49 protein-coding genes (2 of these 49 cut by a window edge) are annotated in these 57671 nt (G+C 67.6%); 34 read left to right on the forward strand and 15 right to left on the reverse strand.

What is annotated here, in order from left to right:
• Window positions 1-3053, forward strand: partial view of a hypothetical protein gene (locus BS329_RS20860; RefSeq protein ID WP_143253135.1) — the 3' portion only. It extends 199 nt beyond the left edge of the window; 3053 of the gene's 3252 nt are visible here — the last part of the coding sequence; its start codon lies off the left edge, out of view; it ends in the stop codon at window positions 3051-3053.
• Between the two features lie 6 nt (window positions 3054-3059).
• Window positions 3060-4733, forward strand: coding sequence for a phospholipase D-like domain-containing protein (locus tag BS329_RS20865; RefSeq protein WP_084750022.1), 1674 nt, complete (start codon window positions 3060-3062; stop codon window positions 4731-4733).
• 441 nt (window positions 4734-5174) lie between these two features.
• Here the strand turns inward: BS329_RS20865 and BS329_RS20870 are convergent, their stop codons facing one another.
• Entirely contained in the window at window positions 5175-5426 is a 252-nt protein-coding gene (locus BS329_RS20870; RefSeq protein ID WP_076162927.1) for a transposase, read from the reverse strand.
• A gap of 113 nt (window positions 5427-5539) precedes the next feature.
• Window positions 5540-7126, reverse strand: a complete 1587-nt coding sequence (locus BS329_RS20875; protein ID WP_076162928.1) for a pentapeptide repeat-containing protein — start codon at window positions 7124-7126, stop codon at window positions 5540-5542.
• A gap of 274 nt (window positions 7127-7400) precedes the next feature.
• Here BS329_RS20875 and BS329_RS20880 point away from each other — a divergent pair, with 274 nt between their 5' ends.
• The 3 genes from BS329_RS20880 to BS329_RS20890 all read left to right on the forward strand — a co-directional run bounded on the left by BS329_RS20880 (window position 7401) and on the right by BS329_RS20890 (window position 9725).
• Window positions 7401-7844, forward strand: coding sequence for a histone-like nucleoid-structuring protein Lsr2 (locus BS329_RS20880; RefSeq protein ID WP_076162929.1), 444 nt, complete (start codon window positions 7401-7403; stop codon window positions 7842-7844).
• 205 nt (window positions 7845-8049) lie between these two features.
• Window positions 8050-8556 carry a site-specific integrase gene (locus BS329_RS41940; protein ID WP_084750025.1) on the forward strand — a complete coding sequence of 169 codons (507 nt, stop codon included), beginning with the start codon at window positions 8050-8052 and terminating at the stop codon, window positions 8554-8556.
• A gap of 203 nt (window positions 8557-8759) precedes the next feature.
• Window positions 8760-9725, forward strand: coding sequence for an alpha/beta fold hydrolase (locus tag BS329_RS20890; protein ID WP_076162931.1), 966 nt, complete (start codon window positions 8760-8762; stop codon window positions 9723-9725).
• A gap of 944 nt (window positions 9726-10669) precedes the next feature.
• On the opposite strand, the gene BS329_RS20900 is transcribed toward BS329_RS20890, so the two are convergent.
• Together BS329_RS20900 and BS329_RS42710 are read right to left on the reverse strand one after the other, a co-directional pair.
• Entirely contained in the window at window positions 10670-11806 is a 1137-nt protein-coding gene (locus BS329_RS20900) for a beta-propeller fold lactonase family protein (protein WP_084750028.1), read from the reverse strand.
• Between the two features lie 496 nt (window positions 11807-12302).
• Window positions 12303-12629 carry a hypothetical protein gene (locus BS329_RS42710; RefSeq protein WP_143253136.1) on the reverse strand — a complete coding sequence of 109 codons (327 nt, stop codon included), beginning with the start codon at window positions 12627-12629 and terminating at the stop codon, window positions 12303-12305.
• A 456-nt stretch (window positions 12630-13085) separates the two neighbouring features.
• Between BS329_RS42710 and BS329_RS43460 the strand changes: the two genes are divergently transcribed.
• The 6 genes from BS329_RS43460 to BS329_RS20920 all read left to right on the forward strand — a co-directional run bounded on the left by BS329_RS43460 (window position 13086) and on the right by BS329_RS20920 (window position 17291).
• The gene (locus tag BS329_RS43460; protein WP_158075820.1) at window positions 13086-13250 is read left to right on the forward strand and encodes a hypothetical protein; all 165 of its coding nucleotides are present in this window, start codon (window positions 13086-13088) and stop codon (window positions 13248-13250) included.
• Between the two features lie 241 nt (window positions 13251-13491).
• Window positions 13492-13947 carry a hypothetical protein gene (locus tag BS329_RS20905; protein WP_076162934.1) on the forward strand — a complete coding sequence of 152 codons (456 nt, stop codon included), beginning with the start codon at window positions 13492-13494 and terminating at the stop codon, window positions 13945-13947.
• 532 nt (window positions 13948-14479) lie between these two features.
• Window positions 14480-14785: an RICIN domain-containing protein gene (locus BS329_RS20910; protein ID WP_084750031.1), complete on the forward strand. Its 306-nt coding sequence runs from the start codon at window positions 14480-14482 to the stop codon at window positions 14783-14785.
• Between the two features lie 520 nt (window positions 14786-15305).
• Window positions 15306-15452, forward strand: a complete 147-nt coding sequence (locus BS329_RS43930) for a hypothetical protein (RefSeq protein ID WP_167480022.1) — start codon at window positions 15306-15308, stop codon at window positions 15450-15452.
• Window positions 15453-15541: 89 nt separating this feature from the next.
• Window positions 15542-16783 (forward strand): phenylacetate--CoA ligase family protein, encoded by a 1242-nt coding sequence (locus BS329_RS20915; RefSeq protein ID WP_076162985.1) that lies wholly within the window; start codon window positions 15542-15544, stop codon window positions 16781-16783.
• Between the two features lie 7 nt (window positions 16784-16790).
• The gene (locus BS329_RS20920; RefSeq protein WP_208619246.1) at window positions 16791-17291 is read left to right on the forward strand and encodes a glycine-rich domain-containing protein; all 501 of its coding nucleotides are present in this window, start codon (window positions 16791-16793) and stop codon (window positions 17289-17291) included.
• Here BS329_RS20920 and BS329_RS20925 read toward each other — a convergent pair.
• Together BS329_RS20925 and BS329_RS20930 are read right to left on the reverse strand one after the other, a co-directional pair.
• A complete protein-coding gene (locus BS329_RS20925; RefSeq protein ID WP_076162937.1) occupies window positions 17284-18696 on the reverse strand; it encodes an MFS transporter in 1413 nt (470 codons plus the stop codon). The genes BS329_RS20920 and BS329_RS20925 overlap by 8 nt on opposite strands.
• 4 nt (window positions 18697-18700) lie before the next feature.
• Entirely contained in the window at window positions 18701-20326 is a 1626-nt protein-coding gene (locus BS329_RS20930) for a flavin-containing monooxygenase (protein WP_244197237.1), read from the reverse strand.
• Between the two features lie 212 nt (window positions 20327-20538).
• Here BS329_RS20930 and BS329_RS20935 point away from each other — a divergent pair, with 212 nt between their 5' ends.
• The 5 genes from BS329_RS20935 to BS329_RS20960 all read left to right on the forward strand — a co-directional run bounded on the left by BS329_RS20935 (window position 20539) and on the right by BS329_RS20960 (window position 30433).
• Window positions 20539-21135: a response regulator transcription factor gene (locus tag BS329_RS20935; protein ID WP_076162939.1), complete on the forward strand. Its 597-nt coding sequence runs from the start codon at window positions 20539-20541 to the stop codon at window positions 21133-21135.
• 955 nt (window positions 21136-22090) lie between these two features.
• A complete protein-coding gene (locus tag BS329_RS20945) occupies window positions 22091-28192 on the forward strand; it encodes a golvesin C-terminal-like domain-containing protein (protein WP_076162941.1) in 6102 nt (2033 codons plus the stop codon).
• A gap of 5 nt (window positions 28193-28197) precedes the next feature.
• Window positions 28198-28500, forward strand: a complete 303-nt coding sequence (locus BS329_RS20950) for a hypothetical protein (protein WP_143253137.1) — start codon at window positions 28198-28200, stop codon at window positions 28498-28500.
• 246 nt (window positions 28501-28746) lie between these two features.
• A complete protein-coding gene (locus tag BS329_RS20955; RefSeq protein WP_143253138.1) occupies window positions 28747-29682 on the forward strand; it encodes a YncE family protein in 936 nt (311 codons plus the stop codon).
• A gap of 277 nt (window positions 29683-29959) precedes the next feature.
• Complete coding sequence (locus tag BS329_RS20960; RefSeq protein ID WP_076162944.1) at window positions 29960-30433, forward strand: hypothetical protein; 474 nt, start codon at window positions 29960-29962, stop codon at window positions 30431-30433.
• A gap of 11 nt (window positions 30434-30444) precedes the next feature.
• Here the strand turns inward: BS329_RS20960 and BS329_RS20965 are convergent, their stop codons facing one another.
• Window positions 30445-30816, reverse strand: a complete 372-nt coding sequence (locus tag BS329_RS20965; RefSeq protein ID WP_076162945.1) for a hypothetical protein — start codon at window positions 30814-30816, stop codon at window positions 30445-30447.
• A 503-nt stretch (window positions 30817-31319) separates the two neighbouring features.
• Here BS329_RS20965 and BS329_RS20970 point away from each other — a divergent pair.
• On the forward strand, window positions 31320-31823 hold the full coding sequence (locus BS329_RS20970) for a hypothetical protein (protein WP_076162946.1): 504 nt from the start codon (window positions 31320-31322) through the stop codon (window positions 31821-31823).
• 256 nt (window positions 31824-32079) lie between these two features.
• Here BS329_RS20970 and BS329_RS43465 read toward each other — a convergent pair whose 3' ends face one another.
• Window positions 32080-32235 (reverse strand): hypothetical protein, encoded by a 156-nt coding sequence (locus tag BS329_RS43465; protein ID WP_158075821.1) that lies wholly within the window; start codon window positions 32233-32235, stop codon window positions 32080-32082.
• A 232-nt stretch (window positions 32236-32467) separates the two neighbouring features.
• On the reverse strand, window positions 32468-33070 hold the full coding sequence (locus BS329_RS20975; protein WP_244197238.1) for a CGNR zinc finger domain-containing protein: 603 nt from the start codon (window positions 33068-33070) through the stop codon (window positions 32468-32470).
• A 25-nt stretch (window positions 33071-33095) separates the two neighbouring features.
• Here BS329_RS20975 and BS329_RS20980 point away from each other — a divergent pair, with 25 nt between their 5' ends.
• The 5 genes from BS329_RS20980 (at window position 33096) to BS329_RS21000 (ending at window position 38128) form a co-directional block, all read left to right on the forward strand.
• Complete coding sequence (locus tag BS329_RS20980) at window positions 33096-34304, forward strand: MFS transporter (RefSeq protein ID WP_244197239.1); 1209 nt, start codon at window positions 33096-33098, stop codon at window positions 34302-34304.
• A gap of 252 nt (window positions 34305-34556) precedes the next feature.
• Window positions 34557-35765 (forward strand): ATP-grasp domain-containing protein, encoded by a 1209-nt coding sequence (locus BS329_RS20985; protein ID WP_076162949.1) that lies wholly within the window; start codon window positions 34557-34559, stop codon window positions 35763-35765.
• Between the two features lie 54 nt (window positions 35766-35819).
• Window positions 35820-36674, forward strand: coding sequence for an aspartyl/asparaginyl beta-hydroxylase domain-containing protein (locus BS329_RS20990; protein ID WP_076162950.1), 855 nt, complete (start codon window positions 35820-35822; stop codon window positions 36672-36674).
• A 6-nt stretch (window positions 36675-36680) separates the two neighbouring features.
• Entirely contained in the window at window positions 36681-37151 is a 471-nt protein-coding gene (locus BS329_RS20995) for a VOC family protein (protein ID WP_076162951.1), read from the forward strand.
• Complete coding sequence (locus tag BS329_RS21000; protein ID WP_076162952.1) at window positions 37151-38128, forward strand: hypothetical protein; 978 nt, start codon at window positions 37151-37153, stop codon at window positions 38126-38128. The genes BS329_RS20995 and BS329_RS21000 overlap by 1 nt, the downstream gene beginning before the upstream one ends.
• Before the next feature lie 4 nt (window positions 38129-38132).
• On the opposite strand, the gene BS329_RS21005 is transcribed toward BS329_RS21000, so the two are convergent.
• A complete protein-coding gene (locus tag BS329_RS21005) occupies window positions 38133-38525 on the reverse strand; it encodes a RidA family protein (RefSeq protein ID WP_076162953.1) in 393 nt (130 codons plus the stop codon).
• A gap of 79 nt (window positions 38526-38604) precedes the next feature.
• Here BS329_RS21005 and BS329_RS21010 point away from each other — a divergent pair, with 79 nt between their 5' ends.
• Window positions 38605-40404 carry a gamma-glutamyltransferase family protein gene (locus BS329_RS21010; RefSeq protein WP_076162954.1) on the forward strand — a complete coding sequence of 600 codons (1800 nt, stop codon included), beginning with the start codon at window positions 38605-38607 and terminating at the stop codon, window positions 40402-40404.
• Window positions 40405-40417: 13 nt separating this feature from the next.
• On the opposite strand, the gene BS329_RS21015 is transcribed toward BS329_RS21010, so the two are convergent.
• Together BS329_RS21015 and BS329_RS21020 are read right to left on the reverse strand one after the other, a co-directional pair.
• Window positions 40418-41308, reverse strand: a complete 891-nt coding sequence (locus tag BS329_RS21015) for an LLM class flavin-dependent oxidoreductase (protein ID WP_076162955.1) — start codon at window positions 41306-41308, stop codon at window positions 40418-40420.
• 2 nt (window positions 41309-41310) lie between these two features.
• Complete coding sequence (locus BS329_RS21020) at window positions 41311-42378, reverse strand: SAM-dependent methyltransferase (protein WP_076162956.1); 1068 nt, start codon at window positions 42376-42378, stop codon at window positions 41311-41313.
• Between the two features lie 181 nt (window positions 42379-42559).
• On the opposite strand from BS329_RS21020, the gene BS329_RS21025 reads away from it, so the two are divergent.
• The 8 genes from BS329_RS21025 to BS329_RS21060 are packed head-to-tail and all read left to right on the forward strand — an operon-like array spanning window position 42560 to window position 51186.
• Window positions 42560-43684 carry a PDDEXK family nuclease gene (locus BS329_RS21025; protein WP_076162957.1) on the forward strand — a complete coding sequence of 375 codons (1125 nt, stop codon included), beginning with the start codon at window positions 42560-42562 and terminating at the stop codon, window positions 43682-43684.
• Between the two features lie 4 nt (window positions 43685-43688).
• Complete coding sequence (locus BS329_RS21030; RefSeq protein WP_076162958.1) at window positions 43689-45146, forward strand: class I adenylate-forming enzyme family protein; 1458 nt, start codon at window positions 43689-43691, stop codon at window positions 45144-45146.
• Complete coding sequence (locus tag BS329_RS21035; protein ID WP_076162959.1) at window positions 45143-46360, forward strand: type III PLP-dependent enzyme domain-containing protein; 1218 nt, start codon at window positions 45143-45145, stop codon at window positions 46358-46360. The genes BS329_RS21030 and BS329_RS21035 overlap by 4 nt, the downstream gene beginning before the upstream one ends.
• 13 nt (window positions 46361-46373) lie before the next feature.
• The gene (locus BS329_RS21040) at window positions 46374-46640 is read left to right on the forward strand and encodes a phosphopantetheine-binding protein (RefSeq protein WP_143253139.1); all 267 of its coding nucleotides are present in this window, start codon (window positions 46374-46376) and stop codon (window positions 46638-46640) included.
• Window positions 46637-47782, forward strand: a complete 1146-nt coding sequence (locus BS329_RS21045) for an acyl-CoA dehydrogenase family protein (protein WP_076162960.1) — start codon at window positions 46637-46639, stop codon at window positions 47780-47782. The genes BS329_RS21040 and BS329_RS21045 overlap by 4 nt, the downstream gene beginning before the upstream one ends.
• Window positions 47775-48818, forward strand: a complete 1044-nt coding sequence (locus BS329_RS21050) for an acyl-CoA dehydrogenase family protein (RefSeq protein ID WP_076162961.1) — start codon at window positions 47775-47777, stop codon at window positions 48816-48818. Before BS329_RS21045 ends, BS329_RS21050 begins: the two co-directional genes overlap by 8 nt.
• Window positions 48815-49717, forward strand: coding sequence for a hypothetical protein (locus BS329_RS21055; protein WP_076162962.1), 903 nt, complete (start codon window positions 48815-48817; stop codon window positions 49715-49717). Before BS329_RS21050 ends, BS329_RS21055 begins: the two co-directional genes overlap by 4 nt.
• Window positions 49714-51186, forward strand: a complete 1473-nt coding sequence (locus BS329_RS21060) for an AMP-binding protein (protein ID WP_076162963.1) — start codon at window positions 49714-49716, stop codon at window positions 51184-51186. The genes BS329_RS21055 and BS329_RS21060 overlap by 4 nt, the downstream gene beginning before the upstream one ends.
• Before the next feature lie 6 nt (window positions 51187-51192).
• Here the strand turns inward: BS329_RS21060 and BS329_RS21065 are convergent, their stop codons facing one another.
• Window positions 51193-52041, reverse strand: a complete 849-nt coding sequence (locus tag BS329_RS21065; RefSeq protein WP_076162964.1) for a phytanoyl-CoA dioxygenase family protein — start codon at window positions 52039-52041, stop codon at window positions 51193-51195.
• Window positions 52042-52228: 187 nt separating this feature from the next.
• Between BS329_RS21065 and BS329_RS21070 the strand changes: the two genes are divergently transcribed.
• The 3 genes from BS329_RS21070 (at window position 52229) to BS329_RS21080 (ending at window position 55795) form a co-directional block, all read left to right on the forward strand.
• Entirely contained in the window at window positions 52229-53479 is a 1251-nt protein-coding gene (locus BS329_RS21070) for an MFS transporter (RefSeq protein WP_076162965.1), read from the forward strand.
• 76 nt (window positions 53480-53555) lie between these two features.
• Entirely contained in the window at window positions 53556-54584 is a 1029-nt protein-coding gene (argC, locus tag BS329_RS21075) for an N-acetyl-gamma-glutamyl-phosphate reductase (RefSeq protein WP_076162966.1), read from the forward strand.
• Window positions 54581-55795, forward strand: coding sequence for an acetylornithine transaminase (locus tag BS329_RS21080; RefSeq protein WP_076162967.1), 1215 nt, complete (start codon window positions 54581-54583; stop codon window positions 55793-55795). The genes argC and BS329_RS21080 overlap by 4 nt, the downstream gene beginning before the upstream one ends.
• Window positions 55796-55803: 8 nt before the next feature.
• Here the strand turns inward: BS329_RS21080 and BS329_RS21085 are convergent, their stop codons facing one another.
• Complete coding sequence (locus BS329_RS21085) at window positions 55804-56721, reverse strand: hypothetical protein (protein WP_244197241.1); 918 nt, start codon at window positions 56719-56721, stop codon at window positions 55804-55806.
• A gap of 16 nt (window positions 56722-56737) precedes the next feature.
• Window positions 56738-57671, reverse strand: the 3' portion of a protein-coding gene (locus BS329_RS21090) for a TrpB-like pyridoxal phosphate-dependent enzyme (RefSeq protein WP_076162968.1). The gene runs 401 nt beyond the window's last position; 934 of the gene's 1335 nt are visible here — the last part of the coding sequence; its start codon lies beyond the right edge, outside the window — the gene reads right to left on this strand; it ends in the stop codon at window positions 56738-56740.

Genomic DNA, 57671 nt, shown 5'->3' on the forward strand with positions numbered 1-57671 from the left:
GCGCCTTCCTCGACCGGGAGGCGGGCGGCAGCCGTCAGTACGCGGGCAAGGTGATCAGCTCCTCGAGCAGCACCCAGACGATCTCGTTCGTCGCTCCGGCGGCCAAGGTCGACCGGGAGCTGTTCCTGGTCGGCGCGAGCGGCGCCGGTCGTCCGTGGACCGTCCTTCCCTTCGCCGTCACACCGGGCGGGTCGAGCGCGCCCGTGCAGACCTTGCCCGGGCCGTCCGCGCGGCGGCGAGTCACGACCGGCAGGCCGCTTACGGAGTTCGCCGGCACGCTCCCGTACGCGAGCGAGTCCTTCGGCTTGATCCAGCCGTTGCTCGGGTGGCGTTCCCAGCGCACGGTCGCGCGGTTCGTCCAAGGGCTCAAACGCGCCGACGACGCCCTGCTGGCGACTGTTTCACAGGCCATCCTGCCGCAAGCGGTGTACGTGTCGGGCGGGATTGGACTCGAGGACGCCGCCGCCTCGGGTGACTCGCTCATCCTCAAGACCGGCGGTACCCCCGCGAACCGGCTGTACAGCCCGCTGATCATCTCGGTGCTGGCCGATCTGATCCAGGCCCAGGTCCAGAACAAGAACCTCCGCGATCCCGCGACCTGGTCGCCGATGCTGAAGCGCGAGAACCTGGACACCCTGCTCGCTTCGCAGGTCGCCACTGAGGTGTTCCGCCGTGCCGGAGCCGTGGAAACCGACCCGGAGAAACGCACAGCGCTCATCCAGAAGATGGGGGCGAAGGAGTCGATGGTCGCGGGGCTCCTGAACTATCTCGCCGAGCAAGGTCTCGTGCCGACACTCGCCGACCTATTCTCCCCACCGGAGCAGGGTGTGCCGGACACGAAGCAGTTCCGCGGGCTGCAGCGGTTGCTCGATCCGTTGGAGACGCTCGGCCGAGGCGAGGCACTCAACCGGGTCAGCCTTTCGCCCGTCGGGATCGTGCACCTCTTCCGCCAGTTCTTCTTCGAGTTCGACACCTTTCTCGGCCCGCCCGTCCAGCACGTGTGGCTCAGCCCCGGGGGTTCGGTGGAGCTGGTCGAGGCGCATACACGGCGCACCCTGGTCGAACGCACCGTCGAGGAGAGCCTCGATACCACTCAGCGCCGAGAGAGCGAGAGCAGGCTCGAAGACGAAGTGTCGACAGCGGTCAAGGAAGAGAACGAGCACAGCACGAAGCTCGGCTTCTCGGTGTCCGCGAACCAGCGCTGGGTCTGGGGCGACGCGAACGAAACCACCACCATGGACATGAGCGACACCCAGAAGCAGGCCCGCGAACAGACGCACAAGCAGATGCGGCAACAGAGCGAACGGCTGACCACCGAGATCAAGCGCAGTTTCAAGACCACCTTCCGTACCGTCACCGAAACGACGGACACCTCCAGCCGCCGTTACGTGCTGGCGAACAGCACGGACGAACTCATCAACTACGAGCTGCGCCGCAAGATGCGGCGGGTCGGTGTCCAGGTGCAGGACCTCGGTACCCAGCTGTGTTGGCAGTCGTTCGTCGACGATCCGGGCGCAGCACTCGGGCTGGCCAAACTGGTCCACCTCGCGGCGCCGCCGGACGCGAGCGCGGTCGCCCCCGCGAACGAACTCCCTCCGCCGGAGGAGTACACGGAGGACGTCAAGGTCATGTTCGGCTATCCGTTCAACGGATACGTCCGTCCGGTCGCAGGTGGCGGGCTGGGCTTCTGGATCGTCGACGTCGAGCTGGCGCCGCGGGACGGCTACGAACCGATCAGGGTCGGTGAGCCCAAGTGGACCAACGAGGTCGCGGCCGTGAAATTCAAGCTGAACCGGGCACTAGCGGACGCTCCGGATGGGGTCCCGGAACCGAGGAAGCCCGCGCTGTCGGTCTATCTGTACGAGTCGCACGGCAAACGGAACGAGTTGTTCGCGTTCACCGTCCCGGTGACCTACCGTCCGACGGAGGAGAAACGCAAGCAGGTCGCCGACCAGAACAAACTGCTGGCGGGCAAACGGGATCTCGAGCTGGACCAGAAGCAGCGTGAGGCGTACCTCAAGGCCGCGCACGACCGGGTGGGGGCGGCCAGCAAGGTCCAGATCCGGGACTACGACGTCCTCCGTGAGGAAGAACGGGTCGTCGTCTACCGCAGGCTCCTCGAGCAGCTGATGCAGGTCGACGGCGAACAGCCGACCCAGCCGGTGATGCAGCACAAGCTCGCTGAGCTGATCAGCTCGATGTTCGATGTGGACGCGATGCTCTATTTCGTCGCGCCGGAATGGTGGCGCCCCCGCCTGCACGAGGCACATCCGACGTTCGCTCCCGAACTCGACCGGCTGGGCGACCCGAAGCTCGAGACGCCGGACGGGAAGCCGGTACGCGACCCGGCGATGCGGATGGCGGTCGACCGCGTCATCCGCAACAGCCCCACCGGACTGGACGAGCATACGGTCGGCTGGTCGAACGCGGAGGACGCGCAACGCCCGGACAACTACTTCATCACCGGCGATTCCGCCCCCGCGCGGATGGGCAGCTCGCTCGGCTGGGTCCTTCAGCTTGACGGCGACCACCAGCGCAACGCCTTCCTGAACGCGCCGTGGGTGAAAGCGATCGTCCCGATCCGGCCCGGCCGAGAACTGGCCGCGCTGAACTGGCTCGCCGACCCCAGCATCGAGAACGCCGAGGGGCTGGACGACCTCTACCAGCCGGCCGCGGCGGGGGAGAGCAACAAGATCCTCAAACGATTGCAGGGCCATCCCTGGACGGATCCCGAGCTGACCAGCCGGTATCGAGACCTCGACCCGGCCGAGCTGACCATCCGCGACGTACTGCGGTACGTCGCCATCACCGTCCTGGCCAAGCACGCCGAAGGCAGGGAGGTGGTCACCGAGCAGCTCGAATCCGGGGTCACGCTGAACTACCTGCGACCGGATATGGTGCACGAGAAAGGTTTCGACCCGCTGGACAAGGGTTTCAAAGCACAGAGCGAGCGTGGCTACGAGGTTTTCGACCAGTGGATCGAAGTCGTGCCGACCGACCAGATCGCCGTCGCCGAGGTCCATTACGACCCGAAGACCGGTCAGCAGGTCTGACGCGTGATGGACACTCCTCGCATCGACCCGCCCACCAAACCCGCCCGACCGCGGATCGTGCCGCCTGCCAAACCCGCGCCACCGGTCAAACCGTCCGCGCCGGTTGCGCGGCCCACCCTCGATTGCGCGCGTGACGCGGCCGAGCTCGCCAAGCTCCCTCGGCCGGAGCCCGGCCCGCAGCGAGGGCAATCGAGGGCGGGCAGCCGATTCCCGCCCTCGGCCGGGCAGGTGGTGGGCTACGTCCACGGACGTTGCTGCTTCAACGACATAGCCGCGGCGATCAAGACCGCGACCTCGCCGGAGCACCGGATCTACCTCACGGGATGGTGGCTCGCGACGGACACCTGGCTGCTGGACCGGCCGCCACCACCGGACCGATCCGCCTATCTGCTCAGTGACCTGCTGGCCGCCTCCCGGGCTCAGATCCGCAGCATGACGTGGAAGCCTCCCTTCGTGAAACCTCCCATCCCGGACAACAAACCGTGGGTGGACTTCGTCAACGGGCTGCCTCATGGCGCCGCGATCGCGGACGCCAAACTTCCCGGTCCACAAAGGACGGACGGCACCTCGCTGTGCCTGGGCGTGCATCATCAGAAGATCGTCGTCGTGGTGGGGGAGTCGGGGACGATCGCCTTCCTGGGAGGTATGGACCTCAACAACACCCGGCTGAGCAATCAGGGCGTCGAACCGTTGCACGACGTCCACGTCCGGCTGACCGGCCCGGTCGCGGCGCAGGTGCTGCAGACGGTGCGGGAACGCTGGAGCGATCATCCCGACGCGGCCGGCCTCGAGGTGGCCAAGTTCCAGGCCGACCCGAAGGATCCGTTTCGGACCGCTTTTCCCGCCACGCCGCCGGTGGCGGCCGGGGTACCCACTTGCACGCTGGCGCGCGGGGAGAAGGTGCCGGACCGGCAGGTCCTGATCGGCCGTACCTACGCGGAGATGCGCAAGTTCAGCCGTCCGGACGTCTACGCGTTCGCCGCGGCGGGCGAACACACCGCCCTGAACATGGTCCTCGACGGCATCCACAAGGCGCGGCGCACCATCTACCTCGAAGACCAGTACCTGACCAGTCGCATCATCCGGGAAGAACTGGTGAAGAAGGTCCAGGAAGACGGCTTTCAGCACCTGCTGATCCTGCTCTGTAACTCCGACGCCATCGCCAACGAGGAGTTCCCGCAGCTGCGTATCTACCGCAACGAATATCGCCGGGATCTCCTAACCGCCGATCCGAGCCGCTCCCGGTGGAGCATGTACGCGCTCAAACCCTGCCCGGGACCCGCGCGCCGACCTTTCTCGGGTGAGTACGTGCACTCGAAGACTTGGATCTTCGATGACACCTACACGATCACCGGATCGGCCAACTGCACCGATCGCAGTTTCACCTTCGACACCGAGATCGTGGCCGGAATCGGCGAGCGGGGGTTCGTGCGGGAGGGACCCGACCAGTTCTCCATGGCACTGCGGATGAATCTGTGGCACAAGCATCTCGGAGTGCCGCACAACCTCGTGCGTGACTGGGGCGCCGGGCTCCGCCGCTGGAAGTCACCACCGCCCTCCGCCATGGTCTACGACGCTTCCCAGCTGGAAAACGACCCTGACACGAACACCCCGTTCGGTACCGACGCCGACGCGGTGGAACGCTCACGGCGGGTGTTCGACACCGACGGCCTGAAGTAGCAGTTCGCGTGTTCGCCCGACTCGGCTAAACGACCGTTCAGGGCCGCGGGGCGGTGAGCTGCTCCACCGCCGCCTCGATGTTGACCGCACCGGCTCCGTAGGTGCGGATACTGGCTTCGATCTCCGGAGTCACGTCGTGCGGCATCCCGACGGCCACCACGATCGCGTCGGGCCGGGCGGCCAGGGCCTCGGCGAGCCGGGCCGCCTGTCAAGGGGCATGCTCCTGCTCGTCCGTGAATGGCGGTTCGGCTGGCTGGGCGTCATCGCTTGGCCTGGAGATCTCCTGAGGTCGGGGGTTCGCGGCGATGCGATCAACGCCAGGAACGTCACCGCACGCGGGGGATTGAGGTAAGCAGAGCGCTGTGGCAGTGGTTAGCCACAACGGGTTGGGCTGGACAGGGGCTTCGGTTCCGGAAATCCCGAAGAGAGCCGTGATCGCGTTCAGGATCTCGTTCTCCAGCTCCAGCTGCCGGTTCTTGCGGCGCAGCTCGGCGAGTTCTCTTTCTCCGTGCTGGTCAGCCGGGTTGTTGTGCCGGTCTCGTCGGTGTCGGCCTGGGCCATCCAGTTCCGTAGGTAGGACTCGCTGATTCCGAGATCCTTCGCCAGCGCGGCGATCGGTTTGTCGCCCAGACGGGCCAGCTCGACGGCACGCTGACGAAACTCAGGCGGGGTGTGGTGCAGGCACCAGAACATCCTCCCTGGTGACCGGCGGTCACCTTCAGGTGAGGTGTCCGGACAACGGGGGAAGCTCACGTGAGGCGCAATGACACTCCGCGACGACCGACCTTCTCCGGTGCGGCAACGATCTACACATCGGCTTCCGATTCGTCGCCGGTATGCTCACGGGGACCGTCATCCCGCGACGGAGCCACCGGCACCAGTCGCCCTGTTGTTCCAGACTGATGGGGGAATGCCTCCGCATGCCAGCCAGCGGGCCACGCGTGTTTGTGCTTCACATTGTCAACACGAGCTCCGTCAAGCGCTATCTCGGCCTTGTACGTCGTCTCGCCCAATAAGGCATCCCCGTTGAACTTCGCCTCCTTGAATGAGACATCCTTCTCGAACGTTACTTCGACGAACTCGGCGAACCTAGCGAACCTCGCCACGCTGAACCTGGCGGACTCGTTGAACGTTGCCCTTCTGAACCAGGCGTCCCCGCCAAACGTCGCCCTGGTGAACGCGGCGGGCCCGCCGAACATCGCCCTCTGGAATGCGGCGGACACATCGAATTCCGCCTCGTTGAACGACGCGTCCCCGCGGAACTGCGCCCGGCCGAAGAAAGCATCCCCATGGAACTGTACCTCGCTGAACGTGGCGGACCGATCGAACGTCGCCTCGGTAAACAACGCGTCCTCGGCGAACGTAGCACTGGCGAAGTGGGCGGGCCCGTCGAACGTCGCCTTGGTGAACTCAGCGGGCCAGCCGAACGTCGCCTTGGTGAACGCGGCGGACCGGTCGAATGTCACGTCGGCGAACGTGGAAAACCCGCCGAACTGCGCCCCACCGAACGAGGCATCCCCGCAGAACGTCACGTTGCGGAACGTGGCAGAACCCTGGAACTTCGCCCCGGTGAACTCAGCCGCCCCGTCGAACGTCGCCCCGTCAAATGAGACATCCTCCTCGAAAGTCGCCCAACTGAACAACGCAACCCCATAGATGATCATGTTTCGAAAGTCCGCAGATGCGACCTGAAAATTGGTGAAGTCTACCTCAACGAGGACCGCATCCCGGAGGTCGACGCTGATTTTCTCCCAGAACGCGTCAGATGAGCCTTCTGCCCCCGATTCCCTTCGTAGATGGCGATGCAAGATCTGCTGCGCGGTGCGGCGCACATCCAATTCCAGGCGGCGGGCAGCGATCTCGTCATCGGCCCCTGCTGAGACGCTTTGCTTCGCTTGATCGGTGGTCGCGCTCACCGAGAAAAGCCTGGCATCCACTCCGAGTGCGGACAGATTGGACGGCGGCTGGTAGGGAGCGCGAAGGTACGCGCAGATCCGGTCGACCACGGTTTGTCGCAGCGTCGGGTATTGCTCGGCGAGTCGTTCCAGGTCGGTGAGTCCACCGATTCGGACGGCTGCTTTGTCGCTGCCGAGTTGCTCGCTGGCTTGTGAGGACAGTGTGTTGATGTGGGTGGCTTCGTCGTTGTGGAGTTGCCGGTGATGTTCCCGCTGGCTCAGGCGTAGTCGTTCGACGGTGACAAAGGCGGCGAGGATCGCGAGCACGGCGGCGGAACTCTTCCATCCGATGTCGAACGCGTCGCGATGGTTGGCCGGCGTGTCACCCCACAGCAGCACGGTGATCGTGATGCCCACAGCGACGCTGACAGCCAGGGTCACCCACACCCAGACCCACGCGAACTCGCGCAGAGACGGACCTTTTCTCCTGCTCTTCATCCAGCTATTCCAGCACAGCGCGCTACGCAGGCACGGGTAGATCCGCCCAGTCCGGTCGCACTGTCTCGGTAGTGAACACCCGTGGCCTCGGCTAGGTACACCCAGCCGGGGTGGAGGTATTCTCACGCGGGAGCCGATCTGGCTTAGCGTTCACTGACTCTGTTTTCTGTGACATGAATGTGTCCGGTCGTCGCGTTGGCCAGGTATGCGGATAGGCTACGGGCAGTTTGGTGGCGCGTAGGGGCGTCGCTCGATTCTTTGAAAGGCTGTGTGGATGGCTCAAAAGGTTAGTGTTCAGATTATCGATGACCTCGATGGCGGTGCGGCGACGCAGACGGTGCCTTTCGGGCTCGACGGTGTGCAGTACGAGATCGACCTCTCCGACGAGAACGCGCAGGCGCTGCGTGACGAGCTGGAGCGTTACGTCGAAGCGGGTACCCGCACGGGTGGGCGCAAACTCCGGGTCGCGGCGGGCCAGTCCACGGGCGGACACAGCCGTGCCACGACGTCCACGGATCGTGAGCGTAACCAGCAGGTCCGGGCGTGGGCGTCAGCGAACGGCTACGCGATTGCCGATCGTGGGCGTATCCCGCACGAGATCTACGAGGCGTTCAACAGCGCCGGGCCGGTCGATGACGTGGAACCGGAACCGGTGGAGGAAGCACCGGCGAAACCGGTCCGCAAACGCGCGCCCCGGAAGAAGAAAACAGACAGCTAACAGGTTCCTTCGGCGGTGCCGGATCCCACCCCGGCGACATGGGCCGTGACGGTGGCCGCACCGTCAGGCGAAGCGGCTGCAGCGCGTTCAGCCACCGCTGGCTGAACGCGCTGCCGATGCTGGCCCACTGAGCCTGTCTGCCTGCGAGATCCGTGGTTCGAAGACGCCCCTTCCGCACCGCGCGAGTCGCAGTGGGCCGGGTGGCTTGCCGATCGCGCGGCCCGCGCGATCGGGGGTCGCCGGTGTGATCGTGCTGCTCTACGCACAACCGCTCAGCCGAATCGTCCGGCTCACCGTCGACGACCTCACCCGCGACGGCGACCGGGTCCTGCTGCGCCTCGGCGGACCGCCCTCCCCGGTCCCGACACCGGTCGCCGAACTACTTCTCACCTGGATCGGCCAGCGCGACAACATGAACACCGCCACCAACCCGAACTCCCGCTGGCTGTTCCCCGGTCGACGCGCCGGGCAACCGATGCACCCCAGATCGCTCGGCGCGCTGGTGACCAAGCTCGGCGTCCCCACCACGTCCGGGCGCACCGCAGCCATCCGACAGCACGTGCTCACCATGCCCGCACCCGTGGTCGCCGACGCCCTCGGCTACCACCCGGTCACCACCACCAAGATCGCCACACGAGCAGGAACCACCTGGAACCGCTACGCCCCAGGCGATCACTCACCGCCACGACCACGACAAACCCGCGACAGTTGAATACGCGACCTCACCAGTTGCTGCGATGGTGGCGGTTCCGGGCCTGCCAGTGGGAGACTTGGAGTCGGGTGCGGACCGTCGCTACGCTCCGGACGTCCGCCGCATCCGCCCGACTCGGCACGTGATTCACCGATGCGCCAGTGGTTCGGCTCCTCGGCACGTCCGGCACGTCGGCGGGAACCGGTCACCCGAAATGAGGTCACATGGGCAACGCCGAGGTCAACCCGAACCCGTCGCTTCCGATATCCCGCCGGACCCTGTTGCAGGGAACCGGGCTCGCCCTCGGCGGCACGGCCCTGGTCAACGGGACCGCCGACGCGCACCCACCGGGCGTTCCGGTCCCGGGCCCTGGCAGCCCGGTGCGCCCGATCCCGGTGCCCGAGCAGGTTCCGGCTACCCAGGGCTTGTTGCAGGTGCCCGGGGCGCGGCTGTGGTACTGGGACACCGGCGGGCCCGGTGAGCCGGTGGTTCTGCTGCACGCTCTGAGCGGCAGTGGCGAGAGCTGGCCGTACCAGCAGCCGTACCTCGCCCGTGCGGGGTACCGGGTCATCGGCTACTCGCGTCGGGGGTACGCCAACTCGCCGGTGCAGGACCCGAACGACCCGAGGACCGGCATCGAGGATCTGCACGACCTCGTGGAGTTCCTGGGGGTCGGGAAGTTTCACGTCGTCGGCGTTGCCGGTGGCGGCTGGTACGCGATGGACTACGCGCTCAACCACCCGGACCGGTTGCACAGCCTGGTGATCGGCGCGTGCGTGCTTCAGGTCCGGGAGCGGGACTACCAGGACATGGTGGAGCGGTTGCGGTCGCCCGAGGTCGACGCGCTGCCCATCCACTTCCGGGAGTTGGGCCCGTCCTACCGCGCGATCGACCCGGACGGTGTCGCCAGGTGGCTGGACAGCCATCACCGGGCCGGGCCCAACGGGATCGTCCAGCCCAGGGCGACCTCGCTGAGCTGGGCCGTGATCGAACGGCTCACCGTGCCCACCCTGCTGCTGTGGGGGGACGCCGACCCGCACACCTCACCGCCGGTGCAGCGTCTGCTGGCCGGGCACTTCCGCAGGGTGAGCACGATGGTGGCCAACGAGTGCGGGCACAACGTCCACTGGGAACGGTCGGACGTGGTCAACCCCGTGCTGCGGAACTTCTTCCGGGCCAACCGGCACTGACCATCCGGGCCACGGGGTGATCCAATCGGGCCCGCCGAACGTGTCGTGGGATCGCTCTCACACCCCCTCAAGCCCGTTGGATGGGGTGTGAGAGGCCAGGGGTAGCGGAACAGGAACAAGGGACGGGCGGCGGAGGGGTTCGGCGGTGGCCGAACTACTTTGACGCGCGCACCAGTAGGGCGCTCCGGCCGCCCGGCGTTCAGGGGGCGGCCCAGCGGGACAACATGAACAGCGCCACCAACCCGAACTGCCGCTGGCTGTTCCCCGGCCGACGCGCAGGACAACCGATGCACCCCAGATCACTCGGCACGCTGGTGACCGGGCTCGGCATCCCCACCACCACCGGACGCATCGCGGCCATCGAACACCACGTCCTGACCATTCCGGCCCCGTGGTCGCTGACGCCCTCGGCTACCACCCCGTCAAAATTGCCACGAGAGCCGGAACCACCTGGAACCGCTACGCCCCAGGCGACCACGACCCTGCCCACCCTGAAGCACACACCGATCACTGGTCACACTGGCGACGACGCCACCAAACCCACGCCCGCCACAGCCACTACCAGCGACAACACCCCAAACATCCCAGACTGCGGCTGCCGTACTAGATGAGTGATTTCGTGAAGTCGCGTGAAGTGTGACTCCGCGAAGGAAGCCTCGCTTAAGCATCCACAAGGACACTAGTTGTCCCGATTTGTCCGATCGATCATCGATGCGGAAGCCCCTCAAGGACTTGACCTGCCCGGGTGGCCGACTCGGTCACGAACGCCCCTTCGGCGCGAACCACAGTTGTGAAGGCCTCCTTGCCTATCTTGAGGGTGAGCAAGGAGGCCTTCACACCTTGACGATACGAACATACGACATCCAATCGGACGATTTGATTCGAAAATCATCCTTTGTGTACAGTCGTAGCACCTCGTTGAGCTTCGTGTGATCTTCACGGAATCAACCGGCTAGCTTGCCACCGATCGCGGCGAGGTCTGTTTTGACCGGTGACGGGGTGATCGCGATCGCCGTTGGACCGGCGCCGGTGGAGATAGGGCTGCCGGGGGTACTGGTCGCTATCGTGATCGGTGTGACGAGGCTGCTGCTGTGGTGGGTGACGTAGGCGGTGACGCCATCCGGGGTGAACGCGACGGCGGTGGGGCCGGGGCCGACCGGGATGGTGGTACCAGTGGTGTTGGTGGCTACCTCGATAAGGGTCACCGATTCGCTTAATCGATTGGTGACGTAGACGGTGGCACCGTTCGGCGTGATCGCGACCCCGCAGGGGCCGTCGACAACGGGGATGGCAGTGCCCGCGGTGTTGGTGGCTGTGGCGATGGGGGTCACCGAGCCGCTGAATCGGTTGGCAACGTAGGCGGTGGCGCCATCCGGCGTGACCGCGATCCCCCAGGGCCCGCCGTCGACGGGGATGGGGGTGCCCGCGGTGTTGGTGGCCACGGTAATCGGAATCACCGTGCCATCGTCGATGTTGGTGACGTAGGCGGTGGCGCCATTCGGTGTGATCGCGATTCCTAAGGGGCGGCCGCCGGTGGGGATGGGGGTGCCCGCGGTGTTGGTAGCCACATCGATGGGGGTCACCATGCCATCGCCGAAGTTGGTGACGTAGGCGGTGGCGCCATCCGGCGTGACCGCGATCCCCCAGGGCCCGCCGTCGACGGGGATGGGGGTGCCCGCGGTGTTGGTGGCCACATCGATGGGGGTCACCGAGTCGCTGAATTGGTTGGTGACGTAGGCGGTGGCACCATCGGGTGTGATCGCGACCCCGGAGGGGCCGCGGTCGACGGGGATGGGGGCGCCCGCGGTGTTGGTGGCCAGATCGATCGGAGTCACCGAGTCGCTGCTGAAGTTGGTGACATAGGCCGTCCCGGTGGCAGCCGCGTAAGCGGTTCCCAGCATCAGCGCGGACACCGCCGGCGTCGCGACCAGGCTCGCGAGGACCATCAACGCCGCGGTGAGCAGCGACAGCGCCCGCCGCCCCGCGGGCACCCGAACAGCCGACCTGCCGAGCGCGCGGCGACGCAGCAGACCCGCTCTGAATTCCCGGGGCTGTGGCCCGCCACGAGAGAATTGCGCCATGGGTTCTCCTCCTTTCAGCGCACCCGTGGCGGCCCCTTTTGGCCCAGAACCGCGAGGTTCACGAGTGCCCAGTGTCCGGCCGGCGCACAACCCCGGACAACCGGGATTCGACGAAGGCCGCAAGCGCTCACGCTTCGCTGCAATCACAACTGATCAATAGAGGCAAAAGGCATCAAGAAATAAGTCGGCAGACTCTGGCGGAACACGCATCCACTCTGCTATGTGATAGCAACTACGCCGGATGTACCAGTATAAACGGTGAATTGACAAACTTCCAGGTCGTCGTCCGTGACGGCGTGCGGTATCGGCAATCGTGGTCGGTGGCCCTGCCCTGTAGGCTGCGATGACGCGGGACGCGGCACCGACGCGCTTCGACACGCCTGCGGGCTGCCGCTACTTGTGTGATCGATCGTTTCTGCTGTGGCCGTGCCTGTCTTCGAATCTGGATGACTGTTCTCTCTGCTGGTGACTTGTTGGTTCGTTGTCATCCACTCTTTCATGTCGGCACATTCGGGTGATTGATGACATTCGCCAGGCTGTTGTCGTCCGCGCATTTCGGGGCGGGCCGTAGAAATGTTCCCATTGGGTCGATGATGCTCTGGGTGTCCGCTCGCATAGCACAGGTTTCCGCGAGGAGACGATCAGCGGGTGCGGCGGCGTCGGTGGTGATGGCGGCCGGGTTGACTCTGGTGGCCCGACGCCGGTGAACGGCGGTGCCGTCTAACGACGACTTCGCCAATGTCCAGGTCGGGTCGTTCACCGACAGCCTCGACAACACCGACGCGACAATCGAATCCACGGCCGGATCGACCTTCGACTCCATCGTGGGCGTCTACACCGGCGCGAACCTTGGATCACGATCAGCGGCATGAGAGTGCGTCCGTTGCGGACGCTGAGGACGGGCAGCATGATTGGCTGCGTGCGGGTGTCAGCGTGTCGGTCTCATGCGTTGAGCAGGCGGACTGGTGTTACTTCTTGGCTGTGGGCGATGACGTCGAACCCTTCGACAAGCGAGCCAACGGACAGGTGGTGTGCGGGGTCGTAAATGGGGCCGATCAGCCGGATCTTCGCCGGCTGAGGCTGTCCGGCGCGGGATTCCGTGCGGGCTCGATCAGATCGTCGAGCGGAGGCGTCGTCGGTGTCCCGGTCGGTACCAGCCGGGAAGGCCGCCCTTTTGGGCAGTGATTCTCGCCCGTTTCGGGGCCCGGAAGCGATCATGTTCGATGGGGTTCTGGTGTGGGATGGACGGATATTCCGATCTCGTTCAGCAGGAGGATGCGTGAGCAGTGTGGTAGCGCGGCATGTCGTTGTGGCGGACCATATTCCGGTACCCGGCTACTCTGACGGCGAAGGCCAGGTGGACAATGCGGTGTGGCATACCGTGAATGTGTATGGCGGACTAAACCAGATTTCGGTGGTGATCAGTCAGTGGCCAAGCGGGTGACTGACTGAAAATGCTTTATTGTCACGTTTGGATGATCGCTAGTCAAAGTCGAAGTCTGATGAATCGAATTATTCGAACACCGAACTTGGGATAGAAGTTGATCTTGACATCGGCGCGGTACTGGAGCGCCTAAAGCGCGTGAGGGCGGCCCGGGAGGCCCTGATGGTCGAGGTGGGTTCGTGAACCGGCGAAGTATGCGTAGTCGACTAAATATCTATCACTAAGGAGTGTTATGAAAAAGATGAGTTTGTTGCTGGCGCTGCCTGCCGCCTTGTTGCTGACGGCGCTGATGCCTCTCGGGGCGTCGGCGTCGGTCCCGCACCGGGGGCCGACGTCGGAGTTCGAGGCCTACGTGACCTTGTTCAACCAGACCAACCACGTCCTGACACGCAAGGCGTCCCACCTTGACCATGGGTGCTGGAACACCGAACCATCCAGCCAGATCCAGCCTCGTACCGCGGTCTACTGGCGGTCCGATAGCTGCGGGGCTTTCACCGGCACCGAAGGCTGGGTGACCTACACCATCGAAGGATCAGGGGGCCAGGGCTACGCCTACGCGCACTGGAACCTTCCCTATTTCGGCTCTAATTCCTTTGACGGGACAGCCGGCGGGCTGTTCACGATGACCGTCCAGGGAAATAACGAACGCCATGCACAGGTCAACTATACTCTCAAATGTGTCATTCCAGGCTGTTAGGATGAGCGAGTGATCCGACTCGTTCTCACTGGTAGCGTTACGCGACTTCCGTCGGTAAGGAACGCAACGCCTGCGGGCACGACCCTCGGCTGAGCGCTCGAGACGCGTCCGTAGGCGCGCACCTATTTAGCTGCCCAGGGAGTGGACGCTCACGTAGCGGGATGTAATTCAAAGAACAGCGGCGCTCTGGTCCCGCCGGTCCAGCACTGTGTCCGGCGGGACGCAATTCGTTACTCGCCGAAAGACGAGCCCAGCACGGGTACTCGGGTCTCGGCCGGCACCGCCCGCACGGATTCGAAATCGGGCAGGGATCGCTCGGCGTGGCTGGCCGCATTTTCCCGCACGAGGGATCATTCGCGCACAGCGGACGATGATCTCACCCGGCTCGATGCTGTCAAAGCAATGAGTAGCTGCTTAACTCCGGAGTCCGGCGCGCAGGGCGCGAAGCTGACCATCCACGACTGCACCGGACGATCCGAACAGCAATGGAAGCTGTCCGCACAGACCGGCGGCTCATTGGGCAGGCCGACCACTGCCTCGACCTGGTGGAGCAGGTCGCCGCGCGGCGCAGAGCTGGTCGGTACCGGGCACAGGAGCGGTGACGGTCGCGAATCGTTGCCTTGACATCTACAACAGCGGCACCGCGAACGGCACCCCGGTCGGCGTGTGGGGCTGCCACGGTGCCGCGAACCAGCAGTGCGTCTCCAGACCTGACGGCACCCTGGTCAACCCGATGTCCGACAGGTGTCTCGACGCAGGCATCGAGAGCCAGGTATTGCTGCTCTACGACTGCCATGCCGAACCGTGGCAACGGTGGGCACTGCCCGCCGGGGATTGAAGTTCATTCGGCGTCAGAGTGAGCCGGTAGCGAAGGGAACGGTGTACCAGGCCACCATCGCGACGGCGGCGCGCCTGCGCGCGCGGGAACTCGAGCGAAGACATCCGAGTCGAAAGGCATGCAACTCTACTCGAGGATGCCGCGGTGGCATAGATCAGCGTCGACGACCACTGTGGAGAGGTCGTCGCCCCGCTCGCGGCGAAGTCGCCCGGACCCGCTTGACAACTCGTACAGCTGGAGCGCCGTCCGATGTGGGTTTCGGAGTGCATATCGGAGGCAAAGAAGCAACGGGCATTCGAGCGAATCGGCTGTTCGTGGAGTGAGTGCCGGAGCTTCTCGGGTAAAGGCGTCTTCGGGGGATTTTCCCAGGAAGACTCTGTGTGGTTCACGCGGATTTAACCGGGTGGTCCGGCGGGCGGGGGAGTGCCAAGCTCGTTTGACAGAGTCTTTGCAATTCCTTTACCTTGGTGAGGCGATGATCAATCCACATCGCGTTCCCCGAGCACTCCGGAGGCACGGTATGAACGAGCTGGCCAAGAAAATCGCCCAGGACAGTGTGTGGACCAAGTGGGTCGCCGTGAACTCGGCGCCGGCCGCGAACAAGGACGGCTGCATTTCGCGGGCCAAGGAGGGTTGCATTTCGCGATCGCAGAGCCGCAGCTCCTGACGGACTCCCGGCCGGTGGTCGGCGATCGCGATGCGGTCGCCGGCCACCGGTGCGGCATCACACGACGGGTGACCACGATGAGCCAGTCCATGACTGATGTGGCCGAGATGATCGACCAGGTCCGCGATATCCCGCTTTACCGTGATTCTGTACGGACCGGGGAGTTCCCGGTGCTGGAGAAGTCCGCCATCGCGGACGGGTTCCCGGACAACTGGATGACGCCGAAACTCAGGGCGGCCCTCGACTCGGGGGAAGCCGAGTTCGTGCTCTCCACCGGGACGAACCACGCGCGAATGCAGTTGATCCGGCCGCCGTACTTCCTGCTCAAATCCTATTACCGGCTTTGGAGCGAGCATCCCGAGCTCGCGCGCACCTGGGAGCTCGGTTGTTCGAGGGTGTCGATCACCACGGTGCTCGCGACCGAACACGTGGCGAGGGTCAACGCCAGGGCCCGTGGCGAGACAGCGCCCGAGCACCCGACCCTGGCGGATCGGCGCCTCGATGACCGCACCGTCTATCTGAACCAGACGCTGGATCCGGCGTTGTGGCGCCGATCCGACGTGGAGCGCATGCTCGACGAGATCGAGCAGACCCGGGCGGCCCATCCGGAGGGTCGTTACCACTTGGACTGTTCGAGTTATCACCTCGCGCACCTGGTGCTCAAGGCGCGCGCATGGGGCCTGGATGACCGGTTCCCCGAGCCGGACAGCATCATCCACGCCTACGAGTACACCCCGGACAACGTGTCCCGGTTCCTGCGCGCGCGGTTCGCCTGCCCGATCGTCGATCTGTTCGGCAGCACGGAACTGGGCTATCTGTATTACAGCGACGGTCAGGCCGCCTATCGTCCGTACCTCGACCAGATGAAGGTCGAGCTGATCCCGGTCGAAGAGGGCGGCAGCCTGTTCAGCGTGATCGTCTCCAGCGTCCGCAATCCGTACATGCCGCTCATCCGCTACCGGTCCGGCGACTGCGCGCGAACTGTCGACGGCAGCCCCGATCCCACCCGGATATCACGGTTCTGCGGCAGGGAGAAGGAACTCGTCCGGGTCGGTGACACGCTCGTCTGTCACGGTGATCTCGATCGCTGGACAGGCGAATGCGCGCCCTCGATCTTCCTCTATCGGCTCCGAGTCGGTGAGGGCTCCGACGCGGAACTGGAATACACCACGTTCGACGGGGTACCGATCGATGCGGCGGATTCCGCCGTGCTCGTCGACGCCCTGTCGGAAAACCTTGAGCTTTCCGTGACGCCGGTCTGGCGTGAACACATCCCGATCGGGAAATCGGGAAAGTATGCCTGGCTCCATCCCGAATCCCGGAACACTTAGGAGAATCGTGCCTCTTGTCTCCGAGTCCGACCTGCGTTCTCTGCTCGGTGAGCCGCTGTACGCCGAGGTGGTCGAATACTTCACCGTAAAGACCGGCGAACCGGTCGAGTACGTGGAACGGCAAACACTCGAATGTCTCCGCTACCTCTATCTGGTCTCCGCGCACCAAGACGAACTCGCGGGTCTGTTCCTCCCGGTCGAGCAGGAGATCGACGAGATCTGGCACTACCTGATCCTGCAGACCAGCGAGTACCGGGAAGTGTGCGGGCGGCTTCCCGGGCGCTTCTTCATCGAGCACCGCAGCATCAGTTACGGCGAGTACCAGGAGGAACCGCCCCGAGAACAGGCGGCGGCCGAGGCGCTGCGCTGGATTCCCCTGTATATCAGCGAATTCGGCCCATTCGACGAAGGCGCTTTGCCTCACTGGACGATGGTGCGGTTCCTGGTCGAGGAGCTGGGCATGTCCCTGGAGCAGATCGCCGAACTCGACGCGGCGGCCGTCAGCTGACGGCCTTGCCGCGGAAGACGTATGAGACCGCGGCGCAGGTGAGTAGCTGGGCCACCAGGACGAACCCGAAAGCCGTCGCGTGGCCGTGGCTCAGCGCCACCGAGAACACGGTGCCGAACACGGCCACACCGACGGCCATCGACCCCTGTTGCGTGGTCACCAGCACTCCGCCCCCGACACCCGCGTAGGCACTGGGCACCGCGCCGAGCACCGAAATGTTCGCGGCGCCCACCACCAGGGCCTGCCCGAACCCGATCAGCGCCAGCCCCGGCAGCGCGGTCCACACAGCACCACCCAGCCAGCCCAGCGGCAACGCGGCGAGCAGCCAGGCCACGCCGAGTCCCTGCACCAGCGCGCCACCGGGAACGACCCTGGCGCCAAACCTGGCACGCAGCGGCGGAACGGTGAACGAACCGATCAAGAACGCCAGCGACATCGGGACCACGGCCAGCCCCGCAGACAACGGGGAGAGGCCGAACCCGTGCTGCAACGTCAAGGGCAGGGCGAACAGGAAACCGCCCCACGCGGCGAGGAAGGGGCCGAGCATCAGCAGGCCGCCACGCACCCGCGGCTCGGTGAGTACCGCGGGCGGCAGGAGCGGCACCATGCCGGTCCCGGCCACCCGCTTCTCCGTGCGCCACAGAACGACAGCGGCCACCGGCGCCAGCAACAGCGGCACGATCGCCCACCACGGCCAGCCGAGCAGCGGGCCGCGGTTGACCGGCACGAGTACCAGCAGCACCATCGCGCCGAGCAGCGCCGTACCCCGCAGGTCGACGCCGACCGGGTAATCCGACCTGGACTCGGGTACCAGGAACCAGGTCAACGCCGCGGCGGCCAGCCCGAGCGGCAGGTTGATCAGGAACAGCAGACGCCAGGACATGCCCCAGAGATCCACCTGCAGGAGGACGCCACCCAGGAGAAGGCCCAGGATCGCGGCCAGTCCGCTGACCGCGGCGTACCGGCTCATCGCGCGGGCCCGGCGTTCGGGCGCGACGGCCGCCTGGATGGTGCCGAGCACCTGAGGCGGGATCAGCGCCGCCGTGACGCCCTGCGCGATCCGCGCGGCGACCAGCCACCCCGCGGACGGAGCGAGCGCGCACAACGCCGACGTGAGCACGAACCCCAGCAGCCCGAACATCAGCACCCGGCGCCGCCCGAACGCGTCACCGAGCCGTCCGCCCAGTACGAGCAGCAAGGTGAACGCGATGCCGTAGCCCGCGACGACCAGTTCGAGATCGGCGTTGCCCGCGCCCAGATCCCCGGCGATCGTCGGCAGCGCGACGTTGACGATGAAGGAGTCCATCATCGGTAGCAGCGTGGCCAGCAGCACGACACCAAGCCCGAGGGACGAGAGCATCGGGTGTTTGGCGCGCCCGAGCGGAGCGGTTTCCTGATGGCTCATCGCGTCACCGGCCAGGCTCGCTCGCGCGGGACAGGGAGAACCCGCGGTAGCCATCCGCGGCCACGGAGTCGCAGATGCGGCGGTAGACGTCGAGCCCGCCCGAGTACGGCATGAACACCCGCGCCTTGCCGTCGATGTTGGCACCCGAGTAATAGGAGTCGGTGTGATGGTAGAGCGTCCGGCTCGCGGCCGCGGCCACCTGACAAGCCCAGTCCTCCTGGGAATCCGCCTCGGCCTCCGCGGTCAGCAGGTCCGCCGAGCGCAGCGTTACCAGCAGGTCCCTGATCCAGCCGACGTGGTGCTCGATCGCCCGGAGCATGTTCGACAACACCATCGTGCTGCCGGGACCGGCGATGGTGAACAGGTTCGGGAATCCGGCGACCGCCAGACCGAGATAGCTCTTCGGCCCCTTCTCCCACTGCCGGGTCAGCGACACACCGTCCCGTCCGGTGATGTTCATCCGCGTCAACGCTCCGGTGAACGCGTCGTACCCGGTGGCGAAGACCAGCACATCGAGGGGGAACGTCTCGCCGGTGGTGCGGACACCGTCCGCGGTGACTTCCTCGATCGGCTCCGCGCGAAGGTCCACCAGCCGCACGTGATCCCGGTTGAACGTGGCGAAGTAGCCGTCGCTGACGCAGAGCCGCTTCGTGCCGATCGGGTACCCCTTCGGCACCAGCTGTTCCGCGGTCTCGGGATCGGTCACCGTGGCGCGGATCTTGTCCCGGACGAAATCGGCCAGCAGCGCGTTCGCTTCGAGATCGCGCCCGGTGTCGGTGAAGGCGGCCACAATCGACGTCCCCCCGAGGGCCCAGCGATCCTCCAGCACGGCCAGTCGGGTGCCGTGGCCGGTGTCCAGGATCGGTTTCCCGGTGCCCGGCACCACGTGCCCGAACCGGGTCGTGCTCGCGAGAGCCACCCGTTCGTCGTACTTCGCGGGTTCGGCGGCCTGCTCGGCTTCGGTCAGCGGGCGGTTTCCCGCGGGCACGCTGAAGTTCGGTGTCCGCTGGAAAACCACGACCTCGGCGGCCTGCTCGGCGATCTCAGGGAGCACCTGGATACCCGACGAGCCGGTGCCGATGATCCCGACGCGTTTGCCCGCGAGATCGACCGGTTCGTGTGGCCAGCGGCCGGTATGGAACCTTTCGCCACGAAACCTCGAAATCCCCGGGATTTCCGGTGTGTGCGCAGCGGACATGCAGCCGACGGCGGTGACCAGGAACCGGGTCCGCACCGTGTCCCCGTGCTCGGTGCGCACCGACCAGACGCCGCCCAAGGCGTCGAAGTCCGCGGCCACGACCCTGGTTTCGAACGTGATGAGCGGCAGCAGCCCGGCTCGGTCCGCGAAGTGCTCGGCGTAGCGCAAGATCTCCGGCTGGGCGGCGAACCGCTCGCTCCAGACCCAGTCGCGGTGCAGCGTCCGGTCATGGAGGAAGCAGTAGTCGACGCTCTCGATGTCACACCGGGCGCCGGGATATCGGTTCCAGTACCAGGTTCCACCGACACCACTACCGGTTTCGTAGGCATGGCAACGGAATCCTGCCTTCTTCAGTTCGGAGAGCATATGCAGCCCGGCGAATCCGGCTCCGATCACAAGGACGTCGTAGTCGATCCGCCCGCGGTCACCCAAGGGGTCCTCCTTCACACGCCTCCGAAGCGCTTTCCCTGTCCGTCCGGCCGACCCTACCCGCAAAAAGGATCTTCTGGACAGATCGGTCACCCGACTGTTGAAGTCCAGTGACTTCCCCTGCGCTACGCTGATGCCGTGGAACGAGTCATCGGCCCGTCCCGCTGGTCGCCACGAGTGCTGCCCAGTCTGTTCGGGCAGGGGAGGGCAATCCGGTGACCAGGGTCTTGATCTGTGACGACCGGCGTGACGTCCGGGAAAGCCTCACCCGCGCGGTGGCCGCCGTGCCCGCTGTCAAACATCTCGACTGCGTCGCGCGCGCCGACGAGCTCTCGATCCGATATTCCCGTGTACGTGCCGATTTGGTCCTGATCGGCACCCGGCGAGCCGCGCCGGACGGCCTCGAATCCGCCCGGCTGCTCATCGCGGCCCATCCCGGCGCCAACGTCGTCGTATTCGGTGAACCGGACGACATACCGGCCATCGTGACCGCCATCGCCAGCGGTGTCCGCGGCTATCTACGCTGGGAGGCCTCGCGCCCCGAGGTCATCGCCGTGCTCGCCGCCACACTGGCGAGAGTGTCGATCCCCGCTCCGCGAGAATCCTCGACGTCCGGCGTAGAACTGAGCGAACGTGAACTCCAAGTGCTTCACGGGCTGAGTGAGGGAAAGAGCAACGGGGAGATCGGCCGCGAGCTCTCCCTGTCCGGGAACACCATCAAAACGCATGTCCGTAGCCTGTTCGGCAAGCTCGGCGTACGCGATCGCGCGCAGGCGGTCGCGCAGGGTTTCCGTTGCGGCTTCATGCTTTGACATCGCCTCGGCCGGCGCCCCCGCCTCAGTCGTGAGCGGCGTGAAAGTCGATGGTGCAGTCTGTCGAGCCGGTCGTAATTCCAGGTGTTGGCGCAGCCCGCGGGTGGTGCACCAGGATCGCTCTCCGGGCTACTCGGACGCGGGCGAGGTGGTCGGCGCTCCGGCTGATCTCGTCGGTGCACTCGGCCAGCTCATCGGTCGCTTGGTATAAGGGCCCGGCCAGGCGCCGCAGGTGTCCGTCGTGGGCGGTCTGCAGCCGCGCGGCCATCGCCGCGGTATGTTCGGCGAGGTCGTTCTGGTGGGTGCAGGGCAGGCCGGGCAGCCTAGGTGCTGCGCTAGCGGCGTGACGAGGGGCGGGATCGGCGTGTTCGCCGGGTAGCAGAGCAGGCTTTGCGGCCTGTACTGACTCCGCGCGGCGATCGCGCCGACCACATCGCACGTACCAGGGTGGCACCGGACAACCCGGGGAAACTTAGCGGCTTGTGTCGTGCCCTCCACTCCTGTCGACCGGAATTGAGTTCCGTGGAGTCTGGCAACCGCCCGGACGCGAGTGCTGGAATCGTGAGCCACTCCTCGAACCGGTCAGCCGGCGGTCATGGCGGTGATCTTGACTGCCACTGAGTACCGCTGCCCGGCTGGCGACCGGTCCAGCGGAAGTCTCGCTTGACTGCGAAATCGACGTCTTTCCGGCCAGAAGGAAGACGTTATTCGTAGCGCTGAAGATATCGCGTGTAGTAATGGCGAACCCACCCATACGGACTATCGCATTTGGTGATCGGTTGGTGGTTCACTGGCTGACGCCCGGGAGGGCCAGGGTCTGTCGGGGAGTCCTGGAGCGCTGAGGCAGCGCATTTTGCTGTGGGGATCTTTTACGTTTCGCGTGGGCTGGTGCGTGTCCGCCGGCCTGCTTGAACCGGACTTGGGGGCCGGGTGGCCCCTGAAAGGACGCTGGGGGATGTCGAAGTTGATTCGATTCGGGGCGATCGGTTCGCTGGCGGCGCTGGTGCTCGTCGGAGTGACGCCGCCGCAGAGTGTGGCCGCGATGCCGGAACAGGCGCAGGTGGCACGAATGGCGGCGCCACCGTCTGCGCGGTGCCCGATCACGCCCGCCGCGAAGCCGCCGAACCGGGCTCCGGCGCAGGCGCCGGACGGTCGGCCGGTACAGGCACAGCAGGCCGCGGAAGGCTATTCGGCACGGGATACGCCCCGGCGGATGATTCCCGGTGACGAGTACCCGGTCCGGGTCACGCTGACGAATACCACCCAGGCACCATTTCTGGCCGACAGCCAGGTGCTGTCCTATCACTGGACTTTGCCCGACGGTGACGACGCGACGGCGGGAAACCGGCTGGACACGCGGATGCCGTCGGATCTGCAGCCCGGTTCGAGTTTGGTTCTCGACGCGAAAGTGAAGGCGCTCGCCCTCGCCGATGTCGGCAATGAGCGGGAGCAGTTCATCCTTCGTTGGGACGTCTACGACACCAAGAAAAGGAGCTGGCTGTCCGACACGGCCGGGGTCCCCACCCACGACCAGGACGTACGGGTCGAAGAACCGACGTCCGACCAGTTGGGTCTCGAGCAGTTCTACTCCTACGGCGGGGTCGCCACCGGCGCGGGCGGCAACCTGTCCGTGAACCAGTTCTCCGGCAACGGGGTATGGAACTTCGATGTGCTGTCCAACCCGAGCCGAGGACAAGCCAGCTTCGTCCGGCTGTCGCACAACACCTCCGACACCTCCGACGCCTACGCGGGTTACGGCTGGTCGGTCACGACGTCCACGCTGAACAGGCTCGGCACACCTTTGGAATTCGGCGGCCTCCTGCCGGGAATTCTCGGTTGGCCGACCACGGTGACCCTTGTCGACGGCGACGGCACCAGCCATGTGTTCGAGCTGAACAAGAACGACAGCGGAAACTCGAAGAACTGGACTTACGACAGCCCGGCGGGTGTCCATCTGTACCTGCAGTATCTGTCCGAGGGAAAGGAGGACCGCCGCTGGGTGTTCACCACGCCCGAGCGCACGCAGTTCTTCTTCGACGGTCAGGGATATCACACGTCCACAGTGGACAAGTCCGGCAACACGATGTCGTTCACCTACGAACGCGCGTTGCTGGGCAACCGCAACACCGGCGTGCTCAAACACATCACCGACGCCACCGGTCGGCAGACCTTGACCTTGGACTACTACCAGCGAGGAGATGCCTTCTCCTACATCCTCGGTGGCAAGAAGCTGACCGGGACCAGTCTCGACAACCTGCTCATCATCAACAAGCTGAAGTCGATTACGGACGTCTCCGGCCGGTCGGTCGCCTTCACCTACACCGATCGCGGTTACCTCGGCGAGGTCATCGACGGCGTGGGTGACCCGGGCGCCAAGCCGTTCACCTTCTTCTACGACGACGCGAACAGCAAGCTGCTGTCGGTGGTCGATCCCAATGGCGGCACCACCAGGATCGATTACTTCACCGATTCCGGCGACTCCTTGCGTAAGTGGAATGTCCGCACTGTAACCGACCGGCGCGGCGCGAAATCGGGGTTCGAGTACACCGACGCTGACGGTGACACCGGCTCGAAGATCGAGTCCACGTTGGTCAACCGCAATGGTCATGCGACCAGGACGCTCATCGACGGGTACGGGCGGGCCGAACGGATCACCAACGCGAAGAACGAGACCATCCGGCTGCACTGGGACGAGGACAACAACGTCGTCCGGCTGGTGGAGAACAACGGGGCGACCCAGAGCTGGGTCTATGACCAGAAGACCGGGTTCCCGTTGGAGATCAAGGATGCCGAAGCCAACCGGGCCGATGGCCCCGCGACTCGGCTCGCGTATCGCACGGCTCTCAACGGGTATGTCGCCGACCTGACCGAGAAGGTCACGCCGGAGGGCCGCAAGTGGGCCTTCGTGTACGACGAGAAGGGCAACCTTCTCTCCGTCACCGACCCGAAAGGCACCGGCACCCCGGATCAGAACGACTACACCTCCCGGTATTCCTATGACGGCTTCGGTCATCTCATCAATCAGACCGATGCCAACGGGCACACCACCGTCTATGGTGATTACGACCCCAATGGCTATCCACGGCTGATCACGGACGCCTTGGGCTGCACGACGTTCTATCGTTACGACGACGTCGGCAATGTCACCACGGTCACCGACGCGCGGGGTAAAACGAGCAGCTACACCTACGACGTGTTCAAACGGCCGCTGGACACCCGCGAACCGAAGGACGAAGCGACCGGAACCCTCATCGTCACCCCGGGTCCGCGCTACGACCGCAACGACAACGTGGTGAGCAGTACCGCCGCCAACGGCGCCGTCACCCGGACCGTCTTCGACCAGATGGATCAGCAGGTCGCCACCTATTCGCCGAAGGACGAGCCCGGCGGGCCGGAGAAGATGACCGCGTTCACCTACGACGCGGTCGGCAACCTGCTCAAGCAGACCCAGCCCAAGGGCACGCTGACCTCGGCCGACCCGGACGACTTCACCTACACCTTCGTCTACGACCAGCTCAACCGCGTGCTGCAGGTCACCGACGTCAACGCGAACCGGGTCACGGCCGAGTACGACGACGTCGGCAATCTCGTCAAGGAGGTCGACGGCCGCAAGAACAAGACCGCGGACCCGAACGACTACACGACCAAGTACCGCTTCGACGCCAACCATCAGGTCGTCGAGACCATCGACGCCGACGGCCACTCGAGCAAATCCCGCTATGACCGCGACGGGAATGTCGTGGCGGCCACCGACGAAGACGGCAACGAAACCCTCATCGACTTGGATGAGCGGGGAATGCAGCGGGAGGTGCGGTCCCCGCACAGCGACGACGGCGGCCTCCGGTACTTCACCACCCACTACGAATACGACCAGGTCGGCAACCTGACGCGGACGATCAATCCGCGTGGAGTCGACACGCCGGACAAGCCGAACGACTTCGTCTCGGAGACGGTGTACGACGAGTTGAACCGGGTCCGCGAGGAGATCCTGCCCTACGACCCCGACGACGCCGAGCACAAGACGCCGGTCGGCACGCTTTACTCCTACGACGAGGTCGGTCGTGTGGTCGAGATCAGCGCGCCGCCTTCGCACGGCGAATCGGTGCGCAACATCACGAAACAGTCCTACTTCGACAACGGGTGGCTGCGGACCTCGACCGATTCGTGGGACATCAAGACCAGCTACGACTACACCGCGACCGGCCAGCAGGCGAACCGTACGATGACCAGCGCGGGCGGTGGCGCGCAGCGGGTGCAGACCTGGGAGTACTTCCCGGACGGCAAGCTCAGCAAGCGCACGGACGCCGGCGCACCGGTCGGTCGCGATGTCGTGGTGCTCGACAACTCCAGCCCGACGGGCACCCAGGCCATCGGCGACTGGAGCACCGCCGACTCGGACAAGGGTTTCCACGGCACGAAGTACCACACCACCGACGGTGGCGACGCGGCCAAGTCGTTCAGTTGGAAGACGAGCGTGCCCGCCGATGGCGTCTACGAGGTACTCGTCCGCTACCCAGGGGGCAGCGCCACCGATGCCGCCTACACCGTGGAGCACGACCGGGGCGCCAGCACGGTCCAGGTGGACCAGAGCAAACGCGCCGGTGAGTGGGTGAGCCTCGGCAAGTTCCCGCTGACCTCGAAGCAGACACGGACCGTCACACTCGCCGGGAAGGCCAACGGCACGCTCACCGCGGACGCGGTGCAGTTGGTGCGGGACAACAAGTCCGATGTGGATGACGAGAGCAAGACGTTCGGTCACCGCTACGACCCGAACGACAATCTAGTCGAGCTGACCGACTCCTCGCCGAACACCCCGGTCGACACCTACCGCATCGGCTACGACGCGGTGAATCTGGCCAAGAAGGTCGAGGAACTCAAGGACGGCGCGGTCAAGCACACCACCGACTACGCCTACGACGAGAACGACAACCTGACCTTCACCAAATACGACGACAAATCGTCGAGCTACGAGTACAACACCCGGGATCTGGTCGCCAAGGTCACGAACAAGAAGAACGACGGCGACCCTGGCAAGGTCAATTCCTTCGAATACACCAAACGCGGGCACATCCAGCGTCAGGTCAAGAGCAACGGCAACACCGTCGACCACACCTACTACCTCGACGGCCTGTCACGTAAACAGCTGGAGAAGAAGAAGGACGGCGCGGTCGTCACCGAGCACAACCTCGAATACGACTCGAACTCCAACCGGGTCCGGGACGACGGCCGCAAACAGAACGCCGACAACCACGGCGCGACGATCAACAACGACACCAGGTACACCTACGACCCGCGAGACCGCGTCCGGAAGGTCACCAAAAACGGCGGTGACGGCGAGCGGACCGAAGAGTACAAGCACGACGACAACGGCAATGTCTGGGATCAGACGGTCAGCGGTAAGCGCACGAGCTTCGACTACGACCGGAACCGGCTGGTGTCCTCGACCACCGACGGCCAGACGGCGAACTACGACTACGACGCCTTCGGCCGCCTCTTCAAGGTGACGCAGTCCGGCAAACAGCTGGAGAAGTACACCTACGACGGATTCGACCGCAAAACCGAACACGTCAAGGACGAGGGCGCCGCTTCGAAGACCACGAAATACACCTACGACCCCCTCGACCGCCAGCAGACGAAGGTCGAGGGCGACAAGACCACCGCCTTCCACTACCTCGGTCTCTCGGACCAGGTACTCACCGAGGACGAGAACGGCAAACTGCGCAAGGCTTACCAGTACTCCAACGACGGCGAGCTGCTCGCGCAGGTGAAGTTCAAGGACGACGGCTCGGAAGAGGACTCGGTGTACGGGTTCAACCCGCACTCCGACGTCGAGCAGGTCACCGACTCGAAAGGCGACACCAAGTCCACCTACGGGTACACCGCCTACGGTAAGGACGACGACAAGGAATTCTCCGGGGCGGACAAGCCCGACCAGGCGAACCCGGACAAGCCGGAGGAGAACTCCTACCGGTTCAACACCGCGCGCCACGACAAGAGTTCCGGCACCTACGACATGGGGTTCCGTGACTACTCGCCGGGGTTGAACCGGTTCCTGACCCTGGACCTCTACAACGGGGCGCTCACGGATCTGAGCTTGACGACCGATCCGTGGACGAACAACCGCTACGCCTTCGGCGCGGGCAATCCGCTGTCGCAGGTGGAGATCGACGGCCATGGCTGGTTCGACGACGCGGTGGACTGGGTCAAGGACAACGCGAAGGAGATCGGCCACGCCGCACTGGACGTCGCCGGAGTGATCCCGGTGGTCGGCGAGGCCGCGGACCTCGCGAACGCGGCCTGGTACCTGGCCGAGGGAGATCACGCCAACGCGGCGTTGTCGGCGGCCTCGGCGGTCCCGTTCGCCGGATGGGGCGCCACCGCGGTCAAGGCCGGCAAGTATGCGGTCAAGGGTGCTGAAGCCGCGCAGGGCGGGGCCAAGGCCGCGAGCGCGGGACAAGGCGCGGCGAAGACGGCGAGCAAGGCGGCCGACGCCGGAGCCAACGGGTCGAAGGCCGCACCCGCGCCGAAGCCCGCTCCGAAAGCAGGCGGCTCCAGCGCCGGCAAACCATCTGGAGGTGGCGGAGGCAAAGCGGGCGGCACCGCGTCCACTGGCAAGAAGTCCTCGGGCAGCGGGTCTGGCGGCGGCAAGGCGGCCAACGGCGGCGGAAGCAGCGCCACCAAGGGCGGTGGTGACAACACCGTCTACCGGAACTTGAACTCCACGGACGACCCTGCCAAGGGGCTGACCGCCAAGAATCCGGACGCCACCTACAAGCCGGGAGGGCACCTCTCCAACGGCAGCAAAGCCGGCTGGCGGTCGCAGTACATCTCCACGACCCGGAGCCTCGAAGTGGTGAAGAAGTGGAACGAGGGCAGAGCGGTGGCGATCGATCTGGACAAGGTTCAAGGTCGAGTGACCGATGCGTCGACCCAGGCCGCACGTGATCGCGCAGGTATCAGGGGGCATACTGCGAACCGGCTGGGGGAAGCCTCCAAGGAGGTCCTCATCGAGGGCTTCATTCCCCCAGAGGCGATCACCTGGTTGGGAAGGGTATGACTACAGTGGCAGGTATCACGGATCGGCTCGCGGAAAGCTGGGACGACTTCATCGTCGCGTTGCGGTCGAATGAGGGATTTCAAAAGGCATACTACGAGAAATTGGTAGAGGTACTTCGCGAGGCGGCGCGAGAGTGGAGTAACGCCGACGCCATTCCGCGGCTGGCGGCCAACGTGCTGGTCGACATCGTACCGGTGACTCAGTCCGCCGCCGATGCCTATAAGGAGCCGGTGCGTCAGCAGATCTACGACGCCGGCCACGAGTTGTACGACCTGGTCATCGACTGTGTGGCGGTGAACCCGGATTGAGGGGTTATGGCTCGGCGCCGGAGCCCAGCTGGGCATCCTCGCCTTCGCAGTGTGATCAACGCGCGAGTACGTCTTGGTGAACCGATTTCGAGTTGTCGTGGATTCTTTACCGTATTCATCATGAGGTGACCGAGAAAGTCGAGGTTGGGTATGCGCTGGGGACGGTTGGCTGGATGGTGCGCGGCGCTGGTGACGGCGACACCGGTGATGGTGGCACCGGCGGTATCCGCTGGACAGGAATTGCCATTGTCAGGATTCGGCGATGTACTTGTGGACAGCGTGCGCGAGAAGGTGTTCATCACCGGTGGTGCGTCTTCGAACGGGGTCGTGGTCGCGGACTTCACCGGCCGGGTGCGATCGACGATCGTCAATCAGCCGGGTGCCGACGGATTGGAGCTGAGTGCCGACGGCACGAAACTGTACGTGGCGTTGTCGGCGGGCGACGGCATTTCGGTGATCGACACGACGACGTTGACCGAGACCACGCGGCATTCGACCGGGGCGGGTACCTGCCCGACCCACCTGGCCCGCACGGGTCCCGTCGTATGGTTCGGCTACGGCTGCGAAGACGGGAACTGGTCGGGAAAGATCGGCAGACTGGACCCGGCCGCGACCCCGCCCGTGCGGGGCGACTTGCAGGGCGGAACGCGGTTCCAGCGAGCTCCGCTCCTGACGTCTTCCAGCGCTGACACCGGACCGCTGGTCGCCGGACAACTTTCGTTGAGCCAATCACTGGTGCAGGTCTACGCAGTAGCGGGCGACGTTTTGACCGCGGGCTCGTCGGGAGACGTGGTTGGCGCGGGATTGACCGATCTGGACGTCGCCGGTGACGGCGCGACGCTGTTCAGTGCCGCGGGTTCTCGCGATCGCGTCGAAGCGTTCGCGACCGCGGACCTGGCGCGGCGTGGCGCGTATGCGACCCGGCCCCGGCCGGCCGCGGTGTCCCTGTCCCCGGACAGCGGCCACGTGGCGACCGGTGCCTTGACCTCGGACGACAAGGACGTGCAGGTATTCCAGATCGGCGGGGCGGCGCCGGCGAACACGATCTCCCTCGACACCGGAGAGACGATTCAGCCGCGCGGGCTGGCCTGGTCGCAAGACCAAAGCCGCTTGTTCATGATCACCCGGTACGGCAACGAACCACAACCGCACCTGGAAGTCGAGCGGAACCCGATCGACTGACGGGTTTTCCAAGGCGGTATCGGCATTCGTGGTGGCTGAACCCTTGGGGACGTCGACGACGGCACCCAGCCACTTTCGGCCTTTACCCAAGCCCCTTGATCACCCGGCTCAGCCGGGCGCTTGACGCGCGGAGGCGAGGCTCTGTCATGTTTTCCGTGTAAGCGCGCGGGGTCGCCCGTCGCGGTCTCACGCGCCGGGGTAGGACGCAGCGGCTTCGGTAATGCCTAGTTACTGACCAGTGGTTGTGCTCTCGCGAGAAAGCGGTCATGGTGTGAGAATGGGCTCGGAGCAGTCGGTGCGGTACGAGGTCCCTTATTTCCCGGCCACCGTGGTGGGATTCGCGCTGTTGTGGCTTACCGGGTTAGGGGTGACCCTGTTCTCCCGTCCTCTGCATCCGTTGGGGCTGCTCATTCTCAGTGGCCTGTTCGTGCTTACCGTGTGCGTCGGCCTAATCAAGAGCCGGTACGTGGTGCGAGTGGTCGCGTTCACCGAGACGCAGGTGCGGCTGGAAAGCCGCGCGGTCGCGTGGACCGTTCCCATCGTTGACCTACGCGCCGTGCGGCTCACACACAGTGGCGACACCTCGAGCGGCTACCAGACGACATCGCTGCTGCTGGACTGGCGCGACGGATACAGGTCTGTTGTCTGCGACCACGATCCGGAGATGGGCCGAACGCTCGTGCGGGTGCTTCCAGCACAGGTCGTCGTAAACGAGCAGTGGAACGAACTTCAAGAACCGTCGACCGGCTGACAACCTGAAGCTCACAGATAGCTGCCAGCCTCAGGAACGAGATAACCACGAAATCCGGTCCAGGACCGGGTGCCCATCCCGCGTCGGCGGGCATCAGTATGGGTGAGTTCGAGTTCACCGAGCAATGCTGTCCGGCAGGCGTGGCAGGCCTGGTAGTCGACGCCGCCGACCTCCGCCCCGCCCCGGTAGATGCGGTGGGCGTGGAAGGTGACCGTCGCGCCGTCGTGACAGTGCCGGGACGGGCTGGGCCAGACCTTGTCGCCGAGATCGATGCCGCGCCGGATCGGGAACGCGGGCCAGGTGGTGTTGTCCACGAACTCCATCGCCCGGCGCAGTCGGTCCGGCTCGACCGAGGGATCCTTCAGCTCCTCGTGTGCCCTCATGATCTCTATTCCACAGCATCACGCGAGCGGCCGGCCTACCACCGTGCGAGTCGTCAGCGTCGACGGGCTCGCGTGATCAGGACGTCCCACTCCGGCAAGTTCGACGGCAATTTCGCGATGTTCGTTTCTGCGAGGAGCGGCGCGGTGCCTGACCGGTAGGCCTCGCTCTTTTCTTTTCTGACTCGCTCTGGCCAGCGCGGCGTCGCTTCGTTTGACGCGGTCCGGCTCGGTTGCGGCGGCGTGCAACAGTTGGCGGTAGAGGGGCACGTTGGCGCCGGACCACGACGGCGAGCACGACGAAGACCGCGGTCGCGAGCACCGTTGCCGGAACCAGGGTCCATCCGATGGAGATTCGCAACCCCTCACGGAGGGAGCCGGGTCATACCCGCGTGGGAGGCCGCACCGTGTGTCAGCTCGTAGATTTTCCGGTAGGGCAACACACATTCTTGCCCAATACCGATTCTGTCGAGCAAAGGAACCCTATTCCGATGAGGAAATCCAGAATGACGGTCCTGTTGGGTGCGCTGCCGCTGTCGCTGCTGGCCCCACTGTCCTCGGCCCAGGCCGCACCGAGCGTGGGCATCGACTGTGTGGCCATTTACGCACCGGCCGGCGCCAAGCTCCCCGGGCAGCCCCAGGAGCTCCACTTGAAGAACTATGGCTGCGGCCAGGAGGCGGATCGGCTGAATTCGGCAAGGGCCGCCAGAGTCATGATCAAAATGTGGGAGCACCGTGACTACACGGGTGCCAGTGTCGAACTGAAAGCGGAAGGAGCGGAGGCTCGTTGTGACGGGGACGGATACCGCTGGAGCAGCTTCCCGGACGGCTGGAACGACTGGGTGTCCTCGTTCCGGACGTACCAGAGCTGCACCTACGTTCGGCTGTACGAGCACGTCGAGACCTCCGGCAACTGCAAGGCGTTCTACGACGATCAAAGTTACGTCGGTGACGACTGGAACGACAAAGCTTCCTCGCTGCGGGCGCAATCGGTGTCGCGTAACTGCTGAGCTGCGACCGTAGCTGCTCGCGGCGCGTGCCGGTCCGGAAACGGGGCCGAGGAGATAGTCGTGCCGACGAGGTGTGTATCAGCCGAAGGCCGCCCTGCGGCGCAGGATGCCGAACCGGCCGCATGTGGTGGCTCGGTTACTGGCACACCACGGTCTGGAACTGCCGGACGAAGAAACCGTCGGCGGGTGACCCATGCTGAACGCGAGCGAACATGCGCGCCCGAGCGACTCAACGGGCCTGAGAAGGCTCGTTGAGTCAGCGGCGGCTGCTGGTGAGTGTCCGGCCGTCCCACCGGTCGAGGAATTCCCGTAGTTCGCGGGCGCGGTCGGGGTCGAGTCCGCGGCGGCCGGCGGTGTAGCGCAGGTATTCTCCGGCGCCTTGCAGCAGTCCGGACCAGGGGTTGGACAGCACCAGCGCGACGTGGGTGGCTTATTCGCCCGGCGGATAGGTACGAGGCGAAGGCGCGCGAACCGGGGATCGGTGTCCGGACCCTGCCCCGATGGGTCGCTGACTTCCGCACGGCCAGGTCGATTTTCGCCGCTTCCCCCGACGGTGGTGCGCGGCTGATGTGTGCGGATGGTTTCGGCATCCGACCGTGCTGCGTATACCAACCACGATCACCGAGCGGCCAGCAGGTGAAGAGTCATTCCGGGCGGAGATCGTCCCCGGTTCGGCGGGCCCGGTCGCTATTGCGGCGTCGATAGTCAGCTGATTTCGCTTTGGTTCCGCAGCTGCTCATTCCGCACCAGCGGCGGCGGCCGGAGCGGGAGGAGTCTAGGAAGAGCCGACTGCAGTCGGGGTGGTCGCACTCTCGGATCCGGCCCGATTTCCTGTCTGCCAACAGGGTGATGGCGTCGCGGGCGAGAGTGGAAAGGGCCTGCCGGAGATCGCCTCGGAATTCGACGGTGTCACCCGTCCACTGGGGTATCAGCGGAGGAGACGCCGCTGCGGCGTTGAGTGCGGCGCGGTCCTCGGCCCGGCCGGTCCCTCGGCAAAGACGGTTGACGACTTCGCGCAGGGCGATGATTCGACGGAGCCCTTCTGTGTCGACGGCGATTCCGGCGCCGAGGCCGGCCTGCTCCAACCAGCGGGTGACGTCGGCGGGAGTAGCCAGCAGCTCTCGCGCGCTGTTCTGGTGTCGGACCTGCAGGGTTGTCGTTAGATCCAGGCACGGGCTGCCGCTGAGAAAGGTGAACACGTCACCATATTGACCGGTGACTTGGCCATGTGCCAGTGTTGCCGTCACCTGTTAGTGGGGTGACGGAGGAAGAATGTCCGGTTTGGCCAGGTATCTCACGGCTGCGGTGCTGGTTCGCGGTGCCGACAGCGGCGCCACGGTCGGCCTCGTTCTGCTCGCTGCGCACCAGCGTCTGCCTCCGGTCATGGGCGGACTGCTCATCGCCGCGCTCAACGCGCCGCACCTGCTGGGTCCATGGCTGGCGGCGCGGTTGGACAAGGCGGTACAGCGGCCCCGCCTGCTCGCGGCGGCCTATCTGCTCTACGGAACCGCCTTGTCGGGTGGCGCGCTGGCGATCACCCGGTTGCCCGCGATCGTGGCGCTTCTCGCCGTCGGGGTGGCGGGATGTTGCGGGCCGTTGCTGACCGGCGGGTTGAGTAGCGTGTTGGACGATCTGGGCGCGAGTAGACGCAACCAAGGCTGGGATGCGCTCTCCTACGGAATCGGTGGAACGGCGGGTCCCGCCGCGGTCGCGGGGCTAGCCGGCCTGACCGGCCCGCTCGCCGCCGTTCTGGGCCTGGCCGCGGCGACTCTCGTCGCGTCCGCGCTGATCTTGACGTTGCCTCTCGGTGACGCACCAGCGCATCGGGGCCCAGTGGGGCTGAGGGCGGGACTGAAGAGCTTGGTGGCTGTGCCGCCACTGCGGCGGGTGACGGTGCTGACGCTGCTGTCCGCGGTCCAGTTGGGAGCTTTGCCGGTCGTGGCCGTGGCACTGGGGCATGAGCTGTACGACACCGCCACCGCGGGCGCGGCGCTGACCGTCGCCTACGGTGCGGGCAGTCTTGCGGGCTCGGCATTGGTGACCGCGTGGCCGTTGCGGGGTGAACCAGAGATCCTGGCGGTGCGGTTGTTCGCCTCCCTGGCCGTGGTCACCGTATTGTGTGCCCTCACCACGAGCTATCCGACGGCGATTACCGGCTTCGCCGTGCTTGGACTGCTGAACGCGACATCGTTCACCGCCACCCTCACCGCTCGCACCCGCTACGCACCACCAGGCGCCCGGGCACAAGTATTCGTCACCAGCGCCGGCTTGAAGGTCGCGATGGCCGCTCTAGGGGCAGCCCTGGCTGGCGCCGCGGCTGAACTCGGGGGCCACGCACTTCTCATCTGCACGGCCGCGATCACGCTGACGGCGGTCGCCACCGCGTTGCTGGATCGGCGGCTCACTGCCCGGAAACATCGACGGCGCGAACATGCCCACGTCGCGGCGGAGCCCCCTCAAGGGCGCACGTCCGGTGTATGAGCGGTCGAGAGTCGTCGAGCGACGCGCCCGACGAGGAAGAACCCATGATATGGCGAACAGTGCCGCCCAGTCACTCGCCTGACATGTTGTCGATACACTGTGCCGTCTGCGCGGCGCAAGCGACCCGGCAAGTCGTGCGCCCAGGCCGGTGACTGATGTAGCGAGCGTATATCCGCTGCTGCGACTGTCGTGCGCATGACTGTCTTCTCTCCAGTTTCAGGCGCGCGCCTGGCGGTGCTCGGTGCAAGTCCGATGCGTGAGGCCGCTTTGGCCGAGTGGCGGGCGATGGGGGTGCGGGTGCTTCTGTTCGACGGGCATTCCCCGGCCCGCTATGACCTGCTCGCCGACGTCTTTCACCCGGTGGACGCGCGGGACGGCAGTGCCGACGCCGATCGCATCGTGGAGCTGGTCCGCGGCTGCGACGGCGTGACGACCTTGTCGGACGCGTCGCAGGCCACCGCTGCCCAGGTGGCCGAGCGGCTCGGTCTTCCCGGCGTGGGAACGGAACGAGCCGAAGTCGCGCGATCCAAATGGCGGCAGCGAGAGTTGTTGTCCCAGGCTGGGATCACGGTGCCGTGCTGGCGGCGGGTGACCGGCCCGGACGACATCGGCGAGTTCTACGGCGAGACCCCCGGACGCGCGGTCCTCAAACCGGTGGACTCGGCGGGCAGCGCGGGAGTGCTCGAGGTTGACAGCGAAGCCGAGGCGCGAAGGCAATGGCCCGTGGTGCGGTCGCTCTCGCCGTCACGCACGGCGGTCATCGAGGAATTCCTGCCGGGACGTGAGGTGTGCGTCGACGCGGTGATCATCGCCGGGCGACCGGTGTTCGTGTCTGTTGTGGACTGTGAGTACGGGGGCGGACGGGGATTCATCGCCACGTCGGCGATGTACGCGAGTCGTTCACGTGATCACGACGCGGCCGAGGCGCGGCTGGCCGCGATCGCGGCCGCGCTGAAGCTGGCGGACGGTCTCGTCCACGCGGAGTTCAAGATCGACGGCGACCGGTGGACGCCGCTGGAATTCGCGTTGCGGCCCGGTGGGGCGCTCGTGCCCGAGCTCACCCGCCGGGTGAGTGGGATCGACCTCTACCGTGCCCAGGCGCTGATCGCGCTGGGAGCGGCGGCCGAGTTGCCGCGAGCCGCCGAGGCGCCGGCGTGCGCTCCGCACGCGCAGGTCCGCTTCCTCGTCGGCACCGGGCTGGTCCGTCGCTTCGTGCCGCCCGCGACGGTCGTGTCCGGACTCCCCGATGTCCGGCTGGTCAGCCAGTTCGTCGGCCCGGGGGCGAGGGTACGCACGCCGGTCAGCGAGGAGGGCCGTGCTGGATGTGTCGCCGGTTGGGGCGACGACCCGCGAGCCCTCGACGAGCAGTTGCGCGTCGCGGTCGACCGGCTGGGAACCGCGATGGGGCTGGCCGTGGAGGTACCGCCCGCGCCGGCCGTGGCTGATGTAGCCGCCCTGTAGTCCACCTCGCCAGAGTGAATGATGACCTATCCGTCCTGACCAGAGGACCTCGACGTGCAGACACAAACCTTGGGGAACATCGACATCGACCGGCAGCGCGTGGATCACGACCTGGCGACGACCGACGGCTTCAACTTCGCCGAACAGTACGGGGAGTTCCAGAGCGGCTTGCCGTGGAAGAGTTGCATGCTGTGGTCGGTCGGCGGGGAGGTCGGCGACGGTGTCATCGCGCACTACGACCGCACGCTTCCCTGTGTGCCCACCGAATACGGCACTCAGCTCGATTACCTCAACGAACTGATCACTCGCTCGTTCAACACCGAACACATGCTTTTCGCACGTTTGGTGCTCATGACCGACAACGTGCTGATCCCGCATCGCGACTTCGTGGAGTTCGTCGAGGACCCCATCGAGGCCAGGGCCGCGCACCGATTCCACATCCCGCTCGCCACCGACGAGACGTGCCTGTTCATGGACGACCGCACGATCTACCGGATGCCCGTCGGGCAGGTGTGGTCGCTCGACGTGACCCATCTGCACAGCGCGGCCGTGCTGTCCGACACCCGTCGCTATCACCTGATCCTCGACTTCGCTGACGCTCCCAGCCAGGACGACCTGTTCGCTTTCCCCGCGAGTCCCAGCGGCGGTATCCCGGCCGAGAACATCGTGGAGCGCCCGGAAATCACCGAGGACGAGCGTGAGGCGCTGCACAACCTTTCCGGGGTTCTCTCGATGGACACCCTCTCGCAGGTGGCGGGCATCGTGGTGCGCACGGAGTACCGGAAGGACGGTGGTGAGGACTTCTCCTGGCGCACGATCACCGAGATCGCCCGCCGCGGCGGTGACACCGAGGTCATCGACCATCTCGCCAAGCTGCGGGAGCACTGCACCCTGCGCCGGGGCGAGTGAAGCGCCTTGAGTACCGCGACGACTACTGTCACCGGTATCCATCACGTCGGAGTGCAGACCGCGGACGTGGCCAACGCCCTCGCCTGGTATCGCGCGTTCCTCGGCGCCGAACCCGCCTGGTCACTGGACACTTTCTCCGAACTCACCCACTCCCGGCTGCCCGGGATCACCCAGCTGGTCGAGATCGGCGTCGGAACGCTGCGCCTGCACCTGTTCCACCGTCCCGGCCGTCCGCCGATCCCGCCGACCGAGAGCCTGGTGCAGTTCCAGCACGTGTGCCTGGCGGTGTCCACGCCAGGAGACCTCGACGTGCTGCGTGAGCGCTGGGAACGGCTCTACGACTCGGGCGAGTTCACCTTCGCCCTGACCGAGCGGAGCACGCCCATCGTGGTCGACGACGAGGGCGTGCACAGTTTCTACGCCTACGACGTCAATGGTCTGGAGCTGGAGTTCACCTGCGTACCGGGAGGCTCGTGATGACCGCGCCCGCGCCGTTCGCCGAGTTGCCTGCCGCGCCGGCGTGGGACTACGGCGGCCTGAGCTACGGCCTGGAGCCGCTGACCTTGCCCGTGGCCGGGTTGCCGCTGCCCCGGCATTCGGCCGGGCAGCTCGGCCGAGCCGCACCCCGGGTGCCGAGCGCGTGGCCGTCGGCGATCAGCCGCCGCATCCGCGCCATCAATTCCGGCGGCGTCGCCACGGAACACCTGGCCAGGTCCGAAGATCCGGCCGAGCTGTTCGGGTTCCGGTGGATCACCGGCCATCAGGTCAGCTTCGTGCTCTGGGTGCTGATGGCGCAGGCCCTCGACGACCACGCCGGAGGCCGGATCGCGCCCGAGGAGCTCGCCGAGACACTTCCGCTCTACGTGCGGGGGTACTGCGCGATGCTGCTCTACTCGGGGTCTTGTCCGACCGCGGTCTACGAGGAGGTGATCCGGCCCAGCATGCGCCGTCAGCACCCGGGCTTCAGCGGTAGCTGGGCACCGGACTTCCGCCCGGTACGGCAGGTCTTCCGCGGGCGCGACGGGTTGCCGGACCTGCTGCCCGACGGGCGGCCGCTCGCGGAGGCGCTCGAACTTCATCGGCATGTGCACGAGAGCGTCGCCGCCCGGCTGGTACCCGGCGGGGTGTCGTTGCTGCGCCAGTCGCCCACCCGCCACCGCAACACTCGGTTGCTGAACCTGATCTACGACAACTACTTCTTCACCCTGCGTGCCCCGGTGTCCTGGCCGGAGGTACTGACTCAGTTGTCCCGGCGGCTCGTGGCGATCGCACAAGATCTCACAGTCAACGGCATCGACGGAGGCTTTCCGCACGAGGAAGCGCCGGGTCCGTGGCAGGACGCGGTCGCGGGGTGCCAGGCACGCCTGGAAGAAACTCTCGCGCAGATCGCGATCCACGCACCCGCGCAGATCCAGGCTCGCCTCCAGGCCACCCCGGCCGAGCGGACAGCCTGACGTGTTACCCGGTCGTCAGCACGGCGTCGGCCTCGATCTCCACCAACAGGCGAGGGTCGAACAACGCGGAGATACCGACAATGGTCGTCGTGGGCAGGATTTCGGCGAAGCGCGCCGAATGCGCCTCACCGACGCGGCGCCATTGATCGATGTCAGTGACGAACACACGGGTGCGCACCACCGTGTTGAGCCCGGCTCCGAAATGTGCCAACGCTTCTTCGATACGGCGCAGGCATTCCGCCGATTGCGCCACTATGTCGGCCTCTCCGACGGGGCCGTCCGGACCCATCGCGGTGGTACCGCTGACGAAAATGAAGTCGCCCGCCCTTACGGCACGCGAATATCCGAAGACCTGCTCGGTCTTCGTCCCGCTGGAGAGGATGGTCCGTGATCCCATCAGCCACCGCCTTCGATCGGGGTCGATCAAGGTTCGCACAGTCAGATCGGTCTCGCAGCGCCGCGGCGGTGACACCGTGATGCCGGGGCGCCCGGAGCTGATCGGCGGCTTCGGTGCGGTGTCCTCGACGCACTGGCTGGCCACCGCCGCCGGGATGGCCGCTCTCGAACGGGGCGGCAACGCCTTCGACGCCGCCGTCACCGCCGGGTTCGTACTCCAAGTGGTCGAACCTCATTCCAACGGTTTCGGCGGGGACGTCTCGATCGTCCTGCACGAGGCACGACCCGGCCGCACGGCGGTTGTGTGCGGACAGGGGCCGATGCCGCGGAGCGCCACCACCGCGGCGTTCGCCGGGCTCGGACTGAACCAGATCCCCGGCTCGGGGCTGCTGGCCGCCTGCGTTCCCGGCGCGTTCGGCGGCTGGCTACGGCTTTTGGCCGAGCACGGCACGATCAGCGCTGCCGACGCGCTGGCCCCGGCGATCGGCTACGCCGAGACCGGTTTCCCGCTGCCCGCCGACTCGCAGAAGGCCATCGCCGCCCTGGTGCCGCTCTTCGCCGAGCACTGGCCCGGATCCGGCCGCGCGTTCCTGCACCACGGCGCGGCGCCCGGAGTGGGCGCGCGGATGCGAAATCCCGAGCTCGCGGCAACGCTACGCAGGCTCGTCGACGAAGGCGAACACGCCCGAGGCCACCGCGAGACCAAGATCGAAGCGACGATCGACGCGTTCTACCGGGGATTCGTCGCCGAGGCGATGGACGACTACCTGGGCCGCACCGCGGTTTTGGACTCCACCGGTCGCCGGCACCGGGCTTTCCTCGGCGGTGACGACCTGGACCGCTGGCACCCGACGGTCGAGGATCCGGTGAGCCTGCGCTACCGCGACCTCACCGTGCACAAACCCGGTCCCTGGTCGCAAGGACCCGTGTTCCTGCAGCAACTCGCGCTGCTCGAAGACCTCGACTTGGCGGCCATGGATCCCGGTTCCGGGCGCTACCTGCACACGATCGTCGAATCGGCCAAACTGGCGATGGCCGACCGTGAAGCCTGGTACGGCGATCCCGACTTCGTCCCGGACCGCCTCGGCGCCCTGCTCGACCCCGCCCAGATCGCCCGCAGGCGCGCGCTGATCGGCGAACACGCCGTGCCGGATCCGGCCCCCAGCACGATCGGCGGGGTGTCGGGCTGGGTGCCCGACGTGCCGGCGGACGAGCCGCCTTCCTTCGAGTCCGACTGGATGGGCCAGTTGCAGAGCGGGATGCCCACGATCGTCCTGCGCGCCATGGTGAAATCCGGCGACACCTGCTCGGTCGCCGTGGCCGACCGCCACGGCAACCTGGCAGCGGGCGTCCCCAGCGGCGGCTGGCTCAAGAGTTCACCGGTCATCCCCGGACTGGGCTTCCCGCTCGGCACCCGCGGCCAGACCCTGTGGCTGGTGGACGGCCACCCCAACTCGCTGATGCCCGGAAAACGACCCCGCACCACGCTGAGCCCCACCATCGCCTTGCGTGACGGAAAACCGTACCTGGCCTTCGGCACCCCGGGCGGCGACCGCCAAGACGTGTGGACACTCGAATCCTTCCTCGCCGTCACCGAGTTCGGCGCCGATCTCCAGTCCGCGACCGAGACGACCATGTTCCACAGCGATCACTTCCCGCCGTCCTTCACTCCACGCCGCTGCCGTCCTGGAACCGTTGTCCTGGAAGACAACTGCGGCCCCGAGGCGGTCGCGGACCTGCGTGCCAGGGGCCACGACGTCGAACTGGTCGCGCCGTACTCGATGGGATCGAAGGTCTGCATGGTGGGTGTCGGCGAGGACGGCTTCCTGCGCGCGGGCGCGGGCCCCCGGGGCAAACAGGCCTACGCCATCTGCCGGTGAAACCCGAAACCCCTCACAGCGAGTGGATTTTTTCCAGCGCGTACTGTGAGATGTCGGAAAGCACCTTCACGTCGCCCGCGTACACACCGGACTCTCGCGGCCAGTGCACGATCAGGTGGGTGATTCCCGCCGACGCGTATCCGATCGCGAGATCCAGGCATGCTTGCCAGGACACCAGGGGATCACCGGTACCCGGGGTCGTCACGAAAATCCGCTCGCCGACGTCGCGGCCGGCACGTGCGCAGGCCGATTCCAGGGCCTTCACCTGTGCGGGCACGACTTCCGTCACGCACTCGTGAGGGGACACGCCGCCGGGCGCGGCAGGGCCAAGGGTGACCCACGACTGCCCGTACCGCGCCGCCAGGTCCATGCCGCGCCTACCCGTCGCCGCGATGGCGAAGGGCAGGCGCGGCCGCTGCACACAGCCAGGGATCATCCGCGCACCCTCGGCCCGGTAGTGCTCGCCGTGGTACGTGGTGACCGGTTCGCGCAGCAGCTGATCCGTCAGTTCGACGAATTCGGCGAACCGGTCGGCACGCTCGCCCGGGGCCGGCACTTCCGGCCGCAGCACGGCGTCGTCCCCCGCGGTGGGGGAGCCCGCGCCGAGACCGAGGGTGAACCGGCCGCCGGACATCTCGTCCAGGGTCAGCGCGTCCTTGGCCAGCGGAACCGGATGGCGGAAGTTCGGCGAGCCGACCAGCAGGCCCAGTCGCACTCGTTCGGTCGCGACCGCGGCGCCGCTGAGCACCGGAACGGCGCCGTACCAAGGGTTCTCGCTCAGTGAACGCCACCAGAGGTGGTCGTAGGTCCACGCCGAGTCGAAGCCGAGATCCTCGACAGCACGCCACTGCGCCACCTGGTCGGACCAGCGGCGCTCGGGCAGGATCAGCACCCCGATCCGCACGGTTACCGGCGCTCCAGCTCGTAGAACCGGGTCCGTGGACCGGCGACGGCGTTCGCGTAGACGGTGGTGCAGCGCAACGCGCTGGCCCCGAACACCGGCAACCAGCCGGCGGTGTCGCGTGGGATCCCCTGCGCGGTGAGCACGTGCATCAGGAAGAAGTCGGAGTCGTTCTCCCGGTCGTCATAGCGCAGCTCGGGTTCGCCGATGAGCACGACGGCGTCGTCGGAAAGCATCGCGGCGAACCGGTCGAGTACGTCCACCACGGCCTGGTCGCCGTCGCGGAAGAGCTCGTGCAGCACCCCGACCCCGCACACCACGTCCATCTCGCGGCAGTCCTCGGGCCAGGTGCCGGGGGCGAACGCGTCACCGACGACGAACCGGATCCGGTCGGCCACTCCGGCCCGTTCGGCCAGCGCCTGGGCATCGGCGATGGCGTCCGGCGAGAGGTCCATGCCGACGCCTCGCAACTGCGGATGCCGCGTCGCGATCTCGACGAGCAGTGATCCGCCACCGCAGCCGAGGTCGAGCAGGGTGCGAGCCGAACGCGACCGCAGCGCGTGCAGCACCGTCGGGGTGTAGGAGGCGGTGGAGACCGTGCCGGAATGCTTGCCGAGCTGCGCGCCCGCCCGCGTGACGTCGACGCCGTAAGTGGCCGCGCCGGTGAGCAGGTCGGTCATCCGGCCGGTCACCGGGCCGTACGCCTCCAGATAGAAACCCAAGCGGGCCAAGGCCACCCCGGAAGTGAGCAGCGCGCCGCGATGGCTCAGCGCGTGCTCACCGGCGTGCTCGGTGAGCACCCCGCGCACCTCCAGGTAGCGCAGCAGACCGCGGCCGACGCGTTCGTCCATTCCGGCCAGCAGCTCGTCCGTACGGACGCTTTTCTTGCTCCGCAACCGGTCCAGCAGGCCTGAGTTGGCGAGCGCCAGCAGTGCGTGACACAGGTTCAGCGAGGAGAGCAGATCCGGCATCCCGGACAGGTGGTAGTCCTGCCACGCGGTGACCCGGTCGTCGTCCCAGAGGTCGACGACCGGCACGGCCTCCTCGACGGGGACATCGCTGGTGACGGACATCAGGCGGCTCCTTCGTGCGGTTCCCGGTACCGGGCGGGTGCGCCGGTCGTCCAGACCCTGCCCGCCCGGGCTACAGGCCTGCTACACCGCCGGTCGCCGTATCCGCTGTGTATGCGCCGAGGGGAGTGTTGGCGGCGAAGCGATCACGACTGGCGATTTCCGAGACGGAGCGAGGAGACCGGTGACCGAACAACAGGTGCATGCCCCGCCGACGGCCATCCGGTGGGACGAGATTGTCGCCGCCGTGCCCTCCGAGGCGCTGGACTGCCTGCAAACCGGGGTCGCGGTCCTCGCCGACGTGATCGGCGGACCGGGCGCCCACCGCGGTCTCGGTGCCCGGCCGTGGTTCCCCGCCCCGGGCGGGACCGGGTACGCCGAGGCCGCGGACCTGACCGCCCGCCTGGCGCAGGCCCGCGACGAACTCGGCCTCCTCTCGGCACCACCGGAGAAGGTCACCGACCTGGCAGACCTCGACGGCCGCGACGGGCCGCTGTACGTGGTCGCCGACGCCTTCGACCTCCCGTGGGTGCCATACGCCCGCCACGAGCACATGTCGCACAGCTTCGTGCTCGCCCGCGCGAAGGAGGGATGGGACGTCGTGGACGCCTATCACAACGACACCCAATGGGGTCCCGCGCGCCCGGGCGTCTGGTCTCGTACCGACGAGCAGATCGCGGAACTGCTGGCGTGCGGACCGGTCCTGGTCACCATGCTGCGGTCCGGCGCCGTTCCCGTCCGCCCGCCGGTACCGTCCGCCGCCGGGATCGACGCCTACGCCCTGGCCGAACGGACTTCGGAGGCCGCGGTCGAACAGCTGGTCCTCGACGTGTGGCTCATCGAACGCGACCGGCGGCTGCACCTGCGCTGGCTCGATGACCACTCGCCGGAGGAAGCCGAGGTGTGGCGATCGGCGGGCCGGGTCGAGACGTGGCAGCGGCTGGCCGCGCGCACCTATCTGGCGTTGCGCAGGCTCCGCCGCGGCCACCCGGTCGGCCGTGAGGTGGTCGACGAGGTGTGCCGCCAGCTGCGGGTCGACGCCGAACTCACCGGCACCGCCGAGTTCCCCGCGATCCGCGAGGTGGTGCTGACCGCGGTCGGCGAGACCCTCGCGATCGACCCGGCCGCCGTCGCGGGCGCGCCGACCCTGCGGGAGCTGCCGGGATTCGACTCGTTCCGGCTCGTCGACGTGCTCGAACGGGTCGAACGGGAGCTGCGTGCCGACCTGCCCGAAGATCTCGGCGCGGACGACCTCGGCGACGTCGACGGGCTCGTCCGGTTGTTCACCCGTGCGACGGTCCGGAGGTAGGCCGGTGTCCGCCGAGGTGCTTCACGACCTGCTCGACTCCGCCGTCGCGCGGTTCCCGGACGCCTCCGCCGTCGCGTCGCCCAGGGGCGGGTGGACCTACCGCGAGCTCGCGGACGACAGCCTGCGGCTGGCCGCCGGGATCTCCGGCGCCGGTGTCCGCCGAGGTGACCGGGTGCTGCTCTGCCTCAGCCGTCCCGAGGACGTCCCGGCGCTGGTCTGGGCATGCTCACGGGTCGGCGCGGTCTTCGTCGTGATCCGTCCGGAACTGCCGGAACCCGTGTTGCGGCACATGATCGCCGACGCCGGGCCCGTACTCGTGGTCACCGACGACCCCGGTGTGTCGACGGTCGCCGGTGCCGACGGCGTGCCGGTGCGCGTCCCGGGTGAGCTTCCCGGCCGTCCGGTGCCGATGGCCCGGCCGCTCCCGGTCGACGCTGCCTGCTTCATCTACACCTCGGGCAGCACCGCGCTGCCGAAGGCCGTCGTCTCGACGCACCAGCAGATGTGCTTCGCGGCCAGGGCTGTCCAAAATGTACTGTCCTATCGCGACAGTGACACGGTTTACTGTGCGTTGCCGCTGTCCTTCGACTACGGCCTTTACCAGCTGTTCCTGTGCGCGCTCGCCGGTGCGCGGCTGTGGCTCACCGATGGCGCCGGTCCGGCGCTGGTGAACGATTTGGCCACCGCCGGTGCCACCGTGCTGCCCGGCGTTCCCTCACTTACCGCCACCCTCGCCCGGCTGGTCGCCCGCCGTCCGGCGCCCCCGTCGTTGCGGTTGCTCACCAATACCGGTGCGGCCATGCCGCCGGCGCTCCTCGCCCGGCTTCGGGCGGCATCGCCCGGGCTGCGCGTGCAGCTGATGTACGGGCTCACCGAATGCAAGCGCGCCACGATCCTGGCCCCGGACGAAGACCTCGAACGCCCGGGTTCCTGCGGACGCGCGCTACCCGGCACCGAGGTGTTCGCCATCGGGGTGGACGGCACCCGTGTGCCGCCGGGGGAGGTGGGGGAGCTGGTGGTCCGGGGACCGAACGTCATGACCGGGTATTGGCGCCGTCCCGAACTCACCGCGCGGGTGTTCGCCCGCGCCGAGGGCCTGTTCCCCGAACTGCGCACCGGTGACCAGGGCCGGGTCGACGACGAGGGATACGTCTACTTCGCGGGACGCCGCGACGACCTTTACAAGGAACGCGGTACGCGGGTGAGCGCGATCGAGGTCGAGGCCGCGGCCTGCCGAGTCGCCGGGGTGCGCGCCGCCGCCGTGCGCCTGCCGGGGGACGACGAGTTCGGTGCGACGCTGTTCGTGGAGTCGGAGCTCGCCGACCATGCCGTCCTGGCCGCACTCGTCGAACAGCTGGAACCGGCCAAAGTGCCTGCCCGGTGTGTGGTGGTCGACCGGCTTCCGCTGACCCCCAACGGGAAGATCGACCGGCGCGCGCTCGACACGGTGGCGGCCCGATGAGCGTCACCTACACCCAGGCCCCGGCCTACGTCTACGACCTGGACGAGGTCCGCCGCGCGCACGGCCTGCTCAAGGCCGCGTTGCCCGAGCCGAGCACCCTGTTCTATTCGGTCAAGGCGAATCCGCATCCCGCCGTCATCGCCGCATTGGCCGCGTTCGGCTGCCGCGCGGAGGTGTCTTCGTCGGGGGAACTCGCGGCAGCGCTGGCCGCCGGGGTGTCCGCCTCCGATGTGCTCTACACCGGCCCAGGCAAACGTGACGCCGAGGTGCTCGAAGCCACCCGGCTCGGCGTGCGCTGGTTCTCCGTCGACTCGCCCGCCGGCCTCGGCCAAGTCACCCGTGCGGCCGACGAGTCCGATGTGGACGCTCGATGCCTCGTACGGGTCAACGCCGAGACCGCCCCCGGCGGCGGACAGGGGTTGGCGATGACCGGGGTGACTTCCGCTTTCGGCGCGGACGCGGCCTGGGTCACCGCCGACCCCGACACCTTCCGCGACCGCTTCGCCGGCTTCCACCTGTACGCGGGCAGCAATTTGACCGACGCTGACGCTCTCGTCGCCCAGTTCGGGCATGCGATCGCCACCGCGCGCACCCTCGCCGACGTCCTCGGCGCCGAGCCCGAGGTGCTCGACCTGGGTGGCGGTTTCCCGGCACCGTTCGCCAAGGCCGGTGCTCTGGCGCCGTTCCCGGACCTGGGCGAGCGCGTCGCGGATCTGCTCGACGCGACCTTCCCCGGCTGGCGTACGGGCAGCCCCGAGGTCGCGTTCGAATCGGGCCGCTACCTCACCGCCACCTGCGGGTCGCTGCTGGTACGGGTCGCCGACGTCAAGCTTTCGCACGGGCAGCGGGTCGTGGTACTGGAGAGCGGGATCAACCACCTCGGCGGGATGTCCGGACTGCGACGGCTGCCGCCGCTGGTGCCGGAGATCCTGACCGGCGACGCCCAGAGCACCACCGAGCCCGCCGACCCCGTGCTGCTGGTCGGCCCGCTGTGCACGCCGCTGGACACCTGGGCGCGCAGCGCGCGGCTGCCCGAGGTGACCCGCGGACAGGTGCTGCGGGTCCCCAATGTCGGCGCCTACGGCCTGACGGCCAGCGTGGTCGCCTTCCTGAGCCACCCGCTGCCCAGCGAGGTCATCGTCGAGGACGGGCGGGTCGTCGACGTCTCCCGCCTCGAGCTCGTCCGCACCCACCCCACCCGTACCGCCACCTGAAGGAGTGCCGCCGATGGAGACCGTGGACCAGGACTTCGCCGCGATGTTGTTGCCCTACCTGAAATACGCGGGCGACGGCGCGGAACTCACCCCCGACGCCGAACTGCGTGCGCTCGGACTGGACTCGATGCGTGCCGTGGAACTGCTGTTCGCGGTGGAGGACACCTACGCCGTCGTCATTCCCGACGAGCGGCTCACCGACGCGACGTTCGCCACCGTCGGCAGCCTGTGGACCGTGATCGAGGCGGAGCTGGGCACGGAGACGAGGCGGTCGGCATGACCGCCGCGGACGCGGTCGAGCAGGTCCGGATCGCCGCCGAGCGCGAAGCCGACGCCGCCGACCGGGAGGCGCGTTTCCCGGTCGCCGCGCTCGAAGCCATGCGGGCCACCGGACTGCTCGGGATGATGGTGCCCAAGGAGCACGGCGGCCTCGGCGGTTCGATCGGGGATCTGGTCGAGGCCACCGTCGCGCTGGGCAGGACCGACATGTCCGTGGCGATGATCTTCGCCATGCACGGCCAGCAGGTCGCCGCGCTGGCGGGCTACGCCGAGGGCGACCTGCGCGAGCGGGCCCTCACCGAAATCGCCGAAGGCCGGTGCTACGTCGCCTCTGTCACGACCGAGATCAAGGGCGGCGGCTTGCTCGACTCGGACGCCCGGACCCGGCTGGACGACGGGCTGCTGCGGCTGGACCGCTCCGCGCCGATCGTCACCGGCGGCCTGCACGCGGATGCCTTTCTGGTCACCATGCGCTCGCCAGGGGCGGCCTCGCCCAACGAGGTTGACCTGGTCTGGGTCGAGCGTGACCAGGTGAGCGTCGCCCCACTCGGCGGCTGGCAGCCGTTGGGCATGCGCGCCACCGAGAGCGGCCCGATGCGGTTGACCGGCGACGTGCCCGCGAGCCAGGTGGTCGGCGGGCACGGCGCCTTCCCCGGTATCGCCGCCGCCCTGTTCGCCCCGCTGGCCCACCTCGGCTGGGCCGCGGCCTGGCTGGGCACCGCCGTGGGTGCCTACAGCAGGTTGCTGCGTCACCTGCGCTCGGCCGCCGGGCGCAAGCGCTTCGATCCCGGATCGGACCTGGCGCTGGTACGCCTGGCGTCGGTGCGTTCACGGCTCGACGTCACCAACGCCGTCCTGCGGCACACCGCGCGGGCGGTCGAGTCCACAGAGGACCCGACCGAGCTTTCGACGCAGCTGCTGGTGAACACCCTCAAGACGCACGCCGCGCGGGAGTGCTTCGCGGCGGTGGACGAGATGATCGAGATCGTCGGGCTGAAGCACGGTTACTTCGCCGATTCCGAGCTGCGCCTCGAACGCTCGTTCCGGGACCTGCGCTCCGCCTCGCTCAACTACTCCGACGACCGGCTGCGCAAGACCAACGGCGCGCTCGCGCTCCGCGATCCGGCGGTGCGTCTTGCCTGATCTGCTCGTGGCGGCCGAGGCGACCGCCGTATGGCGCGAACTGGGCCGGTCCGGGGCGATCGAGCGCTGTTCCGGTCCGGAATCCTCGCGAGCGCTGGGCGAACTGCTGGCCGATCTCGATTCCCGCCATCCGGTGGGCGTGGTGCTTTCCGTCTGTGTGCAGCTCGCCTCGGTCATCCCGTTGCTGCGCACCCTCGCTCCCGGCGGCGGCCGTGCCGCCGAGGTGTTCGAGGCGGCATTGTCGGGCGAGGCCGTGGTGGCGCTGGCCGCGACCGACGAGGCGGCGGCGGGCTCGGACCTGATGGACCTGGGAACGCGGCTCGGTCAGGAGGCGGGTGGGCCACGTCTGGACGGCGGAAAGCGGTGGATCACCAACGCGATGTGGGCGGACCACCTGCTCGTGCTGGCGCGATCACGCGAAACGCGGCACTTCACCAGTTTCGCCTGGGTATTGCTGCCTGCCGGGCGGGCGACGGTGCGGCCCAGCGCCGAGGCGTTGTTCACCGGGGCGGGGATCGGCGACGTCGACCTCGGCGATGTCGGGCTCGACGCGGACCATCTCGTCGGCAGGCCTGGCCGGGCCATGGCGGAGTTCGTCCGGGCCATGGCGGGGGAGCGGCTGGCCGGCGGCCTGTGGGCTCGCGCCCTCTGCCGCCGCGTACTGCGCCATACCTGTCGGCGTCTCCGGGAACGCCCCGGTGGGGACGGTGTGCTGTGGGACAACGCGGCCGTGCGCGACCGGTTCGCCCGCTGCCTGGTCGCACTGAGCGCACTGGACGCCGAGGTCGCGGCCGCGGCGGCAGGCCCGTTGCGGCCCACGGCGGCGATGCTGCTGAAGGTGCGTTGCGCCGACACCGTCGACCTGGTGCTCTCCGGATGTGTGGACCTGCTCGGCGCCGAGTCGTTCCGAGACGGTGGCCTGGCCTCGTTGCGCGCCGAGACCGCCATGTTCGGCATCGCGGGCGGGGCGAGCGGGGCCTTGCTGCAGGGCATCGCCCAGCACGCCGACGATCTGCTGACGGAGGTCGTGTCGTGACAGCCGGACTGAGTTGCTACACCGCGAATCTAGAGCGCTACCTCGCGGGCGAGTTCGACTCGGCCGCCGTGCTGGCCCGGTCGGTACGGCTCGCGGTGCGCACCACCGAAGACGGACTGGTGTTCTCCCACCACGCTCCCGCACTGGATCGCCTGCCCGACGGCACCCGGTTCGAATACGCCGCGATCGCCACCGCGGACACCGAAGACGTGCTGCGTCAAGAGATCCGGCGGCACGGCCGGGCACTGGTCGTCGCCGATACCGCCCGGTTGCCCTGGTCGGTGGCCTTCGGTTCGGCTCCCGCCCCACATTGGCTGCTCGTCACCGGTGCCGAGGCGGACCGGTATCCGGTCGAGGACGCGTTCGAAGCCCTGTTGCCGCAGGGAACCCAGCGGCCATATCTGGGCACCGTCACCCGGTCCGTCCTGATGACCGCGATCACCGGACTTCCCGAGTGGGACGCGCACCAGCGCGTGCGCAACGAGATGGCTTTCGGCGCCAGGATTTCCCTGCCCGGCACCACGACCGGTGCGACTTTGCTCCGGAGAGTCCCGGGATCCGGCGGGGAGCGTGCGCCGGAGAGCGGTCTCGTCGACGAAGACACGCTTGTCCTGCCACTGCTGATGAGCCGGCTCGCCGACGCGGGTCCGGACGCGGTCCGGCAGCTCCCGGACATCTGGGCCGCCGCCGGCCATCGCGCGTTCGCACACCGGTGGCGGGCGCTCTCCGGGGACACCGAGACCGAACTCGCCACCGCCGAACTGTGGGCGGCGCTGCCACGCTGGGTGCAGATGGCGGTGGAGAGCGCTGTCCGCGGGCGTCCCCGCTGGGGCGTCGCCCGCGCCGCGGTCGACGCCATCCTGCGTGCGGACGCCCCGAAGACAGGACGGACGGCATGACCGGAATCCTCGACGGTGTCACCGAAGCCGCGCGGCGCGATCCCGGCGCCATCGCGCTCCAAGTCGGCGTCCGGGCCCTTCGGTACGACGAACTGCTGGACCGGGCGGCCCGGATCGCGGCGGCCGTACGCGCCCGCGTGGACGGACCGGTCCGCACCGTCGGACTCCTTTGTGGACGGACGCCCGCCGCCTACGCGGGATACCTGGCGGTGCTGGCACTCGGGGCGACCGTCGTGCCGATGAGCGCACGCTGGCCCGCGGCTCGGGTACGGGCTGTCAGCAGTGCCGCGGGTGTCCAACTCGTCCTCACCGACGCCGAGACCGACGCCGGCGGACTCGCCGTGCCCGACGACGCCGACGTCTCGACCGGCCCCATCGCGTGGCCCGATCAGGTGGGAGACCCGGACGACGTGGCCTACGTGCTGTTCACTTCGGGGTCCACCGGGCGGCCCAAAGGGGTGCCGATACGCCACCGCAACCTCATCGGCTACCTCGGCGACTGCATACGCCGTTACGACGTCGGCCCGGGGAGCAGGCTCTCGCAAACCTTCGCGCTGACCTTCGACCCGTCGGTGTTCGATCTGTTCGTCGCGTGGCGGGCAGGCGCGGCGCTCGTCGTCCCGGGCGAACAGGATCTGGTGACACCCACGGGTTTCGTGCGATCGCGGTCGATCACGCACTGGTTCTCGGTACCGTCGATCATCACCCTCGCCCGCAGGCTGCGCGCGCTGCGCCCCGGGAGCATGCCGGACCTGCGCTGGAGCCTGTTCGCGGGGGAGCGGCTCACCCTGGAGCAAGCGCGAGCCTGGTCGGCCGCCGCGCCGCGCAGCACCGTCGAAAACCTCTACGGACCGACGGAACTGACGATCACGTGCACGCGCTACCGCCTGCCGGCGGGCGCATGGCCGTCGACCGCCAACGGGTCCGTGCCGATCGGCCTGCCCAACGAAGGCCTCGACGCCGTGGTCCTCGATGAGCGCGGGCATCCCGCGGACGAAGGCCAGCTGGCCGTGCGGGGCCTCCAGCGCTTCGACGGCTACCTAGACGCGAGCGACAACACCGGCCGGTTCACCCACGCGGAGGACGGTGTGACCGCCGAGAGCTACTACCTCACCGGCGACCGGGTCGCCTGGACGGACGGGAACCTTCTCCATCTGGGCCGGATCGACGACCAGGTCAAGGTGAACGGTCAGCGTGTCGAACCGGGTGAGATCGAGGCCGTGCTCCGGGCCCTCCCCGGCGTCGACGACGTCGCCGTGGTCGCCGGAGAGCCCGAACCCGGCCGCGTCGACCTGCGGGCGTTCTACACCGGCGCTGCCGAGACCTGCGAGCTCTCCGAGCAGGCTCGCGCGCAGTTGCCGCCCTACATGGTGCCCTCGCGGTTCGACCGGCTGGAGGCCCTCCCTGTCACCGACAACGGCAAAACCGACCGGCGGAGGCTGACCGTCCTCACCCGCGCCGGCCGGTGACCCGGTTCAGACCCGATACACCAGCGGGTTCCACTCGTCGAAGTCCAGCGGGTCGCCGGGGCGCAGCGTCGCCAGAATTCGTTCGGGCAGGATGTTGGCCGTGCCGTTGAACTCCGCGCCCTCGGGTTGCCAGGAGATCGTGAAGGCCGACCGGGCGAACGGTGTCATGTTCGCGCCCGCGGCGTGCGCGGTGTCCCCGCTGTGCACGATCAGGGCGCCCTCGCGTACCGGACAAGGTATCGGTTCGGCGTGCTCCCACGCCGGGTTGAGCAGGCGCAACCCGTCCAGCCGCCGTAGGTCGCCTTTGGCCTCCACCCGGTCGTGGTGGCTGCCCGGAAGGTAGTGCAGGCAACCGTTTCGCAGGTCGGCGTCGCCGAGGGCGAACCAGAACGTCGACGCGCCCGGGTGGGTGAAGGAGAACACGGGGGTGTCGGTGTGCCATCCCGTCGGGGCGCCCCAGGCGGGTTTGACCATCGTCTGGTCGTGCCAGATCCGCACTCCGCCGATGCCGGCGAGACGGCACGCCAGCCTGCCGAGCCGGGGATCGTGGCAAAAGTGGCGCACGCGCTCGTCGTCCTGCCACAGGTTCACGTGCTGGGACAGCACTTTCAGTGCCTTGGACCGGTGTTTCCCCAGTGCGTCGAGCAGTCTGCGGCGATCGTCGCTGCCCGCTTCGGTGGCGGTCGTCGCACGGCGTCCTTCACCGGGCAGCCGGGCGCCACCGCGCCCGACCACCGCTTCCGACAACACCGTGCGCAGCCAGCCGACGGTGTCCGCGTCGAGGAAGTCTTCGATCACCAGGAAACCGTCGCGCCGGTAGGACCGAATCTGTTCCTCGGACAGCTCGTCGCGCATGGGGATAACCCGATCGGGTCGGGTTTCTGTAGTCATGCCTTCCAATTTCCCGCTGCGACCTACACGTCCAGTACAGCGAGCGCGCGATGTATCCGGCCTGTATCGAGGATGGTGAGCATCGCAGTCGCGCGCCACCGCGCGATCGCGGCGAGCGCCGGTAAAATTCGTGAGCATGCCGGGGGAGCCGATGAACACGAGCACATCCGCCCGTAGCGGCCTTTTCCTCGGGCACCGCGGTTTCCGCCTGCTGTTCACCGCCGACGCGATCAGCCAGCTCGGCAGCCAGGTGGCCGTCGTGGCGCTGCCGCTGATCGCGTTGACGTCGCTGAACGCCTCACCGCTGGAGATCGGCCTGCTGACCGCGGCGGGCACGGCGGCGTTCGCGTTCGTGGGCCTGCCCGCCGGGGCGTGGGTCGACCGGTTCCGGCGCAGGCCGGTGCTGGTGGCGGCGGATTTCTCCCGGTTCCTGCTGATGGGCTCGGTGCCGATCGCGGCGCTGCTCGACGTGCTCACCTTGCCGCATCTGTACGTCGTGGCCCTGCTGGCCGGTGTGGGCACGGTGTTCTTCGACGTCGCGTCGATGAGCTACGTGCCGTCGTTGATCGCGCGCGAGAACCTGCTGAGTGCCAACGCGCGGCTGGAAGCCGTCGAAACCGGTGCGCGCGCGGGTGGCCCGGCGCTCGGCGGCTGGCTGGTACAGCTCACCAACGCCGTCGTGGGGATCGCGGTGGACGCGGTGAGTTTCCTGCTCTCCGCCGTGGCGCTGGCCCGTATCCGGCACGTCGAAGAGCGGCCGGTGGTGGTCAAGACCCGGTTGCGTCGCCAGATCGCCGAAGGCGGCCGGTTCGTGCTGCGTCACCCGGTGCTGCGGCTGGTGGGCCTTGCCGGATTCCTCGGCAACTTCTGGGAGTCGGCGCTGCTCGCCGTGCAGCCGGTGTTCCTGCTCGAACACCTCGGTCTCGGCGCCGGTGCCTACGGTCTGGTGGTCGCCGCCGCGGGTCTCGGCGGATTGCTCGGCAGTTCGGCGGCCTCCTGTGCGGGCGCCCGGATCGGGACCCGGCGCACGATGTGGCTGCCGCTGGTCGCGGGATATCCCTTCCTGCTGCTGGCGCCGCTGGCGGGCAGCGGCTGGCTGGTGCTCCTGTACCCGTTGGGCACGTTCCTGGCCTTCTTCGGCGGAGCGATGCAGAACGTCGCGCAGCTGAGCTACCGCCAGGGCATCTGCCCACCGGAGCTGCTCGGCCGGATGAACGCCACCCTGCGGTTCCTGATTTACGGGGCGATGCCGCTCGGTGGCCTCGCGGGCGGGGTGCTGGCGACCGTGCTCGGGTTCCCGGGATCGGTCTGGATGATCGCCGCGGGTCTCCTGCTGTCGATCCTGCCGATGCTCGCCCCCGCCGTCCGTCACCTCGACGAGAGCGAGCGGGCAGCCGCCTGACGTCCGCGTGTACCCGCCGCGTATGCCGCTCCGTCAGCATGAGGGGGAGTAGGTCACCGAGGCGAGGAGCATGGGGATGAGCGTGAAGGTCGCGGTAGCCGGGGCCAGCGGCAACGCCGGGGGCGAGCTGCTGCGGCTGATCAACGGTCACCCTGAACTGGTCCTCGGGCCGGTCACCGCGGGGAGCCAGGTGGGAAGTTCGGTGTCCGAGGTGCATCCCGGGCTGACGGAGCTGGGCGACCGGGTCTTCGAACCCACCGACACCGCCGTGCTCGGGGCCGCCGACGTCGTGTTCATCGCGCTGCCGAAAGGACACTCGTCCCGGCTGGCCGCCGAGCTGACGCCGTCGGTGCGCGTGGTCGACCTGGGCCCGGACTTCCGGCTGACCGATCCGCTTGTGTGGGAGCGCTACTACGGCGGCCCGCACGCGGGCAGCTGGACATACGGACTGCCGGAGATCCCCGGTGCGCGGGAACGCATCGCCGGTGCCCACCGCGTGGCCACCCCCGGATGCTATGCCACCGCGGTGATCCTGGCGCTCGGGCCGCTGCTCGCCGCGGGACGGATCGACCCGGACGACCTCGTCGTCACCGCGGTCTCCGGGACGTCCAGTGGTGGACGAGCGGCCAAAGCCTCCTTGTCTCCCGGTGATGTCCTCGGCGCGCTGCGCTCGTACACGGTGGGGGCGACCTATCGCAATCCCGCCGAGATGGAACAGGAGCTCGCCACCTTCGCCAATGCGCCCGTCACCGTCTCGTTCACCCCATTCTCCGTGCCGATGCAGCGTGGGATCGTCGTCAGCTGCAGCGCTCGCCTTCGCGACGGAACCGGAAGCGACGAGCTGCGCGCCGCGCTGGCCGACGCCTACCGCGACGAGCGCTTCGTCCGGCTGCTTCCCGCCTCCCGGTGGCCCGCGACCGCCGCGGTGACCGGAACCAATTCGGCCCTCCTGCAGGCGGGCGCGGACACCCGCACCGGCCGCGGCGTCGTGCTCTCCGCCATCGACAACCTCGGCAAGGGCGCCGCCGGGCAGGCGGTGCAGAACGCCAACCTGATGCTCGGCCTGCCCGAGAGCACCGGCCTGACCACACGAGGAGCGTCATGACCAGTACCGCCACGCATACGGCGACCGACGGCTTGCGGGCCCGGTTCGGCCGTGCGCTCATGCCCACCTACGGCACTCCCGCGCCGCCGATCGCGCTCGCCGCCGGTCAAGGCTGCCGGATCCGCGATGTCGACGGCCGGAGCTACCTCGATCTCATCGGCGGTCTCTCGGCCAGTTCGCTCGGGCACGGCCATCCGGACCTCGCGGCGGCGATCGCCAGGCAGGCGGGCGAGCTGGTGCACACGTCCAACCAGTTCCTGCACGAGCGCGAAGTCGAACTGGCGGAGCGGCTGCGTGACCTGCTCGGCGCCCCGGACGCGCGTGTCTACCTGTGCAATTCCGGCACCGAGGCCACCGAAGCCGCGGTCAAGCTCGCTCGGCGCGCCCAGGGTCGGGACAGGCCGGTGGTGGTCGCGGCCGAGGGCGCCTTCCACGGCCGGACGATGGGCGCGCTGCCGATGGCCGGTGTCCCCGCGATCCGCGAGCCGTTCACCCCGTTCGGCGTCGACGTGCGGTTCGTGCCGTTCGGCGACGTCGCCGCCTTGGCCGCCGCGGTCCGCGACGACACGGCCGCGGTGTTCCTGGAACCCGTGCAGGGTGAAGCGGGTGTGGTGAGCCCACCCGAGGGATACCTGCGCGCGGCCCGTGAGGCGTGCGATGCCGCGGGTGCGCTGCTGGTCCTCGACGAGGTCCAGAGCGGTATCGGGCGTACCGGCCGGTGGTTCGCCCACCAGGCCGAAGGGATCGTCCCCGATGTGATGACCCTGTCCAAGGGGCTCGGGGGCGGGATGCCGATCGCCGCGTGCGTCGGTTTCGGTGCCTGCGCCGGAATTCTGGTCCCTGGCACGCACGGCAGCACGTTCGGCGGAAACCCGGTGGCGTGCGCGGCCGCGTTGGCCGTGCTCTCGGTGATCGAGCGCGACGGCCTGCTGGACAACGCCACCCGGGTCGGCGCCGCTCTGGCCGAGGGCATCCGCGCGGTGGAACACCCCCTGATCACCGGTGTGCGCGGCCGGGGCCTGTGGCTGGCGACCACGCTGGCCGAACCGGTCTCGGTGAAGGTGTGCGAGGCGGCGGCCCGTGCGGGTTTCCTCGTCAACCCGGTGCGCCCCGACGCCGTACGGCTGGCGCCGCCGCTGATCCTCACCGCAGCCGAGGCGGCCGAGTTCTCCGCGGCGCTGCCCGACATCCTCGCCGACGCGGCCGGCTGAAGTCTCGCTCAGCGCCCTGCGCGGCGGAGTACTCGCAGGGCGTTGAGCGTCACCATCTCCTGTGGACCGGCCGCGTCCCAGTCGACGACTTCGGGCGCCACCCGGCTGCCCGGAGGCCGCCACCACGGTCGGCCCGCCGACCACCGGGGTTCCGCGTCACGCGCTTCTTCCAGGAGATCGAGCGCTTCCGAAGCGCGCTCGTCTCGCACTTTGTCCATGCGCGACAGCACCAGCAACGCCTGAAGTGTGTCGTAGTGCCAATAGACCGGGTAGTGCGGCACGAGCCACCGGTGGTCGATCACCGCACCACCGGATGCCCGAAAAAGGTTATGGGACAACAACAGTTCGGCTGCGCGGGCGGCACCGGCCAGCGCATCGGTGTTCCCCGTCGCCGTACCGTGCGCGTGCAGTCCCCACGCGGGGAGCAGCGTCTCGTGGAACGACGAGCGATGTCCGCCGGCGGCACGGTCGCAGTTCCAGCCGCCGTCGGGCCACTGCCACTCCAGCAACCGCTCGGCCAGTCCGGCGACCCGGGGATCCTCGGCCAGGCCGAGCGCACAGGACACGGCGAGCACGTTCCCGTCGATGGACCCGCACACCCTGGCCAGACCGTCGATCACCGGGACCCGCGCCTGTGCGCGCCGCCGCCACGTCAGCACCGGTTCCAGCGCGGCGAGCGCCCTGGGTTCCCCTGCGGGCACCCCTAGTTCGGCCAGCGACACCAGCCGCCAGTGCGCGCCCGTCCACTTGCGATAGGGCGCCACCCCGAAACCCCCGTCCGGACGTTGCCCGGCGAAAAGTTTTCGCACGATCGGCCCGGACAGGACGTCCTCGTCCGGTTCCTCGTCGAGCAGGTCCCGTCTGGTCAGCGCCCGCACGGCGGGTTCGGCCGACGCCAGCAGCCAGTCCACCGCGGCCCTGGCCATGCACTCACTCCGATCCTCAGTCCACCGTCGCCGCCCGCCGGGTCCCGGGCAGGCTGGGGAGGCGGGCGAGCGCCCGTGCGATCGCCGCATCGTCGGCGACCGCGTCCACCATCGCGCCTGAGCTGAAGTTGTCATAGGCGGCCAGGTCGAGCAACCCGTGGCCGCTCAGCCCCAGTACGACGCAGTCTTCGCGGCCTTCGTCGTCGGCGCGGCGCGCTTCCATGGCGGCGGCGTGCACGGCGTGCGCGCTCTCCGGAGCGGGCAGCACACCCTCGCACCGGGCGAACTCGGCGGCGCTGGTGAACACCGACCGCTGACCATAGGCGCGCGCTTCCAGCAACCCCTGGTCGTAAAGCGAGCTCACGAGCTTGGCCGTGCCGTGGTAGCGCAGCCCGCCGGCGTGCATGTCCGGCGGCACGAACGTCGAGCCGAGCGTGAACATCTTCTGCATGATCGAGCCGGACGCGTCGACGTAGTCGTAGGCGTAGCGCCCGCGGGTCAACTTCGGGCAGGCGGTGGACTCCACCGACAAGCACCGCGGCCGCCCGCCCTCGACGAGATCCGACAGGAACGGCAGCACCAGGCCGCCGAGATTGCTTCCCGCGCCGAGCGAGGCCACGACGACATCGGCGTGCTCGCCGGCAGCCGTCAGCTGCTCGATGGCCTCCAGACCGATGACGGTCTGATGCAGCAGCGAGTACGTCTCGGCGCTCCCCGCGCAGAAGTGGGTGTGCGGTTCGGTGGTGTCCTCGACGGCCTCGGCCAAGGCGATCGCGAGACTGCCGCTTTGATCATCACCCTCCGCGAGGGCCCGGCGCCCCGCCTCGGTACGCGGGCTCGGGCTGCTGATCACCTCCGCGCCCAGCATGCGCATCAGGGCGGGCCGGTAGGGCTTCGCCTCGGCGCTCGAGCGCACCATGTAGACCCGGCACTCCAGCCCGAAGACCGAG

It is taken from the genome of Amycolatopsis coloradensis (assembly GCF_001953865.1).
GTDB lineage: Bacteria > Actinomycetota > Actinomycetes > Mycobacteriales > Pseudonocardiaceae > Amycolatopsis > Amycolatopsis coloradensis.

Bases quoted from the DNA above. Each gene is read 5' to 3' on its own strand.
- BS329_RS20925 (WP_076162937.1), bottom strand. From the start codon at position 18,696: ATGAGCCATCAGGAAACCGCTCCGCTCGGGCGCGCCAAACACCCGATG.
- BS329_RS20965 (WP_076162945.1), bottom strand. From the start codon at position 30,816: ATGAGGGCACACGAGGAGCTGAAGGATCCCTCGGTCGAGCCGGACCGA.
- BS329_RS21040 (WP_143253139.1), top strand. From the start codon at position 46,374: ATGGAGACCGTGGACCAGGACTTCGCCGCGATGTTGTTGCCCTACCTG.
- BS329_RS20890 (WP_076162931.1), top strand. From the start codon at position 8,760: ATGGGCAACGCCGAGGTCAACCCGAACCCGTCGCTTCCGATATCCCGC.
- BS329_RS20880 (WP_076162929.1), top strand. From the start codon at position 7,401: ATGGCTCAAAAGGTTAGTGTTCAGATTATCGATGACCTCGATGGCGGT.
- BS329_RS20875 (WP_076162928.1), bottom strand. From the start codon at position 7,126: ATGAAGAGCAGGAGAAAAGGTCCGTCTCTGCGCGAGTTCGCGTGGGTC.
- BS329_RS20960 (WP_076162944.1), top strand. From the start codon at position 29,960: ATGGGCTCGGAGCAGTCGGTGCGGTACGAGGTCCCTTATTTCCCGGCC.
- BS329_RS21020 (WP_076162956.1), bottom strand. From the start codon at position 42,378: ATGTCCGTCACCAGCGATGTCCCCGTCGAGGAGGCCGTGCCGGTCGTC.
- BS329_RS21045 (WP_076162960.1), top strand. From the start codon at position 46,637: ATGACCGCCGCGGACGCGGTCGAGCAGGTCCGGATCGCCGCCGAGCGC.
- BS329_RS20870 (WP_076162927.1), bottom strand. From the start codon at position 5,426: ATGTTCTGGTGCCTGCACCACACCCCGCCTGAGTTTCGTCAGCGTGCC.
- BS329_RS21065 (WP_076162964.1), bottom strand. From the start codon at position 52,041: ATGCGCGACGAGCTGTCCGAGGAACAGATTCGGTCCTACCGGCGCGAC.
- BS329_RS20980 (WP_244197239.1), top strand. From the start codon at position 33,096: ATGTCCGGTTTGGCCAGGTATCTCACGGCTGCGGTGCTGGTTCGCGGT.
- BS329_RS21005 (WP_076162953.1), bottom strand. From the start codon at position 38,525: ATGGGATCACGGACCATCCTCTCCAGCGGGACGAAGACCGAGCAGGTC.
- BS329_RS21085 (WP_244197241.1), bottom strand. From the start codon at position 56,721: ATGGCCAGGGCCGCGGTGGACTGGCTGCTGGCGTCGGCCGAACCCGCC.
- BS329_RS21080 (WP_076162967.1), top strand. From the start codon at position 54,581: ATGACCAGTACCGCCACGCATACGGCGACCGACGGCTTGCGGGCCCGG.
- BS329_RS42710 (WP_143253136.1), bottom strand. From the start codon at position 12,629: ATGGAGTCGAAGGTCGATCCGGCCGTGGATTCGATTGTCGCGTCGGTG.
- BS329_RS20915 (WP_076162985.1), top strand. From the start codon at position 15,542: ATGACTGATGTGGCCGAGATGATCGACCAGGTCCGCGATATCCCGCTT.
- BS329_RS20970 (WP_076162946.1), top strand. From the start codon at position 31,320: ATGACGGTCCTGTTGGGTGCGCTGCCGCTGTCGCTGCTGGCCCCACTG.
- BS329_RS20900 (WP_084750028.1), bottom strand. From the start codon at position 11,806: ATGGCGCAATTCTCTCGTGGCGGGCCACAGCCCCGGGAATTCAGAGCG.
- argC (WP_076162966.1), top strand. From the start codon at position 53,556: ATGAGCGTGAAGGTCGCGGTAGCCGGGGCCAGCGGCAACGCCGGGGGC.
- BS329_RS21010 (WP_076162954.1), top strand. From the start codon at position 38,605: ATGCCGGGGCGCCCGGAGCTGATCGGCGGCTTCGGTGCGGTGTCCTCG.
- BS329_RS20865 (WP_084750022.1), top strand. From the start codon at position 3,060: ATGGACACTCCTCGCATCGACCCGCCCACCAAACCCGCCCGACCGCGG.
- BS329_RS21060 (WP_076162963.1), top strand. From the start codon at position 49,714: ATGACCGGAATCCTCGACGGTGTCACCGAAGCCGCGCGGCGCGATCCC.
- BS329_RS20905 (WP_076162934.1), top strand. From the start codon at position 13,492: ATGAGTTTGTTGCTGGCGCTGCCTGCCGCCTTGTTGCTGACGGCGCTG.
- BS329_RS20985 (WP_076162949.1), top strand. From the start codon at position 34,557: ATGCGTGAGGCCGCTTTGGCCGAGTGGCGGGCGATGGGGGTGCGGGTG.
- BS329_RS21000 (WP_076162952.1), top strand. From the start codon at position 37,151: ATGACCGCGCCCGCGCCGTTCGCCGAGTTGCCTGCCGCGCCGGCGTGG.
- BS329_RS43930 (WP_167480022.1), top strand. From the start codon at position 15,306: ATGAACGAGCTGGCCAAGAAAATCGCCCAGGACAGTGTGTGGACCAAG.
- BS329_RS21035 (WP_076162959.1), top strand. From the start codon at position 45,143: ATGAGCGTCACCTACACCCAGGCCCCGGCCTACGTCTACGACCTGGAC.
- BS329_RS20945 (WP_076162941.1), top strand. From the start codon at position 22,091: ATGTCGAAGTTGATTCGATTCGGGGCGATCGGTTCGCTGGCGGCGCTG.
- BS329_RS21070 (WP_076162965.1), top strand. From the start codon at position 52,229: ATGAACACGAGCACATCCGCCCGTAGCGGCCTTTTCCTCGGGCACCGC.